Genomic DNA, 56,698 nt, shown 5'->3' with positions numbered 1-56,698 from the left:
GACGTTACATTTTGATGCATGATGTAACGATCAGAGCTAGAGAACAGGACAAATCGCGTGTGGGAAACCCTTCTCGAATCATGGAAGTCACTGCTCGAACCGCTCCATGATCCCGTTACGCTCGCAATCCCCGCGTTTGTCATCTTCCTCGCAATCGAATGGTTCGCGGCCCGTGCGCTCGAAGATCATCCCGACGACGCCGACGGACGCGCACGGCCGGCACAGGGCGGCTACCGAAGCGTCGACGCCAGAACCAGCGTTCTACTCGGACTCGTGTCGATCGCAACGAGCACCTTCTGGAAAGTGCTGGCGCTGATCGGCTATTCCGCAATCTGGGTGTATCTCGCTCCGTGGCACCTCTCGCCGACTGCCTGGTACACCTGGGTGATCCTGCTGCTCGGAATCGACGTCCTCTATTACGCGTATCACCGCATCGCACACCGAGTTCGAGTCATCTGGGCCACACACCAGGCTCACCATTCGAGCGAGTACTTCAATTTCAGCACCGCACTGCGGCAGAAGTGGAACAACAGCGGTGAGATCATCATGTGGTTGCCGTTGCCGTTCCTCGGGATCCCGCCGTGGATGGTGTTCGTCGGCTTCTCCGTCAGCCTCGTCTACCAGTTCTTCGTCCACACCGAACGTGTCGGAAAACTTTGGCGGCCCATCGAATTCATCTTCAACACGCCGTCACACCATCGCGTCCACCACGGCTCCGACGCCGAGTACCTCGACCGCAACTACGCCGGAATCCTCATCATCTGGGACCGGATGTTCGGAACCTTCGCAGCCGAAACCCACCGCCCCACCTACGGACTCACGACGCCGGTCGGAACGTACAACATCTGGAAGCTCCAAACGCGCGAATATGCTGCCATTGCTCGCGATTGGAAGGCGTCGACATCGTGGCGGCAGCGAGCCGGCTACGTGTTCGGCCCGCCCGGCTGGGCGCCGAAAGCCGAGGTCACTTCAGCAGAATCCACAGCCCCGTCGCACTGAGCAGGAGCAGAGCGACCGCGAGAGTTGCTCCCATACCCAAAGCGGGCGTTGCCTTTTCGGCCGAAAACTGGGCCAACCGCCTGGGCCGCGACCGACGTTCGTAGACCGTCACCGCGACGACGAGCACGGCAGCGACGGACGGGCCGATCAGGGCCACCGACCCGAACGGCGGCAACCATCTCAGACAGGCGGCAGACAAGCCGAGGATCGACAGACTCGTACGCACGAACGAGAGCGATGTGCGCTCGGACTGCAAGCCCTTGTCCGGAGGCTTGACACCTTCCGACGGTTCCAGCGCGGTCAATCAGTTCACGACCTCGACCACCAGGACGGTCGCGCAGATCACCAGCACGATGCCGACGACCGGCGCCATGAGCGGCACCGGCAACGAGCGCTCAGTTCGCAGTGCACGCTCGGCGCTGATCCAGTGGACAAAGGAAGTGATGGCGATCAGAGCACCGCCGACGAGCAACAACGCGGCCAAGCCGGATCGAACCGTCGGATTGAGAATGTCGCCGCCGAACGCTTCGAGTCCGACGCCCGACGCGACGAAGGCCGTTGCAGTGCGGATCCAAGCCAGATATGTCCGCTCATTGGCGAGCGTGAACCGTGGATCGGGGTCTTCGCCCGTCCGGAACGGTCTCCACCGGGGCATCACCTGTTCATTCCGTCCGGGCAGAGATCGCACACTGCCTTCGGAGCGGACAAGAAGAAAGGAAGGTCATGTCCTTAATCTTCCCTGCCCGCCCCGAAGCAGTGCGAATCGGGTGGACGTAATTCAGCTCGCGGCGAGTGAGACCAGGAAGTCCACCGAGCCGCTGCCGTCGACGGTGACGAAACCGAGGGACGGAGGCTCGACTCCGAAATCGGTCCAGGTGACCGGAATCGAGCCCGATGCGATCAGCGAATCACCCGAATGCAGCACGGTCATGTCGACCGACACCGGCTTGGACTGACCCTTGAGCGTCAGCGTTCCTGACACCGTGACCGTCGCCGTTGTTCCGTCCGTCGGTACAGCAGACAAGTCCACCGGCGAGTCGATCGTGAACGTCGCCGTCGGATACGTGCTGGTATCCATCACATTGCCCGTGAACTGGCCGTCGCGCCGATCCGAGTCGGTCTTGATGCTTGCCACCTGCACCGTTACTTCGCCGGAAGTGAGCTTTTCACCCTCGACAACCGCGTTTCCGCTCACCTCGCCAGTGGTTCCGACGACGGTCACACTCGATCCGTTGAGAATCTCGTGCACGGTGTACCCAGCTGCCGTCTGGTTGTCCCCCTGCCCGGCGACGACGGTCCATTGCCCGTCGATCGATCCGGACGCCGCCTCCGCGCCCTCAGTGGACACCACGGCCGCCGGTGCATCGTCTTCAGCGATGAACTTCCCGTACGCCCACGGCCCCACGAGCAGGGCGAGTACGACCACAACTACTGCTCCGCCGATCCACCAGATCTTTTTCATGGGCTCGACGATAGTTGCAGCTTCAACAGTTGTCAGGACTTACGACCTGGGAGAACCCTGTGAAAGTGCTCCACGACCACCCAAGGCGAGCCACATCTACAGCCATTAGTAATCATTTGGTAAAGTCGACTGTGCATTCCGGCCCCCAGCCTGGAATGCCTGGGCCGTGCGCATCGAATCATGCATCGATCCCGATGCGCACGGTCTGCCCGAAACACGAATCACACCGATCGAGGGAGCTCGCGATGGCGGACCTGACGCTCCTGACCGACGACGAGTTACGCGAGCGTCGGATCGCCCTCAGTCGATCCCTCACAACCGCAGCAGATTTGATCCCCACCCCGCCACCTTCGTTCTTCGAGAAGCTGAAGCAGGACATCGATGCCGCCGCTGCAGAGTGGATCGCCCGCCGCTCCTGAACATTCGAATTGCGCACACAGAACCGGTTTTCGATTTCCTCACCGGTTCACCCCGCAAGGGTGATGATGCAGCGGACGGTCACCGGCACCATGACTTCATGGACTCCCCGACCGACTCAATCGCACAAGGTTTCACGCCGGCACACGCTCAACTGGCGAGATCGGCCGGAGTTCCAGCAACGCTGGCCGCTGAGAGTTACGTGGAAGCCCTCGCCCGGATCGTCTATTACTGGGGCTATCCAGCTGTGGACACCTTCGGCCGTACAAACATGTGGGAGATCATGGATGGCAAGACCGGACTCCAACTCGGCCTTCTGCCAGGCGCCGCCAAAAATTACACAGGTGCCCTCACCGACTACATGAGCCCGGCGCAGCGGTGGGTCGTCTCACCCAACAACGACACGATCTACGGCGCAGGATTCGCCGATCTCACCGACGAAACCGCAGTGATACAGACCCCGACCGAGGTACCCGACGGCCATTACTGGACTATCCAGATCGTCGACGTGCTGACAAATGTGACTCACCAACTTGGTTCGGCGACAGGCACTCCCGGCGGAAAGTTCCTTCTGGTCGGACCTGATTGGGATGGCGAGTTGCCGGAAGACTTCCTCGATGTGCTTCGATCACCGACGAACGTGGCTGGTGTCTTCCCTCGCAGTTTCGCAGCACGTTCCGAGGCGTCCAAGCAGCAGGCGCGGTCGGTGCTCGACCAGATCGGCATGTACCCGTTCAGCGAGGATCGACCCGGCCCGCGGTCCTTCGGCTACGAGGCCCACGCCGCGAACTCGATCTACCCTCAGGGCGTCACCGCCGAAATGTTGGCGGCCGATCCCGACGCCAGTCGACCTCAATGGGTGAAGCCGGAATCTTTCTGGACCGATCTTGCAGCAATGCTCGATTTCAACCCGACCATGGGCGCAGCAGACACCCCGATGGCTGATCAAGCCAAGACGCTTGTCGCACTGCATCGTTCGGACAAGTCGTACCGAGCGTTGCTCGACCGCGCCGCGTTCCGCGCCGACGTCGCCCTCCATCAATCGGCGAGCTACGTCCAAACCGGGGTCGACGCAGGCAACGGATGGCAACGGCAACGCAACAGTGGCCTGTGGGGCACCGACTGGTTCGGACGGGCGCTCGCGGCCGTCATCTACATTTACGTCAACGACTTTCACGAGGCTGTCTACCTCATCCGGGGTACCGACCACGACGGAGCGTTGCTCCACGGCCGCGAGCGGTACACCATGACCTTCACAGAAGACGCACTCCCACCCGTCGACCGCAGTCGCGGCGGCTTCTGGTCTCTGACCATGTACGACAAGGACGCATTTATGCTCGCCGACGCACCCGGTAACCGCGTCAACCTCGGCACCGTCAATCTCGACGCGGGCGATCTCGTCTTTCGTGACGGGAAGCTCACCTTGCACCTGTCTCACGACGAGCCGACCGATCCGGATGCTCGTGCCAACTGGCTACCCGCTCCGCACGACGAATTTCGACTGATCATTCGCAGCTATGTCCCCGACAAATCAGTCCTCGATGAAACCTACCGATTCCCCGACGTCGTCCGAGCAACGGGACTATAGGCGCCACCAAGCACAAAAAAGCTCCCCACCTGCGTGAACAGGTGGGGAGCTTTGGCGGTGGCGGAGGGATTTGAACCCTCGGACGGGGGTTACCCGTCACACGCTTTCGAGGCGTGCTCCTTAGGCCGCTCGGACACGCCACCGCTGGTGACTTTACCGGATGGAGTGCCCGTGGCTGAAATCGCCAGGTGGAGCGGTATTACGTGAGCTTGTCCTTGATGCTGGAAGCGGCGTCCTTGACCTTCTCGCCTGCATCCTTGACGGCCGATTTCACCTGGTCGCCCTTGCCTTCGTTTTCGAGGTCCCGGTCACCGGTAGCGCTGCCAGCAGCTTCCTTGGCCTTGCCCCCGAGGTCTTCGGCCTTGTTCTGAGCCTTGTCTGCGATTCCCATGAGTACTCCTCTGTGAACGCGAACGAATCGCCTTCCGACGATCCGCCGATGCCCTGACGGCATCTGCCTCCACCATGCCCTCGATTGATGGATCCGGCTACCCGAGTGTGCGATCACTCTCGATGGGGAATACCGAATTCAGGCCCGCTGCTCGCGGAAGAAATCTTCCAAAAGCCCAGCGCATTCGTCCTCGAGGACCCCGCCGCGCACCTGCGGCCGATAGGTCAATCTTTTATCTCGAACTACGTCCCATAATGATCCGACGGCTCCGGTTTTCGGCTCCCACGCCCCGAAAACGACCCGAGAAACCCGGGCGAGGACCAGAGCGCCCGCACACATCGTGCATGGCTCGAGGGTCACGGCAAGCGTCGCACCTTCCAGGCGCCAGCCGTCACCGTAGGTTTTTGCGGCAGCACGCAACGCGAGGATTTCGGCGTGCGCGGTCGGATCGGACGACGCTTCCCTGGCATTGGAGGCCCGAGCAACTTCGACGCCGTCTGCGTCGAACACCACTGCCCCGACCGGGACGTCGGCGTCGGAGGCGGAACGTGCGGCCACGATGGCCGCACGGATCATGCGCTGGTCGTCAGCGAGAGTCATCTAGCGCGGGAGCTTGTCGAGCGCTGCGCCGAACTCGGATGCGAACCCGAGTCGCTGCGCGATCATCCCCAACTGCTCGTCCGGATAGAGATCGGTCTCGGCCGCGATGACGGCGAGCACGGGTTCCGGCAGGCCCAGATCGGCCAGCACGGACAGATCGCCCTCTTCCCAGGGTTCGACATCGTCGAGGTCGTCCGGGTCGATGTCGGGGATCTCGATGTGCAAGGCGTCGAGGACGTCGGCTGCGATGTCGTAGTCGATGGCGGCGGTCGCGTCGGAAATCAGCAACTGCGTGCCCGACGGCGCCGGACGCAACACGATGAAGAACTCGTCGTCGACGTCGAGAAGACCGAAGACGGCACCCGAACTTCGCAGCTCACGCAGCTGCGTTTCGGCGGCCGAGAGCGAGGTCAACGCGTCGGGCGTCAGTGCCTTGACCGTCCAACGCCCCTCTTCACGGACCACCGCGACACCGAAGCCTTCAAGCTCCTCCGACTGGTTCGAAGAGGCGCTCTTGTTACCCGCGCGCTGTGCACCCATGGCGCAACGGTAGCCCGCCTGGTGCCAGTGAGTGAAGTCCGAGCATCGATGTGCCAACCTGAACTCGTGTCTGCGATCGATTCCGCCCCACCAGTCTGCGTTCTCGGCCTCGGATTGATCGGCGGTTCGCTACTTCGCGCCGCCGTCCGATCCGGCCGCCGGGCGTGGGGTTACAACCGTTCCAGCGAGTCCGCCGACGCGGCCCGAGCCGACGGTTTCGACGCCGACACCGATCTGGTTTCAGTGCTGCAGAGAGCAAACGAAAGCGGCGCGATCATTGTGATCGCCGTGCCGATGCCTGCCGTCGACGCCACCTTGGCGGCCATCGCCGCGCACGCGCCCGACAATCCGATCACCGACGTCGTCAGCGTCAAGGGTGAAGTGAAGGCTGCGGTCGAACGAGCGGGCTTGAGCGCCAAGTTCGTGGGCGGTCATCCGATGGCGGGGACGTCAGCTTCGGGTTGGGCGGTCGGGGATGCCGATCTGTTCGTCGACGCGGTGTGGGTCGTTGCCACCGACGAGGGCGTCGACGCAGACGTGTGGTCGCAGGTCGCCGACCTTGCACTCGACTGCGGCTCGGTGGTAGTGCCGGCCGAATCCCTCGAGCACGATCGAGCAGTCGCGCGAATCTCGCATCTGCCTCACCTGCTCGCGGAAACGCTTGCGATCACCGGAGCTGCCGGCGGCGAACTGGCTCTCGGGCTGGCTGCCGGATCATTTCGCGACGGCACCCGCGTAGCCGGGAGCGCTCCTGGCCTGGTGCGGGCGATGTGCGAGGGCAACCGCGACGCCCTGCTGGTCGCGCTGGACGAGGCGCTCGACCTTTTGCAGGGTGCACGTACCGATCTGCTCGACAACGGCTCGACGGCACGATTGGTGGACGCAGGGTTCGCGGCGCGCGGCGCCTACGAGTCGCACGAGCGGTGGGACATCGAAGACGTTCAGGCCGGAGAACCCGACTGGATCAACCGGATGCGAGACGCCGGTCGACGCGGCGGCGTCATCCGGCGATCCGCAACCTAGAACTACGCAACCTAGAGATACGAAACCTAGATACGAGTTGCCAGACCCGGGTAGTCGAGGACAAAGCCTTCGGTATCGACGGACAACGTCGAGCTGGACACCGGGGACAGCACACTGATTCCGTCGGCGCCGGAGCTGTAGGTGATGGTCGCACCCTCGACGCGCAGGTCGAGAAGGTTTACGTAGACGACCGGCACCTCGGCGTCTTCGATGTCGTTCTGCAGACCGACGCGGCGGATGGGCAGCGTGTTGAAGAACGGGCTGAGGATCACGTCGACATCGAGTGCGCCATCGAACGCAGAGCGCTGGTGACTGGCGCCGTTCTCGACCATCCAGGTGCCTTCTTCGTCCCGGCTGATCGACATCTGACGCTCACCGGCGGCCAGGGCGGTCCGCACGGACAACCGGCGGGTGATGCCGGCCTCGTCGGTGACCAGGTCGTACGACGCGCTGAATGCCGGGTGCTCACTGCAGGCTCCACCGATGATCCGGCCGGAAGCCTTGATGCGATTTCCGTTCAGCTGCACACGAACAGACTCCATACGAGGAGCGTTGTGGGCCTGCCAGGTCAATACCGCGGGCCAGGACGCGTCACCGGAAGGTTGGATGCTCACCCGACCACGGTAATGGACGAACGGGCACGGAGCACCGCTGGTTCGGGTTATTGCTTCGATCAGGGACCTTTTAGGGACTTCGATCGGCCCCGAAGATCTCGATGTAAGGCGTTTCACAACGGTTCTTCCGTAAGGAGCACGCCGCGGACCGAATAGTTGGCAAACGGTGTCGGAGTTCTCGAGTACCGTGCTTCTAGGTCGGTTCGTGAGGAAGGGTGCTGTGACGTCGTCGCGGAGCATGGTGGGTTTGTTTGCCGGTATCGGTGGTCTCGAGTTGGGGCTCTCGGAACATGGGTGGAACACCGAACTGCTGTGTGAAATCGATCCGGGCGCGCAGGCAGTTCTCCGTTCGCGTTTCGCCGACGTGCCGTTGCACGGTGACGTCACCAAACTTCGCGCGCTGCCCAGTGACATCGAATTGGTGGCCGCCGGTTTCCCCTGCCAGGACCTCTCTCAGGCCGGCAAAACGGCAGGCATCACCGGCGCACGCTCAGGCCTGGTGGACGAGGTGTTCCGTCTGGTCAAGCGTAAGAAGGGCCCGCGCTGGCTGTTGATCGAGAACGTTCCGTTCATGCTCCAGCTCGGCAAGGGCGCCGCCATGCGGCACATCACCGACGCCCTCGAAGACCTCGGATACACCTGGGCGTACCGGGTGGTCGACGCCCGCGCCTTCGGACTCCCCCAGCGTCGCCAGCGAGTCATCATGCTTGCCTCGCGCACAGACGATCCCCGCGAAATCCTGTTCGGCCAGGACGCCGGCGAGCGCCTGGGTGGCGATCCCGCGGACTACCCCTGCGGCTTCTACTGGACCGAAGGCACTCGCGGTCTCGGATGGGCCGTCAATGCCGTGCCGACGCTCAAGGGCGGCTCGTCCGTCGGCATCCCCAGTCAGCCGGCAGTCCGGTTGCCGTCAGGTGAGATCGTCACTCCCGGTCTAGTCGATGCCGAGCGACTGCAGGGTTTCGATCCCGACTGGACGCTGCCGTCCGTCGAGGTTCCCGGCCTACGCCACAGCCATCGCTGGAAGCTCGTCGGCAATGCCGTGAGCGTGCGGATGGCGTCGTGGGTCGGTGGCCGGTTGAGCGATCCCATCGAATACGACGCCGCGGGCGAGACGCCACTCGAACCGGGTGACGCCTGGCCGAGTGCGGCCTGGGGCCGTAACCGCCAGGCCTTCCGCGTCCATACCTCGACCTGGCCGGTCCAGTACGACTACGAGGATCTGAGCGGCTTCCTCGAAGACACGCGGTTGCTGTCGGCTCGGGCCACCGCCGGCTTCCTCAAGCGCGCACGCATGGGCAATCTTCGGTTCATCCCCGGTTTCATCGAGGACGTCGAAAGCCATCTCGAGCGGATGGGCGGATATCCCGAGGCCGCGGCATGACGGACTCACTGTTTCCCGAACCCCTGTTTCCGGAGACACTGTTTTCCGAGCCGGAACACGAACCACTCTGGAGCGCACTGCAACTCGCGGGTGACAAACCCCCGGCCGACGCCGATCGCGGCGAGAAGAAGAACTACGCGCAGCGACTGTCCAATCAACTGGCACAGACGGTCGCCGACGCTCTGCGTCCGCTGTATCCCAACATCACCCCGACGGCGTCCGGTGAAGGCCAGGAGGCAACAGTCGATGTCGCCAAGGGCCGAAAGCGCTTGGACGTCAAGGCACTCGACCCCACTCTCGGACTGATCCTCTGCGTCTCCATCAAGACGTACAACTTCCAGGACTACAGTCCCCGCAGCGGCAAGCTGGGACGGTGGACCAAGAACATCGTCCGCAACGACCACGAATTGCGTGGCGAGGCAATGGTTCTGCATCAGCGTCAGCCGTACAGCGTGTTGGTCGCCGTCATGTTCGAGCCGTACGCCACGTGCGACGACGGCGACCCGACCAAGACCAGCGACACCGGCAAATCCTCTTTTGCACACCACGTCACGACGCTCTCGAAGCGCTCGGGCCGGGGCAAGCGCGCGGTGGTCGGCGTTCCCGGAAAGGCCTGGGTGGATCTCGGCGCCGAGGACACCCGCTACGACCTCTTCGAGAAGGTCTACATCGGACTCTACGAACCCGATGGTGCAGTCCGGTTCTTCGACGTCGACGAACCGCCGCCGCGCAACGGCCGCCCCACCGAAGCTCAGACGCTCTCGTTCACCGACTTCGTGACCGTCGTGCACGGTGAAGTGGAGCGTCGCAACAGGTTTGCGCCTACCTGGTCCGATCCCGAAGACAGCGACGATTCCGACGGCTGAGAGAACCACGGTGCCTGCGACGGATCCTGCCACCAGCGCTCGGATGAGCGCTCAGCGTCGGCGCGACACCAAACCCGAAATCGCACTTCGACGCGAGCTGCATCGACGCGGACTCCGGTACTTCGTGGATCGGGCGCCTGTCAAAGGTGTTCGCCGACGGGCCGATCTGGTATTCCCACGCCGCAAAGTCGCGGTGTTCGTGGACGGATGCTTCTGGCACAGCTGCCCGCAGCATGCGACGTTTCCCAAGAACAACGCGCAGTGGTGGACGGACAAGTTGGCCGCCAACGTGGTTCGAGACCGCGACACCGATGCACGTCTGGCAGAGCAGGGTTGGACCGTCATCCGCGTCTGGGAGCACGAAGATCCGCTGGTAGCGGCCGAACGCGTCCAGAAAGCCCTGCTCGGTCCGTAAGCTCGATTTCGTGAAGGAACGCAACGTTGCGCGGTGGGGTTTGGTGGCTGCGCTGGCTCTGGGCGGAATCGTCTACTCGTCGTGGATTCTCGAATTCTTCCTGGACACCGGCCTCGACCCGGTGACATCGTTCCTCAGCGAACTCGATGCCGAGAACCAGAAATACCGCGATGTCTTCGGTAACGCCGATGTCCTGTCCGCAATCTTGATGTTGATCTCCGGAGCGCTGGGTCTGCTGATCACGCCCCGGCGAAGGCTCTACGTCACGGGCTGGATTGCGCTGGCGGTGTTCGGCATCGCGACCATCGCCGACGCGTCGTTCCCCCTCGAATGCTCGGGCGAGGGTTGCCCGTCGAGCGCACCCGACGGTCTACTTCCGCAGCTCCACCATGTTCACGCGTTGACGAGCAGCGTGGCGGTCTTCGCGATCTTCACCGCGATGATCGCATTCACCGTGGGAGCGTTCAGGTATCGCGAGCACCCTTCTTTGCGGACGACGGGTCTGACCATTCTGATCCTGACTTCCCTTGCGACGGTGTGGATGTTGACGACCAACAGCATCGAAGTCTCCGGCGGCGGTAATCTCGGACTGGGTATCGCTCAACGTGCGCAGGTGCTGGGAATGTCGTTGTGGTTGTGCACCCTGGCATTTGCGATGTCGAGGCCGCCATCCACCGGGCTCCCGGCGTCGCCGCGCTGACAGGTTTTCCGGCAAGCGATTCGGGCGATCCTGGAACTACAACTGAAAATGGCTGCCCCGAACTAGCGAAGGTGTGCCCATGTCTCTCGCGTCGTCGTTCTTCGCCCATCCGCACCAGGCGTTCACTGCTGGTTTCTATCGCAACGAGTCCTTCGACTTCGAGCTACGAGTCGTTCTCGGGCAAGCCACCTTCGGCGCGGCAGATACCGGCGAAGTGCTCTCGGCCATCGCTCACGTCGGCGAGAAGGACCTCGAAGGCTGGTACGAGGCCTGGTTCGACCTCGGCACACGGGTATTCGGGCAGGCCGATGAGGCAGCCGAGGCCGGGCATTCGCGAAGCGCGTCCAACGCGTACCTGCGGGCGGCGTCGTACTTCGGTGTGGCGATCAACGCAGTCGACGGTCTCAGCGACGATTCGGTTCTGGTCCCCACTTTCAAACGTCACCGACAGGCGTGGGACCGCTTCGTCGACACCACCTCCCAGCCCGTCGAACGCGTCCGGATCCCTTACGAGGACACCTACCTGCCCGGGTACTTCTTCCGGCCGCCCGGGGACGTGCGACGGCCGACGTTGATCATGGTGAACGGTAGCGACGGCCCGATCAGCGGGCTGTGGGGCAGCGGCGGTGCCGGGGCGCTCGAGCGGGGCTACAACGTGTTGATGTTCGACGGTCCCGGTCAGCAGTCGATGCTCTTCGAGCGCAACATCCCGTTCCGTCACGACTGGGAAGCCGTCATCACGCCCGTCGTCGACTATCTCGTGGACCGGCCGGACGTCGATGCGTCGAAGCTGGCGATGTACGGGATCAGTCAGGGCGGGTACTGGGTGCCGCAGTCGTTGGCGTTCGAGCATCGGATCGCGGCAGCGATCGCCGATCCGGGGGTCGTGGACGTGGCCGCGTCGTGGCTCGCCCACATCCCCAAGAACATGCAGAAGCTGCTCGACGAGGGGAAGTCGGAGGCCTTCGACCGCGACATGGCGATAGGGCTGGGAATGAAATTCTCCAAGGACAGCGCCCGAATCTGGCGTTTCCGAGCGCGTCCGTACCTCGCCGACGGCTACTACAACACTCTCGCCGAGGTTCGGAAGTACCACCTCGAACACGTCGCCGGCTCGATCTCCACTCCCCTGCTCATCACCGATCCGGAAGGCGAGCAATTCTGGCCCGGTCAATCCAAGCGGCTTGCCGCCCTCGCCGGCGGACCGACGACGGTGGTTCCCTTCACCGCTGCCGAGGGCGCGAACTTCCACTGCCAGCCCATGGCGAGGCGTCTGACGGATCAGCGGATGTTCGACTGGCTCGACGAGCAGTTGGATCTCTGAATCAGGACACTTTCTCTTTCTTCGTCAACAGAGTGGCAATCATCGGCAACAGCAGAACCGTGATCGCCCCGGCCGCGACAAGAATCGACGCGTTGTCCGAGGACATCTGATGCGCGTCGACGGCCGCGCCCGTGACCGCCACGATCATGGGCAGGCCGGTAGCCCCGTACAACGCGACTTGCGCACTTTCGCGCGTGGTGAAGGGTGGTTCGACCTTCTCGAACTTGGTCACGAAGAACACCGGCACGCCGCGGACTACAACGATCAGGATCAAAAACGCAATCAGTATGCCGGGACTGGCGGCGACCGCCGAGACGTCGATCGCCATGCCTGAAGTGATGAAGAAAATCGGGATGAGGAACCCGAAGGCGATCCCGTCGAGCTTGATCTCGAGGCGCTCGTCGCCCTCTGGCATCAGTCGCCGCAGGATGAAGCCGGCGGCAAACGCACCGAGAATGACGTCGAGTGAGAACACAGCCGACAGCACTCCGAGGCTGACCAACAACAGAACGGTGAGGCGGACCGTCGTCTGCGCCGTCGTGTCCGCCCCTGCCCGCACCAGGCGATGTGTCCACGAGCCTTCGTGAATCAGCTTGCCGGGCAGCACCGCAACGATGACAGCGATCAAGGCGAAGACGGCAAGAACGATCAGCGACAGTACGGCACCACGGGCACTCAGCAGCACCGCCATCGCGACGACCGGCCCGAGCTCGCCGACGGCCCCGTGGTTGAGGACGGTCTTACCCAAGCGTGTGTCGAGGAGTTTGTTGTCCTTGAGGATCGGCAGCAGCGTGCCCAGAGCGGTCGACGTCATCGCAATGGCAACAGCGGCTTCGGCGGAGATCACGTTCCTCATTCCCAGCAGCGAGACCACCGTGAACGCCAGCGCGAGGCAGAACAGCCATGTGTAGAGCGCTCGACGTCCGCCGCGCCCACTGAGTTCCTGTCGGTCGATCTCGTAGCCGGCGAGCAGGAACAGCATGCCGAGGCCGAGTTCGCGGAGGATGCCGATCGCTTCGCTGTCAGCTGCGATGTTGAGGGCGAACGGCCCGACTACTGCGCCCGCGACCAGTAGCAACACCACTTCGGGAACCAGTCGACGCGGGATCAGGCCCGCGACTATCGGCGCGATGGCCGCGATCAGCGCAATCCAGAACAGCGAGGAGGCAATTGAAGGCACGGATCATTGTCGGACAAAACCGACCACTCTGCACACATTGCGACCGGTCAGTCTGGTAGAAGTATCGAATGCTCACCTAGTAATGCGTGAGCAATCCCACGTGAAGGAACGGCCATGACACAACCCCCGCAGGACCCTAACCAGCCATATGGCCAGCCGCCTCAGCAGCCGTACGGGCAGCAACCCCAGCAGCCCTACGGACAGCAACCACCGGCTCAGCAACCTTATGGACAGCCTTATCCAGATCAGTCTGGCGCGCCGTTCCCGGGCCAGTACGCTCAGCCGGCCGGTGGATTTCAGCAACCGCCGCCTTCACCGGCGAAAAAGAAGAAGTGGCCATGGGTCGTCGGAGGCATCGTGGCGTTCTTCGTGATTGTCGCGATCGCCACTGGCGGCGGGGACAAAGACAAGGAAGAATCCGCCGCGGCCCCCACAACCACGCAAGCCGCGGCCAACGGTGCCTCCGTGGCCGCAGTTGCCCCGGCCGAAGCTCCCAAGGAAACGAAGTCTTCGAATCCCGGAATCGGCGAGGAAGTGCGAGACGGAAAGTTCGGTTTCGTCGTGACGGGTATCGAGACCGGCCTCACGACGATCGGCGACAATCCCTACTTGCAAGAGCAAGCTGAGGGTCAGTTCGTACTCGTTCACGTCGAGATCACGAACACTTCCGACAAGCCCCAGGCTTACTTCGGATCCAATCAGACCTTGATCGACACCGAAGGTCGCGAATTCACCAACAACACGATGGCAGCGATCAATATCGACGCCGAAACCGCGATCGGCGGCGACATAAACCCCGGCATCACACGGAAGACCACCATTGTCTTCGACATCCCGACCAGTGCCACCCCCAAGGAGATCGAGGTACACGACTCGATGTTCTCCGGTGGCGCCACAATTTCGCTTCAGTAAACCCGGAACAGTAAGAACGACGGTCTCCACCAGTTGACGATCAGCTGGTGGAGACCGTTCTCCTGCGAAAGGCCAACGGACTGAGGTCAGTACAGGTACTTGCGGTACGCCTCTTGTCTGGCGGGTTCGAGGTCCTCGACGCGCAGGCTGTGTTGCTCCGCCATCATGTCGCGCAGACTCGGCACCTCATCGGATGCGGGCCACGTCGACGGATCCCACAGCTTCGCCCGCAGAATCGCTCTCGCGCAATGCAGATACGCCTCGTCGATCTGCACGATCACCGCAAGCTGTGCAGGCTTGCCGTTCATCGCCATCGAATCCAACAGATCAGGATCGGTGGACAGAGTCGCCGTGCCGTTGACGCGCACGATCTCGTCGTGCCCGGGCGCGAGAAAGAGGATCCCCACGTGAGGATTCTCGATCATGTTCCGGTACGAGTCAGCGCGCCGGTTGCCCGGACGATCCGGGAGCACGAGCGTCTTCTCGTCGGGAAACAGAACCTGACTGACCAGGTCTCCGCGCGGCGAGCAATCGCAATTTCCGGCCGCATCGGATGTCGCGAGCACAAAAAACCGTGCCTGCTCGATGAATTCACGGATCAACGGAGTCGTGTAAGCGGTCTGCTTCTCCATGATCGTCGGATGGGGCTGTCCGAGAATCGCATTGAGTTGTTCCACGGATTCGATCCGCCCGCCCGGGGCGTTCGACGCCGTCACGTCGACACGTCGTCGAGCACATGGTGGCGCCCGAGCGGCAACACCAACGGCTTACCCGACATGGGGTCGGGGATGATTCGGCTCTCGAGACCGAACACGGTGCGGACGTTGTCGCTCGTGAGCACCTCGGCAGGATCACCCGCCGCGTAGACCCGGCGATCGGCCATGGCGACGAGGTAGTCGGCGTAGCGGGCGGCGAGATTGAGATCGTGCAGAACCATGACAATCGTTGTACCCCGAGTCCGGTTCAGGTCGGTGAGCAGGTCCAAGACCTCAACCTGGTGGCTCACGTCCAAGAAGGTGGTCGGCTCGTCGAGTAGAAGCAGATCGGTTTGTTGGGCGAGCGCCATCGCAATCCACACACGTTGGCGCTGACCACCGGAAAGCTCGTCCACCGATCGTTCGGCCAATCCGGTTGTGTCCGTGGCCGCAAGCGCCTCGGCGACAGCTGCGTCATCCTCGCGGCTCCACCTCGACAGCACCCGCTGATGTGGATGACGACCACGGCCGACGAGATCGGCGACAACTATCCCTTCCGGTGCGATCGGTGACTGCGGCAGCAGACCGAGCGTGCGAGCGAGCTTCTTCGCAGGCAGGCGATGAACATCCTTGCCGTCCAACAGAACATGACCGCTTCGGGGACTGAGTAGCCGCGACATCGACCGCAGCAGTGTCGATTTGCCGCACGCGTTGGCGCCCACGATGGTCGTGATCTTTCCCGGCGGCACCGCGAGGTCGAGCGATTCGACGACGGTCCGTCCTCCGTAACCGAGTTCGAGGTTTTCGACAGTCAGAGTATGGAATTCGGTCACAGCGAACCTCCCGTTCGGTTGGAGCGAATGATGAGGTAGACGAGATACGGCGCTCCCAGCGCGCCGGTCACCACGCCAACGGGGTAACGGGTGCCGAAGGCGTACTGTCCGCAGAAATCGGCAACGAGCACCAGCAGCGCTCCGACCAGCGCCGACGGAATCAAAAGTGATGTTCCCGGACCGACGATGCGGGCGGCAATGGGGCCGGACAGAAATGCGACGAAGGCGATGGGCCCCGCAGCGGCAGTGGCAAAGGCGATGAGTCCGACGGCCGCAATGATCGTCAGAATGCGCGTTCGTTCCACTCTGACGCCGAGCGCTTGTGCTGCGTCGTCACCGAGCTGGATGGTCGAAAGGTTGCGCGATTGGCTCAGCAGCACCGGCCCGAGCACGACCAGCGCCAGGAGTACGGGAACCGTCGAACCCCAGTTGGCACCGTTGAGACTGCCGGTGAGCCAACGCATCGTCTCCTGCAGATCCCACGCGGCGGCGGTACTGAGCAGGTAGGCGGTGACGCTGTCGAGCATCGCGGCGATGCCGATACCGATCAGTATGAGCCGAGTGCCCGCCACACCGTCCCGGAAAGACAGAACGTAGATCAAGACTGCGACGCCCAGACCGACAGCGATAGCAAAAACCGATACCTGTGAACCGCCGAGTGAAAGCGAGATGATCGCGAAAGCCGCTGCAGCGCTTGCGCCGGAGCTGATTCCGATGATGTCGGGGCTCGCGAGCGGGTTGCGCAGCATCGTCTGGAACGTGATGCCGCCCAAGCCGAAACAGATTCCGGCGACCACAGCGAGGACAGCGCGAGGCAGCCGGAGGCGGCCGACGGTGAACGAGGCACCAGGCACGTTCTCCCCCAGCATGACCCGAAGCACATCTGACGGCGGGTAGAAGGTTTTTCCCACCATCAGAGTGACCGCGAAGGAGGCGACGACGAGGACCGTCAGCACGGCAATCACGATGCGGCGGCGTCTACCTCGTCGGATACGGCTTGCTCCGACTGCGTCAACCTCGACTTCGGGAGTAACGAATGTAGTGGTCACAGCTCACGTATTTTCTGACGGCGGACTATGTAAATGAAGAAGGGCGCTCCGATGAGCGCGGTGATGATGCCGACGTCGATTTCGCTCGGCCGGGCGACAATTCGTCCGAGAATGTCGGCGGCGACGAGAAGGCCGGCACCTGTCAGCGCAGAAAACGGTAGTAGCCAACGGTTGTCGATACCGATCAGCAGGCGGCACAGGTGCGGGACTACCAAACCGACGAAGCCGATCGGTCCCGCGATGGCAGTGGCCGCACCGCAGAGCAGCACTGCACCGAGCGCTGCCACTGCACGAACCACCGCGACACGCTCACCGAGGCCCGATGCGACCTCGTCACCGAGCGCAAGAGAGTTGAGACTGCGGGCCGACAGCAGGCAGATCACGAAGCCGACAACGAGAAATGGCAGACCGTGCCGGATCACCTCGAAACTCGCGCCACCGACGCCGCCGATCTGCCACGAACGAATGTTGCCCGCAATATCGTTTCGCGGCAGCATGATCGCAGTGATGAACGAAGCAAACGCAGCCGATGTTGCGGCCCCGGCGAGAGCCAACTTGAGTGGGGTGGCTCCACCTCGCCCGAGTGACCCGACCACGTAGACGAACAACGCCGCCCCGGCTGCACCGAGTACGGCCACCCAGATCATGCTGGTCTGGGTCCACAGTCCGAACCACGCCATTCCGATCACCACGGCGAGCGAAGCGCCCATGTTGACGCCCAGGATTCCGGGATCCGCCAAAGGGTTTCGGGTAATCCCCTGCATCACAGCGCCGGCAAGACCGAGCGCAGCTCCCACGATTATCGCGAGCACCGTCCGCGGAATGCGCTTGGCAATCGCACCCTGACCGATGTTGTCCGTTGAACCGTTTAGTGCGGCAACGATATCGGACCAGTCGACCTCACGAGAGCCGATGACGATCGAAGCGCACATGAGCACCGCGAGGACAACGAGAAGGGCGATCAACCACAGCGAATTGCCGAACGTCGGGCGCCGCGTATCGCGAGCGCCCGACGTCGAATCCTGCGAGGTTACAGTCACTCCGACTTTCCAGCGGCCCCGGCGAGCAGATCGACGTAGTCGCCGAATACCCACGAAATCGCGAGTGGAGTCGGGTTGGCCGCCGTTCCCATCGGCCCGGTTCCATTGAGGAACACGATCGCGTTGTTGGCGACGGCAGGCATCTGCGAGAGCAGCGGGTCAGCCTTGAGTGCGTCGACAAGTGCCTGGTCACCGTAGGTGACGATCAGTTCGACGTCGTCGAAGACGTCCACACGCTCGGCACTGACCTTCTTCGAGAACTCACCACCCGTCGAGGCGTCGGCAACGCTCTTCGGCGTCGAAAGTCCGAGGTCCTCGAAGAACGCGGCGCGCGTGTCGTTCGCCGTGTAGAAGCTGACCTGGCTCAGATCAGCGGTGTCGACGTGCGTCAGGAACATGGTTGCCTTGCCGGCAAGCTGCGGATGCGCGGCAACCTCGTCGGCGATCTCCTTCTCGATGGTGGAGATCAGTTCCTGCCCTTCGGATTCCATGCCGAGGCCCATGCTGTTGAACTTGATGACGTCACGCCACGACGTCGCCCACGGCCCCTCGGGATACGCCACAACCGGAGCGATCTCACTGAGAGTGTCGTAGTCCTCCTGCGTCAATCCGGAGTATGCGGCAAGAATGACGTCAGGGTTCGTATCGGAGACGGCTTCGAAGTCGATGCCGTCGGTCTCGTCGAAGAGCACCGGCGGCTTCGCGCCGAGGTCGTCGAGCTTTTCCTCGACCCACGGCAGCATTCCGTTGCCGTTGTCGTCACCGAAAGTCGCCGCTGCCATTCCGACGGGAACCACGCCGAGAGCAAGGGGCACTTCGTGATTGGCCCAGGCAACAGTGGCAACTCGCTCCGGCTTGGCGTCGATCGTCGTAGTTCCGAAAGCGTGCTCGATCGTGACAGGGAAGGAGCTGGATCCGCTTCCGGCGCTGCCGCCGTCGGCGGTCTCCGAGGAGTCGGAACTGCAAGCTGTCATGCCGAGGGCGACTGCGACCGCTGCTGCGGCCACCGCCAAGAAGCGTTTTGAACGCATGAAAACAGAACTCTCTCGAGAAGGGGTACGGCCCTCAACCCGGCTCAATCAGGCACTTAGGTGAGGTTTGCCTAAACCGTATACGGGAGGGCAATGTGGCGCAATCGCGTGTTTGGGACACCCCGTGTAGCGATCGAGACAAGGTGTGATGGCCGATCAGCTAGCCCGGAACATCCCTGGTGTAGCGCCTGTAGTGCGCCGGAATGCCGCCCCGAATGCGCTGGTCGAGTGGTAGCCCACACGCTCGGCAACCTCTTGTAGATCCAAGCCGTGGGCAAGAAGGGTCACCGCTCGTTGGGCGCGCACAGCCGAGACCCACTGCCCGAAACTCATCCCGGTCTCCGACCGAAATACCCGGGTGATGGTTCGCGGGCTGACACCGAGGAGCCTTGCCCAGTCGGACAGCGTTCGCATGTCACTCGGATCGTCACCGATCGCATCGACGATGGGTTGCAGAAGTGGCGAGTCCGGCACCAGCACCAGCAACTCGTTCGGCGACGGTGCCAGCACGTCGATCACCATCTGCTCCGTGAGCGAGCGTGAAGAGGTTCCGAGTGAATCGTCTGCCAGTCGCTCGAGGAGGTTCCGCAGCAGCGGAGTGACCTCGATCGCCACCGGCACGTCGGACAGAGAAGGAACTGACGCGATGTCGAGCTGAGCGGCCCGATACCAGGTGCCGGCCGGCGCGATCGCCGAGTGCAGGACGCCGGCGGGCATCCACAGACCGACGGTCGGCGTAATGGTCCACGTGCGCGATCCCACCGTGGCGCTCGACGCTCCCCGCTCGTTCCACAACAATTCGTGAGTCGGGTGCGAGTGCGCATCCCACCGGGTCTCGCGGGAGACAAGTTCGTCCATGCCCGCAATGACAAAGGGCACCTCGACCGCCCCCGCCGAGTAGACCGGGAGCGTCCGACTGTCGACGGTCTCCAACGGGTTCTCCTCGGTTCGCGTGGCTGCTCCGCAGAAAGCATAGGTCGCGGGGATCGGTTGTCGGTTCCCACGATCGCGAGGATCACCGCCCGAAATCGCCGAGGTGACCTCACACACATTCAAGAATTGCGTATGCACCACAACAAAAAGAAGGTCACAGACCTGAAGTCTGTGACCTTCTTTCTTGTGCGCCCGAAGGGATTCGAACCCCTAACCTCTTGATCCGTAGTCAAGTGCTCTATCCGTTGAGCTACGGGCGCATGTTCTGTTGTCTTGCTGGTCTTGCGTGTCTTACCGTCGTAATTTCTATCATTTCTAACCCGCCGGTCAAAATCACCGGCTTGGCGGAGGCGAGAGGATTTGAACCTCCGGTCCCTCGTAAAAGGGACAACTCATTAGCAGTGAGTCCCATTCGGCCGCTCTGGCACGCCTCCCTGGGGGTTCCGATCCTTTCGGACCGCCGGATCGAAAGATTACACACCCTTCGCCACCAAAGGCAAAACGTGTGGTCAGCGGACTGTTTTGTGAACTTACCGCAGGTGGCTGTCGAACCAGTCGAAGATCCGGGTCTGAGCTTCGATGATCGAGGCCGAATCAGGGTCGTCGAGGTCAGCGTCCTCGGACAGCTGTGGCGGCTCGTCCGCCCGGTGAGCCAGTCCGGCGTAGCTGACCACCAGTGTCGCGACGTCGGCCTTCGCGGTCGCTTCCCGGAGCAGAGTCACGTGTTCGCGAGGCGTGCTGGGATCGTCCTCGCCGTACAGCGCCAGCCACGGCGCCTGCAGGGAAGTGGCCGCGTCGACAAGCGCCTGAGCATCCACCGACAAGGCTTCGACGATTCCCCGGGCGGCGACGCTCACCGCGGCGCCGACGGGACGGCTGGTGGCCACGAGCATCGCGGCGGTACCGGCGTCGTCGAATCCGAGCACCCCGATGGTGTCTGCGAGAACTTCGCGTCCGACGAGCCAATCGAGGGTCGCGTCGAAGTCGGCGAAGAGGTTGTCACCGAACACCTCACCCTGCATGTGTTCGGGTTCGCGGTGAAACAGGTGAGGTGCGACGCTCACCCACCCTTCGCCGGCAAGCGCGCACATCAGATTCAGCAGAGCCGGGCTGAACTTCCGGGCTTCATGCAGGACGACGATCCCGCCCCTCGTCGGGCCGTCCGGCTCCACCACGGTCAGCGGAACAGCCGTGGCGACCTCCCCTTCGGCTCCGCGCAGATACGCGGTGGCTCGGAAGATTTCCGACATCTTCTAACTCTGACACGCAGACGGCCGCTACGCACCAAATCAGTGCGCGCATAATCGACTCGTGACCGCACACATTCGCCCTGACCTCGCCTCCATCCCCGCCTACGTTCCCGGACGCAATTTTCCGGGTGCGATCAAGCTGGCGAGCAACGAAACGACAGTAGGGCCGTTGCCCGGTGTGCGTGACGCCGTCGCCGACGCGGTCGCCGATGCCAACCGCTACCCGGACAATGCCGCGGTCGCACTCATCGAGGCGCTGGCCAGCTTCCTGAAAGTCGAGCCGGCCAACGTCGCCGCTGGTTGTGGCTCCGTGACGCTGTGCCAGGAACTCGTGCAGATCACCTGCGATCAGGGTGACGAGGTCATCTACGCGTGGCGTTCGTTCGAGGCGTACCCCGTGGTCACCCAGGTCGGCCATGCCGTCTCGGTCAAGGTTCCGCTGACCGAGGACTTCGGCCACGACCTCGACGCGATGCTGGCCGCGATCACGGATCGCACGCGGTTGATCTTCGTATGCAACCCCAACAACCCGACCGGCAATGCACTGTCGAAGGCAGAGCTCGAGAGCTTTCTCGACGCGGTCCCGGCGCACGTCGTCGTCGCACTCGACGAGGCGTACTTCGAATACTCACGCTCGGACGCCGACGGCATCGAGCTGTTCCGCAGCCGCCCCAACGTGGTTGTTCTGCGCACCTTCTCGAAGGCGTACGGCCTCGCGGGAATCCGCGTGGGTTACGCGGTCGCGGATCCGGAGATCATCGTGGCCCTCGGCAAGGTGCACACCCCGTTCACCGTGAGCGCTGTTGCGCAGGCCGCCGCAATCGCTTCCCTGGCTGCAGCAGACGAACTGCTTGCCCGCACCGAAGGTGTCATCGCCGAGCGGACGCGAGTTCGAACCGCTCTGATCGAAGCCGGGTACACCGTCCCCGAGTCGTCGGCGAACTTCGTCTATCTCCCCCTCGGAGAACTCTCTCCCGCTTTTGCCGAGGCGAGTACCGAAGCGGGCATTCTGATCCGCCAGTACGGCGTCGAGGGCGTCCGGATGACCATCGGCGATCCACACGAGAACGACGCATTCCTCGCTTTCGCGAACACCGACGTCGCGAAGCAGGCCGCGGGCATCGGCGTCACCGCGTGACACTCGATACATAACTGTTACGCCGAGGACTGGAATTCGTTTCGGCAGACGGGCACACTCAGGGAGGTTCGAGGCCGGTCCGAGTGAGGGAGCACGACGCATGACGCGACGCATGACACGAACGTGTGCCGTGCTCGCAACGACCCTTCTCGCCACCACCGCGACCTCCCTGAGTGGCGTCGCCAACGCAGAGTCCCAGGACACGGTGTCGGTACGTCTGTTGGCGTTCAACGATCTGCACGGCAGTCTCCGCCCGCCGGAAGGTGTTCGCAGCGAGATCAGGCAGGCCGACGGCTCGCTCACTCCCGCAGGTGGCGCGGCGTATCTCGCGGCCTACGTGACGCAACTTCGCAGCCAGGCCACCAACTCGCTGCTGTATTCGGTCGGTGACAACTGGGGATCGTCGGCGCTCGAGTCGGCGATGTTCAACGACGAACCGACGGTCGAACTCCTGAACCGGATGAAGATCGACGCTTCCGCGATCGGCAACCACGAACTGGACAAAGGGCTCGCCGAGTTCCGACGCATGCAGTCCGGCGGTTGCTCCGCCGTCGATGCGTGCACGTTCAGTCCGTCCTTCGGCGGCGCCAACTTCCCGCTGATGGCCGCGAACATGACGTACACCAACGGCACCCCGGCCACGCTGCCCTTCACCGTGAACATGGTCGACGGCATTCCGCTCGGAGTCATCGCGATATCCCCCGCCAACACGTCGCAGATCGTGACACCGGGTGGGATCGCCGATCTGCAGTTCGGCGACGAGGTCGAAGCGATCAACCGCACCGCCGACGTCCTCGACTTCTTCGGCGTCAAAGCCATCACCGTCCTCCTGCACCGTGGGGACGAACCGGCCGTCGAAGGTGGGCCCAACGACTGCAACGTCGAGTCCGGGCCGGCCCGCGACATCGCCCTTCGTGCGTCACCGAAGGTGGACGTCATCTTCACCGCCGACAGCCACCAGCAGTACAACTGCGAATTCCCTGATCCCGCAGGCAATCCCAGAGTCGTGATGCAGGGCGCTTCGCACGGCCGGATCGTGTCCGTCGCAGACGTCACCATCGATCGCAACACCCGCGAGGTCGTTCGCGATCAGACGTCCGCGTTCAATCAGATAGTGACACACGATATTTCGCCGGATCCCGATATTCAGGCGCTCGCCGACCGAGCCTGGTCGGAGGCATCGGAAAGCGCTCAGCGACCGGTGGGGACCATCACCGCCGATCTGACACGGGACCGGGTACCCAGCGGCGAATCGACACTCGGCAACCTGGTCGCCGACGCTCAACTCGCCGCCGGATCGACACGAGGCGCTCAACTCGCGTTGACGAACCCCGGCGGCATGCGCGAGGACTTGGACTTCGGCACTTCCGGCCAGATCACCTACCGCCAGGCCTACGGTGTGCAACCCTTCGGCAACAGTCTCGAGGTGCTCTCCGTCACAGGAGCGGTGCTGAAGGACGCTCTCGAACAGCAATTCCAGATCGACCTCGACGGCACCGTTACCGAGCGCATCCTCTCCCCGTCCGCGGGCTTCACCTACGCCATGGACCGGCGAGCAGCGCCGGGCTCGCGAATCTCGGAAATGCGCTTGAACGGGCAGGACATCGCCCCCGACGGCGTCTACAGCGTCGTGGTGAACAAGTTCCTCGCCGAGGGCGGGGACGGTTTCACCGCACTGAAGAACTCCACCCAGATGACCGGCGCGGGCAACGACCTCGACGCCTTGACTGCCCTGTTCGCAGCCGGGTCCCCGGTCTCGCCGCCTGCCACCGATCGCATCCGCACCGTCGGCTGAATAGGCATCCCCCGGCTCGATTGCCTAGTCTCGACGGGTGATCATCGCGACCCATAACGGCAAGTTCCATGCAGACGACGTCTTCGGCGTATCGCTGCTCAAGCAGCTGTACCCCGACGCCACCGTCGTTCGCAGCCGTGACGAGTCCGTCCTGGGCAGCGCGGACATCGTGCTCGACGTCGGCGGTCGCTACAACCCGGCCGAGGGGCGCTTCGACCATCACCAGCGTGATGCCGGCGAGCGCAGCAACGGCATCCTGTACTCCGCCTTCGGTCTGCTCTGGCAGGAATACGGCCTGCAGTTCTGTGAAGGCGACGCCTCCGTGTTCCGCCGTATCGACAGCCGACTGGTCGAGGGCATCGACGCCGTCGACAACGGCCAAGAGATCTACACCCTCAACGACTACGGCACCAAGCCTTTTGATCTGTCGTCCGTGCTGGACCTTTTCAATCCGATCTCGTCCACCGACGAGGAGTTCGACACCCAGTTCGAGCTGGCCGTCGTTCTCGCAACCCAGGTCTTGATTCGCCTGCGCGCCAAGTATGCCGGCGACGCGGCGGCCGAGCGCGAGTTCACCGAGACCTACGAAAAAGCAACGGATCCGCGCTTCGTCGTGCTGGAACGCTTCGTTCCCCACGGCCGCGCCGCGTCGGCCCAGCCAGAGCTGCTGTTCACCATCTTCCCGAACACCAACGGCGGCTGGTCGATTCAGACGGTCAAGCCTGCTGACTCCAAGTTCGGTTCACGAAAGCTGTTGCCGGAGCCGTGGCGCGGCCTGAACGGCTCGGATCTTGCCGCCCAGACGGGCGTCGACAGTTCGGTCTTCTGCCACAAGGCCGGGTTCATCGCGGCTGCGCAGACCCGTGACGGCGCCCTCCAATTGCTCGAACTGGCACTGGCCGAGTAGTTCTCAGCTCACATTCCCAGCGCCGTCTTCACCGTCGGCCAGGAATCGTGAAGCGCGTCTTGCCAGTACGGCCACGAATGGGTGCCGTCGTTCCGATACGCGAATACTGCGGGAATCGACAACTCCCCCAACCTCGCTTCGAACAGTTGTGTGCACGTATTAGCGAGCGCCTCGAGCGGTCCGCCTTCGATGGCAGTCTGCAGTCCACTCGGGGTGAAGACGTTGTCGTATTCTCCGGGCGCACCTGTACCGGAGGACACGTAGATCGTCTTCCCACGCAGCGTTTCCGCGTTGGTGGACGGGTCGTGCTTTTGCCAGTCGGGGTCCGACGCCGGACCCCACATGTTGGTGGCGTCGCCCGCCTTGCTGGCCACGGTGAGCCGCACGGAATCCTGCGAGGACGATTCGGAGTTGTCGAGACAGCCACTGTACGAGGCCAATCCGGTGTAGAGCTTCGGGTGATGTGTGATGAGGTTGGCCGCGCCGAGCGCACCCATGGACACCCCGCCGACCACGTTCGTCCCATTTCCGGAAAACGCAGAATCAATCAACGTCGGAAGTTCTTCTGCGAGAAACGATTCCCACTTGTTCACACCGAGGTTCGGATCGTCGTTCTTCCAGTTGGTGTAGAAACTGCCGGTGCCGCCCACGGGGAGAACGACGTTGACGTTCTTGTCGGCGAAAAACGTTTCGATGTCGGTCTTCTGGGTCCAGGTGCTCTCGGAGTATCCGGATTCCGAACCGGCACTGACGCCGTCGAGTAGGTAGAAGGACGGACGTGAACCGGCGCTCGACGCTGGATGCAGAACCTGCACTTGCACCTCGCGTCGCATGGCCGGCGACTCGACGAACACGGCACTGCGTGTGGGCGACAACTGCTCTATGCGATTGATGTGAGCCCCGGTCTGACCGGCCGAATCTCCTGGTGGGTTTTCAGGTGCCGGTTCGGCATACGCCACTCCGCCCACGACAAGCGCGAGCACGACCAACACAATCCCGACAAACCCAAATCTCCGCATCCGTCAAGCGCCCCCTGAGCATCGCACGACTACCGCTGACCCTCGATTGGACAGGACGAACGTCCCGGGGTCAACCCACTGGTTGGGATTTATTACTCGCGGGTATCCAATGGAGTTGGACAGTTCTCCACCGATGCACACACAGGTGTGGATAACTTCATTCACATCCGCTTCCCAGTTGTGCATAACCTGTGGACAAAAGGATGAATTACAACAGAGTTATTCCTCCTACCTGCAACGATTCGTTTCCCCACAATGTGCATAACTTTGTCGCACAGGGCTCGCGAGACGCCGGTTTCCGGGCGTGTCCATGCAGTTCACACCGCCGCGCCACTCTTTGTTCACAGGCACGACACCACCGGCCGACAATGCTCCCCACCCCGACTTCATACTTGTTGCATGCTGACCGCTCTGCTCGCCGCCACAGCTGTGCTCGCCCTACTGACTCTGGTCCCCGGGCCCGACATGGCCGTCGTGACGCAGGCTGCTCTCGGCGCGGGCAGATCTGCCGGTTTCCGGGTAGCGGCCGGCATCGTCTCGGGCCTTCTGGTGTGGGGTCTGTTGACCGTCCTCGGGCTTTCGGCGATCCTCGCCGCGTCGGCCGAGGCGTACACGGTGGTCAAGCTCGCCGGCGCGGCTTACCTGATCTATCTCGGTGTGCGAGCACTGTGGGAGAGCCGGACGTCGCGGATGCAACACAATGCCGACGCTCCACGATCGCAGAAGGCCGGGACATGGAAGACGGGCTTCACCACCAACCTGCTCAACCCCAAGATCGCCGTCTTCTACACCGGACTGTTGCCGCAGTTGGTTCCGGCCGGGTGGCCGACGGGACCGTCGCTTGCATTGCTGGTGCTCATCCACGCAGCCATCACCATCGTGTGGCTCAGTGGCTACGTGGTCCTTCTCTCGCGAGCGCGTAGCACCTTCGAGAAGCCCCGAGTGCGACAGGCACTCGAGCGCATAACCGGAACAGTTCTTCTAGGATTCGGAGCGAAGATCGCGCTCGAAGCGCGCTGAGACGGCAATAGGAAAAGAGTAGACAGTGGGCGCGTGGGGATCGGGACCGTTCGAGAACGACGGTGCAGGGGATTTGATCGCGTCCATCGGGCACGGTGACTTCACCTTCGAATCGGTGGAGTGGGCATTCGAGGACGACTACCTCGAGGTGGACGGCGGCCAAATCGCCATCGCCTTGCTCGAATTGGTGCTGATCGTGCGCGCCGATCGCAAGCGCGACCCCGCCACCCAAGACCTCGATCTCGATTCCTTCACCGCGGCCCTGACCAGCGAGCGGCTCACCTGGCTGATCGAAATGGTGGAGCGCACCATCGCATCGACCGATTCGGAACTGTTCGAATTGTGGGACGAGCAGGGACCGGAAGAGCTTGCGTCGTGGCGAGTTCCCGTCGTGGACGGTCTCGAGGATCTGCGCGTTCTGTCGGTCTGATTCCGTCGCCGCTCCATCACGTTTGCTTATCGGGCCACAACGGTTCGGTCTTGGTCAGATGCCCTGGTAGGACCCTATGGTCGAACGGATCACCGAGTGAGAACTGTGGCTCGTCGACGACGGGAATCCACGCTCACCCCGGACCCAGGAGCAGACCATCATGGCGACTTTCGTTCCGGCTGCGCGCGTCGACAGAATCAGGGAGTCGCCGAGTGTGGCTGCCGCACAACGAGTGCGCGAGCTGAAGGCCCAGGGCCGTGAAATACTCGACCTGACCGTCGGGGAGCCCGATTTCGACACACCCGACAACATCAAGTCTGCGGCGATCACTGCGATCAACACGGGTCAGACCAAGTACACCGCAGTCAACGGCATCCCGGCTCTACGCGAGGCAATCGCAGCACGCGCGGCTTCGCGAACCGGAATCCAGTACGCGGACAACCAGATCACCGTCGGCGGCGGCGCGAAACAGGTCATCTTCCTCGCTCTCATGGCGACGGTCGAAGCCGGCGTCGAGGTTATCGTTCCCGCCCCTTACTGGGTTTCGTACCCGGATATGGTCCTCGCTCACGACGGAACTCCGGTGATCGTTCAGTGCGAGGAGTCCGACAACTTTCTTCTCACAGCCGAAGCACTATCCGCTGCAATCACTTCGAACACCAAGTGGGTCATCCTCAATGCCCCGGGCAACCCCACCGGATCTGTGTACACCCGCGAGCAGCTGCAGGCCCTCGCCGAAGTGATCGAGGCCAATCCCCATGTCAGTGTGTTGGTCGACGAGATCTACGACGAGATCAACTTCGGCGACGCTCCGATCCCGAGTCTGCTGCAGGTCGCTCCGCACCTCCGTGATCAGGTACTGGTCACCAACGGAGTCTCCAAGTCTCATGCCATGACCGGGTGGCGACTCGGATACGGACTCGGAAATTCCGGATTGATCGGCGCCGTCAACAAACTGCAGGGTCAAAGTTCTTCCTGCCCGTCCTCGATCAGCCAGGCCGCAGCCGTGGAAGCCCTTACCGGCGACCAGAGTTTCCTCACCGAATCCGTACGAAGTTACCGACGACGACGCGACCTCTCGGCTCACCTCCTCAGTGTTGTCCCCGGGCTCGAGCCCGTCGTGCCGCAGGGTGCGTTCTACCTGTTCGTCAACTGTGCCGGCTTGATCGGCAAGCAGACCCCGGATGGCACCGTGATCGAGTCCGACCAGGATCTCGTCCTCTATCTCCTCGACGAGGCGTCGGTTGCCACCATTCAGGGTTCGGCTTACGGCGCATCGCCGTACTTCCGTATCTCCTTCGCCACCTCCGAGGCCGTCCTCGAAAAGGCCGCGGCACAGATCGCCGCGGCAGTCGAACGCCTTTCCTGATCTTTCATACTTTCTGGAGTACAAGATGATTCACGTCAAGACGAAAATTGATCGCGCGGACAAGGACCTGATTGCCGAACTGGGGACGTTCTCCGCGGCCACGATTCACGAGGCACAGGGACGTAAGGGGTCGCTGCATCCGGCGATCAAACCGATCGACCGCGACATGAAGTTCTGCGGCTCCGCCTTCACAGTCAAGTGCCATCCCCGTGACAACCTCATGCTGCAGGTTGCGATCAGCTACGCACAGCCGGGTGACGTCCTGATCGTCTCTTCAGGTGATCAAGCCGCCGGCCAGTTCGGCGATGTCCTCGCCAATGCCTGTGTTGCGCGCGGCATTACCGCACTGGTCACCGACGGCGGAGTGCGCGATACCCGGGAGATCCGCGAACTCGGATTCCCCGTCTTCTCCAAGCACGTGTACATCGAGGGAACCGTCAAGGAATCTCTCGGCCCGATCAACCATCCCCTGGTCTTCGGAGAACAGGTCATTTATCCCGGTGACGTCGTCAAGGGTGACTGCGACGGCGTTGTCGTGGTCCGCCGCGAGGAGGTTGCCGAGGCAATCGAACTCTCGCGTGCCCGTGACGAAGCCGAAGCCGGGTACATCGAGCGTTACAAGCGGGGCGAGACCCCACTCGAGGTGAGCAATCTGACTGCCCTGCTGGAAGCCAAGGGCCTGGTGGTCGAATAACCTGCTGTGCGCCTTTATTAACCGCCCGCGGTTAATAAAGGCGCACAGGGTCGAAGGACTCAGAACCGCAACAGCACCTTCCCCGACACCGAAGCATCCTTGGCGACTGCGAAGGCTTCCAGAGCTTCCTCGACCGGATATTCGTGTGTGAGAACAGCATCGACAGCAAGCGAACCGTCGGCGAGGGCGAGCAGCACCTCGTCGATTTCGTCGTTGAAGCGGAATGAGCCCACCAACTCCAACTCTCGCGTGATCGCCAGCGAAATGTGTACCGGTTGAGGTCCGGACGGAAGAAGCCCGAGCATGACCACCCGTCCACCGCGCGTCGCCCCGCGAATAGCGGATTCGAGCCCGCGATGATTGCCGGTGCACTCGACGACCACGTCGGCATCGGATGCGGCGACTGCCTCGGCGTCGGTGGCCTCGAGAACCCGATCCGCACCGAGCGTCGACGCGATCTGCAGCGGAACGTCGTGCACGTCGACCGCGGTGATCGACTGCGCGCCTGCTCGTCTGAGCACAGCCACGACCAGTGCGCCGATGGGTCCGCAGCCGACGACCAGCGCCTTCTTCCCGCGTACGTCTCCCGCTCGCGAAACAGCGTGCCAGGCAACGCTTGCCGGTTCGGCTACCGACGCAGTCCGCAGGTCCAACCCCTCGGGCAGTTCCCGGAGCATGCGTGTCGGGAGCACTGCGTATTTCACGAAGGCGCCCTCGGTGTGTGGGTACTGCGCTGCACTTCCCAGGTATGTGCAGCAGGGCGAGAGGTTGGGCCGATCGCTCGGGAACCGAGGCGCGGTCCCACCGGGCGTTGCGGGGTGTACGGCCACGGAAGTTCCAACTGCCGGCCCCGTTCCGTCCGCCGCGGCCGTCACGACCGTGCCGACCACCTCGTGACCGAGCAGCATCGGTGCCTTCAGAATCGACTCCCCCGCCGCGCCGTGCGTCCAGTAGTGCAGATCTGATCCACACACACCGCCGTAAGCGATCTCGATCACTGCCTGCTCGGCGGTCGGCGCAGTCAACGCAACATGCTCGACCCGCAGGTCACCTGCCGCATGGGCCACCACTCCGAGCGTCGTTTCCGGTAGTACAAAACTCATGATGCGCTCTCTCAGTCGTTGCGACGGATGAAGTCGAGGCCACCGGGCACCTGGAAGGTGGGGAGCACCTCGATGAGACCAAGATTGACGTGGCCAGGGGCGTCGATCGCGAACTCGATGGTATCCGCGATGTCCTTGGTAGTGATGGATTCGTAGCCTTCGTAGAAGGTCTCCCACGCTTCCTTCATGGCTTCGGGCGTGCCGCCGAGGTTGCGACCGAAGATCTCGGTCTCGACCCGGCCAGGGCAGATCTCGGTCACTCGAATCCGCTTGCCGATGCAGTCGTTTCGCAGCTGGCGCGAAATCTGGTGCACCGCAGCCTTGGTCGCGTGGTAGGCAGTGTGGCCGTAGAAGTTGTACAGGCCGGCGATGGAGCTGATGTTGACGACATGACCTAGATCGCGCTCCACCATTCCCGGCAGCAGAATGCGGCACAGGTGCAGCACCGCACGAAGATTCACGTCCACCATCGCGTCGACCGATGCTTCTTCGGCGTCGAGAATGTTTCCGGTTGCGGACACCCCCGCGTTGTTGACGAGGATGTCGATCTCCAGTCCGCCGACAGCTTCGGCGAGCGCGGCGGTGTCGGTGATGTCCACGGGCAGAGGGATCATTCCGGTGCGATCGGCAACCTCACCGAGCTTGTCGGCATTGCGGGCGACGCCGTAGACCGTCAGTCCGCGCTTGGTGAACATCTCGGTGACGGCGGCACCCATTCCGGTGTTGGCGCCGGTGACGAGAGCTGTGCGGTAATCGGAGAAAGGCATTGTGTGCTCCTACAGGAAGAAATTGGTATGACCCGGCGGCCGCCGCGGACTGCAGGCGGCCACCGGGCCGGATCAGGAGTGACTCACGCGAGAAGTCACAGAGTGTCGCGTAGCGGAACGTGGGCGCGATCGGTGATGGTGCTGACCGCGATCAGCGTGCCGATTGCAGTGATGACCGCGTAGAAGGCGGGAACGTAGATACCGAATTCGGGGATCAACCAGGTCATCAACAACGGTGCGGTACCACCGAAGAGTGCGGACGAGATGTTGTAACCCAAACCGTAGGCGGAGTAGCGAACCCGCGTGGGGAACAGTTCGACGATCAGGATGTGGATGACGGCTGTGTGCCCGGCGAAGATCACTGCCATGAGGCAGGCACCGAGAACGGCGAGGCCGACGTTGCCGGTCACGATCATGGCATAGCAGGGGATCGCTCCGATCGCCATTGCCGCAGCTGCACCGGCGATGACCTTCTTGCGACCGATCCGGTCGGAGAGAGCACCCATGAACGGAATCGCGAAGCAGATCGCGACCAGGCTGGATGCGGTGACGAGAAGCGCTGTCCCGGTCGAGAATCCGATCTGATCGCCTTTGAGGAACGTGGGCATGTACGAGAACAGAACGTAGTAGCCGGAACCATTCATCAAGGGGATGAACAGGGCGAGGATCATGGCGCGACGGTGTTCGGGAGTGGAGAATGCTTCCTTGAGCGGATTGCGCGACAAACCGCCGGATTCCTTGAGCCGCTCGAAGTTCGGGGTATCGGAGATCGCGCGGCGGATGTACCAGCCGATGATTCCCATCGGAATGGCCATGAGGAACGGGATGCGCCACGCCCACGATGCGAGTCCGCCGCCGTTGATCGCGTCGGCGTTGAGCCACGGCGACATGGCAAACGCGATCATCGTTCCGGTCAGCAGTGCGAGGAACGACGCGATCTGCGCGTAGCTCGTGATCAAGCCGCGCTTGCCTTCCGGGGCGTGTTCGGCGAGGAACGTCATGGCGCCGGCAGCTTCACCACCGACGGAGAATCCCTGCACGATCCGCAGAAAGATCAGCAGTGCCGGTGCCGCGATACCGATGGCCGCGTAGGTGGGCAGCAAGCCGATACCGGCGGTCGCCACGCTGATCAGCATGATGACGAACACCAACATCTTCTGTCGACCGATCCGGTCGCCGAGGATGCCGCAGACCACCGCGCCGAGGGGTCGAACGAAGAACGAGACCGCGTAGCCGGCGAACACCAGCATCAGCGCGTCGCTCGACTTCGATACGTCGAAGAACACGATGGCCAGTGCCGTCGCCATGAACGCGAAGACACCGTTGTCGTAGAGCTCGACGAAGATGCCGACGCAGCCCGCTGCGACGACTTTCCGGACCTTGCGCGGGTCGGCTACCTGGCCGTCTACCGCTTCGATGGTGTTGGTCATGCTGTCTCCAAAATAGACGCGCGGCGCGGAGCGCTCGCGGGGCGTGTGGTGCCGACGTGGCTCGGTACTCGGGCTTCCGAGGTGTGAAGAGGTATCCGGAGGGTGGTGAATACGTTCTCCACACGCCGCCTCAGCAAGGCGATGCGGTGCTGCTGTTCGCGGTGCTCTGCAACCGCCGTTGCGACGCTGCAGTTCCGGAATCGGACGCGGTGCCCGGGTCGGGCCTGTCCCAGCTGTGAGAGTGAAACGGTGGTGACGACTGCCAGCACCGGATAACCGGCGGTGACGCCTCTACCTCGATGCAGGACCAGAAGTTCGTTGCCAGCGGGTACTTCGACGGCACCGATGGGGACGCCGCGCGAGAGGACCTCGCCGGTGCCGGTGCGCTGTGGGAGCGGCTGCTCATCGGTAGATGCCAGCCGAAGCCCGATGTGATTGCTCTGATCGCCCACCACGAATTCGGTGCCGAACAGCGCGGCTGCACTCTCCCCGAAGTCGTCGATGTCGGGGCCGTCGGTCACGTCGAGCGTCCACACGTTGCCGAAGGACGGTCGGTCGGGCAACAACCGGAACAGCGGTAGCCGGAAGACCGGGTGGTCGATCGGCGGGCAGTCGGTGTCGACGACCAGCGTCTCCCCCGCGGTCAAGTGACGGCCGAATCCGAGGACCTGGTCGGGAGCGCAGCTGCCCAGGAGGTAGTCGGCCGTCAGCTCTCCGTGGACGGCGACGTAGACGCGCAATCCGTCGTGGATTCCGGTGACGGCAAGCCGCTGACCGGCTCGCCAGACGATCGGTTCCCACTGCGGTTGCCGATGTCCGTCCACGGTCACCGTTGCGGGTGCACCCGTGACGGCGATCAGCAGATCCGTGGACGCCGACGCTGAAAAGTCGAGGGCCGTCAACTCCAGTAGCGGGGCCTCGCGCCTACTACCCACCAACGCGTTGGCGATCTCCGCGCTGATCTGGTCGGCTGCGCCGCCCGTCGCCTGACCGAACTGTGACGCCGATCCACGCCCCAAATCCTGGACGGAGCTGATTCCGGGAGTCAGGACGGTGACGGTCTCAGCCATGGGGATCACCCCCTACTGGCAGGAGCGAGCGTCCGTCGAAGTCGTCCCAGCGATCGGCGTCGATCGCACGGAAGACGAACAGATCGCCCGGGCGGTAGGCAGAAATCTGCTCCGACGCCGGATCGACCAAGATGAGCGGGGTCCGGCCGATCACTGCCCAACCGCCGGGCGCAGACCTGGCCGAAACGACTGCCTGACGTCCGGCCACCGCAACGGAACCGGCCGCGACGTGCGGTCGCGGGCTCGATCGGCGCGGGATGGGAAGGCCGAACGCCGGGCCGTCGAGCATCGGGGCGCCGCCGGGTGAGCCGTAGCAACGCATTACCAACGGGGCTGCGGAGTGAAGGCGCACCACTTCGGCTTCGGTGACGCCGAGAAACCGCGCTGTATCACCCAGGTCCGGGCCGTGTTCGCCCCCGTAGACGACGGGGATCTCGAACGTCCTAGGTTCACCTTCCAGCGGTCGGGGGATAGTCGTTGCTTCGCGAACCAGGCCGCGGACGGCGTCGTGGTCGGTGAGGAGGTTGTCGAACTCGACCAGCAGGGCGTCGTATGTCGGGATGACGCTGACGATGCCGTCGGCACCGAGCTCGAAACGTGCAGCGATCGATCGAACGGTGTTCCAGTTCTGCTCGGCGGTCCCGCCGCTGACACTGACGCGAACGGCGGCGTCACCGCAGTCGGCGACGTAGGTCTTCACGCGGAACACCCGACATCACGGGCCCGCCGTGACGCCACGACCCGGGTCAGCGGCGCAATGGTGACACCGGCGGCCTCGAGCGCGGCGCGAATCGCCTTCGCGTTCGCGACGGCACCGGGGTTGTCACCGTGCACGAGGACCGTATCGGCGACAACCGGGATCAACGTGCCGTCCACAGCTTCGACGACTTCCTCGACCACCATCCGAACGGTCCGCTCGACCAGAACGTCGACGTCGTGAATCACCGCTCCCGGCTCGCTGCGGGGCACGAGAGTTCCGTCGGAGTTGTATGCGCGATCCGCGATTCCGACGATGCCGACGCTCAATCCGCGGGCAGTCGCCTCGTCGGCCAACGCCCCGTCCTGGGCGAGCACGATCAACGACGGATCGAAGGCCGCGACCGCATCGACGACGGCGCGCGCGTAATCCTGGCGTACGGCAACAAGATTCCCGAGCTTGCCGTGGGGAGCGATGTGCGACAACGACGTTCCGCTCGCGACCGCAAAGGCGTGAAGGGCGCCGAGTTGGAACAGCACGTCGGTTCGGACCTCGTTCTCACTGAGATCCATCGCGCGACGTCCGAATCCGGCGAGGTCCGGAAAACTCGGATGCGCGCCGATGCCGATACCGCGCGATACGCACCCCCGCACGGTCGCATCCATGGTTCGTGGATCGCCTGCATGGAATCCGCAAGCGATGTTGGCCGAAGTCAGCGTGTCGAGCAGAGCATCGTCGGCGCCCATGGTCCACGTGCCGAAACCTTCGCCGAGATCGGCGACAAGATCGATGCTGGTTGCCATTTCGGTCCTTCCGGTTCGTTTACTTGTTCGTACGGGCGCCGTTGCCCGTGGTTGGTCCGACTGTCGAAGTTCTGTGTGTCGACTTCGGTGTTTCTGGGACGCTACTCAGGAACGCCAAAGGGTTGTTAATACCGTTTCGCGTTGGGGTGATCGGAATTCGATATGTCCGTTGAGCTGGTAGTTTGCACAGCATGGACACGAGAAGGCTCTACTCGTTCGTACGAATTGTCGATGCCGGCAGCATCACCCGAGCCGCCGACATCCTGCACATCGCACAACCCGCCCTGAGCCAACAGATGACGTCGCTGGAAACGCAGTTCGGTCAGCAACTTCTGATCCGCAGCAAACAGGGTGTCGAGCCGACCGATGCGGGGCACGCACTCTATCGGCATGCTCAGGTGATTCTGCGTCAGGTGGAGAGTGCCCAGGCCGAGGTGTCCGTGGTCGGACGGGCGCTGGCGGGTGGCGTCTCGGTCGGCCTCGCCCCGTACAGCACCGCGACGGCAATCGCCTTGCCGCTCTTGGCCCGTGTGCGCGAGCAGCACCCGAATATCTTGTTGCACATCAACGAGAACTTCGGTGGCGTGCTCAGCGAAGCGATGATGACCGGTCGCATGGATCTGGCGTTGTTGTACGACGCCGGCCCGATCAAGGGTGTGACGTTCGAACGCTTGCTCACCGAGGAGCTGGTGGTGGTTGCCCCGTTCGGTACCGGACTGGCAGGCGAATCGGGATCCGACATCTCCCTGCCCGAGATCGCCGAACTGCCACTATTGCTTCCGGGTCGGATGCACACCATCCGCAAGGTGGTGGAGCAGGCTTTCGACCGTGCAGAGCAGCAACCGAACGTCGTGGCCGAAGTGGAATCGGTGATGACGCTGTCCGAGGCCGTACGCACCGGATTGGGCGCGACGGTTCTGCCGTGGTCGGTGGCCCGCAGGGTCATGGACGTCGAAGCGCTCGAGCTACGACGCATCGAGCCGGGCATCGAAGTGCATGTCTCCCTTGGCACCCCGGCCAATCAGCCCCTCTCCAAACCGGCCGAGGCGGTGCGCGATGTTCTGCGCACCGTCGTTGCCGATTACGTGAAGGGAACCAACGCGAGCGGTCAGTAGCCCGCCGACGGATCGATCACGGCGGCGAGGTCCTCACCTGCGGCGAATCGGGCGACGTTGGCTGCAACGTGATCTGCCAGGACGCGGGTGAGCGTCGTAGCCGGGTTGGCGACGTGTGGAGTGATGATCGCGTTGGGCAGCTTCCACAACCGATGCCCGTCCGGCAACGGCTCGGGATCGGTGACGTCCAGTGCCGCCCCGCCGATCGAACCGGCTTCCAGTGCGTCGACCAATGCGTCCGTGTCGACGAGGGTGCCACGCGCGATGTTCACGATCCAGCTCGACTCCGACATCTGGTCCAGTTCGGCCTTGCCGACCAGATGCCGCGTCGCGGATGTCGACGGTGCTGCGATCACGAAGTGATCTGCCTTGGACCAGATTTCGCCGGTGCGGTCGGCCGAGAGCGTTTCGGAAGCACCCTCGACAGGGGTCCCGGAGCGGGTGATCGCGATGACCTTGACTTTGGACGCGGCGAGGTACGGGATCAACGCACGGCCGATTCCGCCGCAACCGATGATCGCCACTGTCGAGCCCTGCAAAGTGCCCACCCGCGGGTCGAACTCTTCCTTGCGCCACGACTGCGCCGCCAATTGTTCGGGGAGAGAACGAACTCCGGCGAGGAGAAGCATCATCGTATGTTCGGCAACATTGCCCGCGTACGCTCCGGCAGCAGACGTCCAGACCCGCTTGTCGTCGATCACCCCGGCGTCGAACCAGGGCTCGATGCCGGCGAACGGCAACTGCACCCAGCGAACCGAATCGGGTAGCGACGACGGGAACGTCTCCGGCCCGTGTACCCACACGACGCCCTCGGCGTCTGCCAGTGGAACGAGAACTCCACCGGCTCGGCGTATTCCGTCGGCGACGTGAGGATCCTCGACGGGACCGAGGTGGATGCGAGGGGCGCTGGCGTCTGTCATGTGGGTGCTTTCTGTTCGAGTAGCGGACGATCTAACAGCGGACAATCAGACGACGGCCGTCATTCCGCCGTCGACGTAGAGGATCTGACCGTTGACGAAATCCGAAGCCGGGGAGGCCAAGAACAGTAGCGACCCGATCAGCTCCTCGGTACGGCCCCAACGTCCGGCGGGTGTCCGCTTGGCAAGCCACGCGGTGAACTCCGGATCGTTGACCAGCGCAGAGGTCAGTTCGGTGTCGAAGTATCCCGGTGCGATCGCGTTGATCTGCAAACCGAAGGGTGCCCAGTCGGCGCACATTCCGCGGGTGAGCATCTTGAGCCCGCCCTTGCTGGCCGCGTACGGTGCGATTCCCGCTCGGCCGAGCTCGCTCTGCACCGAGCAGATGTTGACGATCTTCCCGTGTCCGCGCTCGACCATGCCGCGGGCGAATTCACGTCCGACGTAGAACGCACTGGTCAGGTTGGTGTCCATGACACGCCGGAAGTCGTCGTCGCCGAACTCGAGAAGCGGGGCGCGGTGCTGCACGCCGGTGTTGTTGACAACGATCTCGACCGGGCCGACCTCCGCCTCGATGCGTGTCGCCGCATCCCGGACGGCGGCCGAATCGGTGACGTCGAACGCGTATGCGTGCACCGTTGCGCCGGTCGCGTCGGCGATGCGTCGACGCTCGGCTTCGAGCACGTCGGAATTTCGGCTGTTGAGCACCACCACCGCACCCGCCTCGGCGAGACCAGTCGCGAGGGCCGAGCCGATGCCTCGGCTCGAACCCGTCACCAGCGCGACCTTCCCGGAAATGTCGAACGGGCCGGGGCTTGCGGTGCTACTCACGCTGTGACGCTCCTCTGAGATGTATGGATGTAGTCGACTGCCTCGCCCACCAGTGTGCTCGGTTCGGAGACGACATTCAGCGTGATGCCGCGCTCGTCGTCTGTAAGCGGTTCGAGAGCCTCGAACTGGGAGATGAGCAGACTCTCCGGCATGAAGTGCCCGGCGCGGAAACGCATACGTGCGGAGATAGTCTCGAAATCACCGGCCAGGTGGACGAACTGCACGTCGAGACCGTCCGGGCGCAACCGGCCCCGATAGTCCTTTCGCAGAGCCGAACAGGCAACGACGCCTGTTCGTCCCGCATCGGCACGCTCGGAAAGCCAGGCCGCGATCGCGTCGAGCCACGGCACACGGTCTTCGTCGGTCAACGGTGTCCCCGAACGCATTTTGGCGACATTGGACTCGGGGTGCAGATCGTCACCGTCGACGAAGTCTGCCCCGAGAGACGTGGCGAGACCCACTGCCACGGTGCTTTTTCCAGCACCGGCCACACCCATCACAACTACCTGCACGGTCATGCTTCGACCATGCCCGACTACCGAAGGCCAGACAATACTCGAGTGATACCGGTTCGCGAGGGTGCCATAGCGGAACGATCTAGGAACTTCTGCCCGTTCGAGCCCTATCCGTTCGCCTTTGCGATCGAATCCTTGCCCTCGGCCGCTCCACCCTCGATGGTGTCGTGCTGGATGGGAACGAACTTCTTCTTCGGCAGCAGGAACAGCCACGTCGCGAAGACGAACGGGCCCGTTCCGGCCGGCAGGCTGATCGGAGCAAAGGCAGACACCAGCGTGCCGTGGATGACAACAGTCACCAGTACTCCGAAGACGGTGTAGACGAACACACGCCACGACGGGTTGTAGAACACCGATCCGAGAGCAATTGCCGTCAGCACCGAACTGAGCCCGTAGAGACCATTGCCGATGTCGACGGTGTTTGCGCCCAGCGCCAGTACCGAACCCATCGCTATCGCGGAACCGATGAGCGCGAACAACGCCGCCCAACGCGACGCGACCAGCAGCGCGATCACGAAGATAATGCCGGTGACGGTGTTGTTGATCAGAAAGATCTGGGAGACGTTGCGGAACAGCGTGTCCCACAGGAAGCTGAAAGTGACGTCGGCATGAACTGACGCGTCCCCGATGTGCTGGGGAAACTGGCCCGCGCTGAGGTCTGACGTTTCGATCCGCAGGAACTGGAACGCCGCAAGAAGGAAGAACCAGTTGACGAGGTTGAACGGAAAGGTCAGCGCCGGTACGCCCCACGTCTTGAAGACATTGGCAACGGCCAGGAACGCGATCGTCGACGCGGCAGCTCCCACCACGAGGTAGATCCACAGCATCACGCCCCCGGCAAGGAACGTCGGAAATGCAGCTCCCACAAGAATTCCGTTGTATCCGTACAGGCCGATACGCATCGAATCGTCGTCGGAGTGCAGCATCATGCCGGTGACGGTGGATACCACCAGACCCACCACGGCACCAATTGCGACGGTGATCGTGTCCGCGGCTATCGCTCCCCAGAAGATACCGACCAGAAACAGCAGGCCCGTCAGCGCATTGCCCTGGAACATCACCTGCCCGGAGCCTTTGAGATTGGTGTCGATGAATCTGAGCACGACGTTCTTGTCCGCGACGTCGTCCCAGGGTTTGGTGATGGTGGTCATCGCACGTCCCTCGATCCCTATCAGGCGATCCGCGTCATCCCCAGAGCGGGACGGGCGGAATGGTGGTGTCCAGAACTGCCTTTCGCACCAGAGCCCAGAAATCACGAACCTTCGCCTTGACGGGTTCGCTCTCCGGACCGAGGACTTTGAAGATGAGACCGGCGTCGTTCGGGAGCCGGCTCGCCCCGGAGACGACCTTGCCGTCACGGCCCGGAACTACCTCCTCGAGAATGGCGTCGGCGTGCTCCTTCGGTGTCAGTAGGATGACATTGCCGAAGACGTCGTGGTCGCCCATGATTCCGCCGTATCGCACGGGGAAGCGTGCCGGTTCGATCACCAACTTCTCGGTGAAGAGATTCTTCCCGTCCGGACGCTTCGCCTTGATCAATGTGGAGTACAGGTCGTAGACGAACATCTCTCCGCCGTCGTGATACTTGCGACCCGGCATCACGATCTCCGAGAACAACAGCGTTGCAGTCGGATCCACCGTGATGTCGGTGCGCGCGTAGTACCTCGCGTTGCGGTGTGGGATCGTCACCCCGGGCATCAGTTCGAGATACGAATTCTCCGCGAGCACCACTTTCTGGAGTTGCGACGCGTGATTGGCATCCATCCGGTGAACCTTGGTGGCCGACTGAGTGGTCACGTGCGCGAGGGAACCCGGTTCCATCTCGATGGTCAGGAACAGTCGATCGCCTTGCAGCACACTGCCGGACGTCGAGATCATGTAGACGCACGGCATGGTCGGCAACGCTTCGTCCCAGTACAGCGCCTGCTGAACCAGCAGCGGTGTCTTGCGGTACATGTCCCGCAGAATCGTCTTGTCGCCACGGTCGACAAATCGCATCTCGAGAACGCCGGTCTTCCCGACCTTGCCGGCCGGGGCCTGCTTCGGCTGGTCCTGGTACTGGTCGAGTTCCGGGATGGTCGGGATCGGCCCCGGGAGCGACCGCGATGCTCCCGGGACGGACGTTGCGCTCACGGTGCGCTCGCTCCCACTTCCTCTTCGTCGAAGAGGACTCCGTGCACGATGAGGTCCACCACTTCCTTGATGCCTTCCCCGGTCATGCAATTGGTGAAGACGAACGGCTTGTCGCCGCGCATCCCCTTGGAGTCGCGATCCATGACTCCGAGATCGGCGTTGACGTACGGTGCGAGATCGGTCTTGTTGATGACCAGGATGTCGGACTGCGAGATTCCCGGACCGTTCTTGCGCGGAATCTTGTCGCCTGCGGCCACATCGATGACATAGATGAAGAAGTCGACGAGAGCCGGACTGAACGTCAGTGTGAGGTTGTCGCCGCCACTTTCGATGAACACCACGTCGGTGTCGGGGAACGTCTTCTCCATGTCCTCGACCGCCGCGAGATTCATACTCGGGTCTTCGCGGACGGCGGTGTGGGGGCAGGCTCCCGTCTCTACGCCGACGATACGTTCCTCCACGAGAACACCTTTGAGAGCCTTGCGCACATGCTTGGCATCTTCGGTGGTGACCACGTCGTTGGTGATGATCAGAACGCTGGTGCCCCGCTTGATGAACTCCGGTGTGATCGCCTCGATGAGCGCGGTCTTACCCGAACCCACGGGTCCGCCGATTCCGATGCGCGTTGTCTTCTTCATCGTTCTCCTTCTAGTTCATGAACATTCGGACGTGCGCCTTGACGTGCACCGCAGCCAGAATGTCGATCATCGGGGCGAAATTGGACATGTCGTCGAGTCCGTAGTCACGCACTGCGGCGTACTCATGGCCGGCAGTCTGATTGACCTCGAACAGAATCTCTTGCGTCGCGAGGTGATCGACTCGGACGATACGAAGGGCAGCGCCGAGCAACGTCATCGCGACACCGTACTGATTGACCGTGAAAGCGTCCTCTTCCGGAGAACCCATCTCCGCGAAAGCAATTCCGAGGCCGACGGGGTAGGTACCCGGTGTCTCCCCCGATGCGATCGCGGCCAACCACTTGTTGAACAGGGTCTCACCGGCCAAGCGCCCGCCGAGTTCGGCCAACTTCTTACCCATGCGGGTACTCATCGTGCGTGCTTCTTCGTTGAGTTTGCGTTCGATCACTGCATGATCAGCGGCGAGGATCGCCGAGAAATCACCGGCTGCCGCACCCCGGTGCGCCGCGAGTACGGCGATACCGTCGCACGTCGCGCCCTGATGGGCGGCCGAGAGCACAAACTCCCGCAGCGACGGACCACCCGTGACAATTCCCTGCGCCACGGCCGATTCCAAACCGTTGGAGAACGAGAAGGAACCGACCGGGAACATGGAATCGGAAAACTGCATCATCCGCATCGCGCGGTTGATGCTGAGCCCGGATCCCTCAGACGAGAGGGTCATGGGTATGCCCCTCGCCCTCACGCGCGGCCGCACCGAACAAACGGCGTGCCTCGTGTGGAGCGATGTAGGGAATGACCTCGGCGCCCGGGATGAAGGTGTACTCGATGCCCTCGAAAGCATGTGTCCGCATCACCGAGCCCATGACCGCCTTGTCGACGGTCAACGGAACGTAGACCTTCATTCCCTTCACCACCGCAGGCCAGTGCTGGTTACCCACGGCATGTCCCAACTCCAGGCACGTCTGAATCATCTTCTCGGGCGTGACGTCGACCAGCGCGCTCAGGTCGATCTCCAAAACGTCCTTGAGGTTGATCCTGGCCACGACCACGGTGTTCGCCGGCTCGTCCCACAGCAGAATGTCGCCGTCCTGCAACTGAATACCCCGATCGAGCGAGACGGCCAATTCACGGCCACCGATCGTGGTGCGTCGTAACCGACTCTTCTGCGCTTCCCACTGATCGAGCGACAAGACGTCGACTACCGCATTGTCGAGTCGACCGGCCCACTCCTCGTCGGTCTCCTTCCCGAGCAGCGCGTCGACTCGCGTCGGCTTTCCGCTCGGCGCGGTCATCTCGCCGTGCGTGTGTGGCGTCGCATCGGCGCCGTGCGTGTGTGTGATTGTTCCCGACACTGGAGACCCCTAACTGAAGAAGTAAAGTTGGTTCAAGCGAATGGATTCGGCAGGTTCGACGTATGCGTGGACGCCGTCCGCAGTCACCGCGAAGGTCTCCGGATCCACCTTGATTTCCGGAGTAGCCGAGTTACGAACCAGATCACGCTTGGTGACCGTCCTCGTGCCCTCGACGGCGACAACCTGACGTTCGAGACCGAGTCGATCCTTGATGCCGTCGTCGAGCGCCGCTCGCGAGACGAACGAGACCGAACTCTGCGGCAACGCCTTGCCGAATCCACCGAACATCGGCCGGTAGATCACCGGTTGTGGTGTCGGGAGCGACGCATTCGGATCTCCCATGGCGTGCCAGCTGATCAGACCGTTCTTGATGATCGTCTTCGGCTTCGCGCCGAAGAATGCGGGCTCCCAGAGAACAAGATCCGCCATCTTCCCGACACCGATCGACCCGACCACATGCGAAAGACCGAACGTCAACGCTGGATTGATCGTGACCTTCGCGACGTAGCGCAACACGCGGAAGTTGTCGTGCGTCGGTGAATCCTCGGGCAGCTTGCCGCGGGACCGCTTCATGCAGTCCGCTGTTTGGATCGCGCGTAGCCAGTTTTCTCCAACCCGGCCCATCGCCTGTGAGTCACTCGAGAACATCGAGATGACGCCCATGTCTTGCAGTACGTTCTCGGCACCGATCGTCTCGGCGCGAACGCGGGACTCGGCAAACGAAACATCCGAGGGCACTTTGGGATTGAGGTTGTGACAGACCATGATCATGTCGAAGAGCTCGGCCTGAGTGTTGATGCCGTACGGCAACGTCGGATTGGTCGACGCCGGAAGTACGTTGTCCTCGCCCGTCACTCGCAGGATGTCGGGTGCGTGACCGCCGCCCGCACCCTCGCTGTGATAGGTGTGAATCGTACGGCCTTCGAAGGCCGCGATGGTGTCCTCGACGTATCCGGCCTCGTTGAGGGTATCCGTGTGAATGGCGACCTGAACGTCCATTTCGTCTGCCACCCGCAGAGACTCACGAATTGTGGCCGGTGTCGCGCCCCAGTCCTCGTGGACCTTCAGACCGGCCGCACCGGCCTTGATCTGTTCGACCAGCGACTGATGCCCGGACGAGTTCCCCTTGCCCAACATGCAGACGTTGACCGGCAAACCCTCGTTGGCCTTGAGCATCATCTCCATGTTCCAGATACCGGAAGTGATGGTGGTGCCGTTGGTTCCGTCGGTCGGGCCGATACCACCACCGATCAGCGTCGTCACTCCCCCGCTGAGCGCGTGGTACGCCTGCTGTGGTGACACGAGGTGCACGTGCGGATCGATGCCGGCGGCAGTGAGGATCATCTGCTCACCGGAAATCGCGTCGGTCGCCGGACCGGTGGTCAGCCCCGGGGTGACGCCTTCCATCGTGCTGGAGTTTCCCGCCTTGCCCCAGCCAACGATCTTGCCGTCCTTGATTCCCACGTCTGCCTTGACGACGCCGATGGTTGCATCGACGATGACCACGTTGGTGATCACGAGGTCGAGGGCACCGTCGATGCTGCATGACTCCGGATCCTGGCCCATGCCGTCGCGCAGCGTCTTGCCGCCGCCGTAGATCGACTCGTCGCCGATCGTTCGAAGATCTTCCTCGACCTCGATGTACAGGTCGGTATTGCCCAGTCTGATCTGGTCACCCGTGGTGACCCCGAACAGACCCGAATACTCTTGTCTCGAAATGCTTGTCATGGGTGTTGCTCTCCTTCGTCCGCCGTGAACGAGAATCAGTCGGTTTGAGGTTCGGACAGAAAGCCGAGTTCTTCGGCACGCTGGACGGCTCCGGGAAGCCGAGGCCGGTAGGCGGCGTGGGTCGGCGCCCAACCGTCGACAAGTCCGTTGAAGCCTTGCACTCGTTGCTTGCCGCCGAACGGCACCAACGTCACTTCCTTCTCGTCGCCCGGCTCGAACCTGACCGCCGTGCCCGCGGGAATGTCGAGGCGCCAGCCGAAGGACTGTTCACGATCGAAGGACAACGCGCGATTGACTTCCATGAAGTGGTAGTGCGAACCCACCTGGATGGGACGGTCACCGGTGTTTCGGACTCGCAACTTCAAACGTGGACGGCCCTCGTTGAGTTCGATCGGCTCGTCCCGCAACACGTATCCGCCGACCGGCACTTTCTTCTCGCCGCCGGAATCCTTCTTCGTCGATTTGCTTGCCATCTTGGAGTGCTCCTGACATCTCGGTCGGGCTACTGGATCGGAGAGTGCACGGTGACGAGCCGGCTACCGTCGAGGAACACCGCCTCGACCTGCACACGTGGAATCATCTCCGCGACACCGTCCATCACGTCGTCGACCGTCAAGGCGTGCGATGCGTCGGCCATGACCTCCTCGAGAGTCTTGCCCTCCCGAGCTCCCTCCAGGGCGGCTGCAGTGATAACTGCGACGGACTCCGGGTGATTGAGTTTGAGCCCCTTTGCCTTTCGCCTCAGTGCGACATCCGCCAACATGAGGATTGTCAGCTTGTCGAGTTCTCGCGGTGTCAGATGCATTCTGAACGCTCCTTGTCGATCATGCGGTAACTCCCTGTCGTCGAATACATGTCAGCTCCCCTGTTCCGTCGCTTCGGTGAGAGGTTCGGCCGCTTGCTGGACGAAACCGCTCCTCCTGCCGCCCGAGTACTCGTTGATCGCGTCCAGAACCGCCTGTGCATGTTCCGAGGCGACCAGCACCTCGACACGCAACCGCTCGGTGAACACGACGTCGTTGCGTTGTCCGCGGAACTTGAGCGAGGCCGAGTCACTCGCGGAGACATGCGCTTCCGATACGACTATCGACTCCGCTCCGGCGGCCAGCAGCGCCTCCCGTAGCTTCTCGGACTCGATGGTCTGCAATACCGCGGTGATGAGTTCGTGCTTCGGGGCGCCGAGGTTCGGAACAAGTTTTGCCCCCTCGACCAGGACCCCCGAGTCGAACCCGCTGGTCTGCGGCGCACCACCTGCGTCGACGAATGCGGCGTTGTAGCGGTATGCGTCCATGCCTTGCTGACGACGGTCGATGTCCACCTGGTCTTTTGGGGCCAGCTTGAGACCGATGGTCTTCTCGATGCCCGTGGCGATCAGCCAGGTCACCACGAACGAGAAAGCGATGACGACGATCAACGCCAGCGCCTGCTCGCCGAGTAGTCCTGCCCCGCCGCCGAAGAAGAGTCCGTCGCGGCCGATCGAATTGATGGCTTTTTCGCCGAACAAACCGAGAAGGAGTGAACCGAGGATGCCGCCGATGAAGTGGACCGCGATGACGTCGAGCGCGTCGTCGAACTTGAAGATCGACTTGAGCGCGAGCGCGAAGTGGCAGACCAGTCCGGCAAGCGCGCCGATCGCCAACGCGGAGAAGGTGCTGACGAAGCCGGCGCAAGGGGTGACGGTCGCGAGACCGGCTACCGCGCCGGTGATTCCGCCGATCGCCGTGGCCTTGCCCTCGGTGTACCTTTCGATGACGAGCCAGACGACCATACCGCCCGCTGCGGCGATGTGAGTGTTCATCAAGGCCTGTGCCGCAACACCATCGGCAGCCAATCCGTCGCCCGCGTTGAATCCGAACCAGCCGAACCACAGGATGCCTGCGCCGATCAACGCCAGAGGCACCGAGTGCGGGACTGCCTCGGCGTTGGGCCATCCCGGACGTTTACCTACCACCAGCAAGATTGCCAGGGCGGCGGCGCCGGCGGATGCGTGGACGACAATTCCGCCGGCCCAGTCCTGAGCTCCGCGGAGCGCCAACCAGCCTTCGGGATTGAAGAGCCAGTGCGCAATCGGGGGGTAGACGATGATCGACCACAGCACGAGCAGAACGGCCCAGCCCAAGGGCTTGAGCCGGTTTGCGGTCGCACCGGTGATCAGCGCAGGCGTGATGATCGCGAACATCATCTGATAGACCACGAACGCCAGAGTCGGTACCGCGACTGCACCTTCGATCAGGTGGAAGCCCGGGGCGGCGGCAGTGTGTATGTCCTGCAAGCCGAACAATTTGAGGTCACCGAGGAAGCCGGAACCCCAGTCTCCACTGAACGCGAAGCTGTATCCGAACACGACCCAGGTAATCGAGACGAGTCCGAGTGGGACGAGGTTCTGCTGCAACATGACGAGCGCACTGCTACCACGCACCAGACCGGCGTAGAAGAAGGCGAGTCCGGGAACCATGAAGAGAACCAGACCCGCGGAGATCAGCACCCACGCCGTGTCCCCACTGTCTATCACTGCTTCGGCTAACACCATTTCCATCGACATCGACGACCTCCGAGCATTATTCGGACCTGAACAAAGTCATTGGTTAGAGCAGCAATTCGCGATGTTCCGGTTCGCTGCGACAGTTACGCTACGTCCCATAGTTGCACCTTCTCAGCAAAATCGGGGGAACATCCGGTTTTCACGTTTAGTAGAGCATTGTTCTGGGAAAAGATGGGACTTTGCCTAAACATTGCGGACGCTCCACAACCTACAATTGCGGGACTAATTCTCGCCGAAAGTGGTTTAAATCTTGCAAAATGGGGAACGTAGCCGCAGGTGAGCGCCACTTTCGGAGCAGAAATGCCGTTTCCAGCTCGGGACTTAGCTCCCTAACCAAGACAGCTGCGAGCGCCTTATTTGATTACCAACGTCGGTGACCCGCCTATCCAATCGGGTAGGTAATTTCACCGAACATCTTCTCACCTGTTCAGATGATTAACCTTCACCGCACTGAGGGCAATCCTGTCGTTAATATGTTATTCATCCGTACTGGATATTTCGACCGGAAAGTCGAAGATCACCTTTCGATAACCTTTAAAGGTGAAATAATTTTCGCTGTAACTATTTTGTTATGCAGAACCTAGAGGGGAGGATTGATCCCACCAGGCGAGCACTCGGATGCCGGACAAAGTCAGCCACTTCGACGGCTCCCCCGCCTTTGTGTCGACCTCGAACCACACCCGCCCCGGTTGGCGACCGGCCTGGAGCCACGTCCCATCCGAGGCTCGAGCGGCCCGGATCATCTCGATCGCGTCCGCCATTCGCGGATCAGGCTCATTTCCATACGACAACGACGCTTCACGGAAGTAGTCGGCCGCATTGAGCACGTTGTAACGCCACCGGAATGGATACGCGAACCGTCCGACCCAGGGCCCCAGCGGTTCGCCGGTCGAGAGTCGCCGGAACAGACCGCGCCACAGTAAGAATTCCTCACCGGATCGCCGAGCCGCGCGCGTCTCATCTGTTCCCCCGGTCGCGATCTCGTACGCGAGAAGCCCTTTGAGTGAATTGAGCGTCGAATGGAACGACGATCGGGTCGAACCTTCGATCCACTCACAGTTCCACCCACCATCCGGAAGTTGATGCCGCACAAACCAATCAGCCAGTTCATCAACGGGCATGCCGAGCCAAACACCGTTTGCCACCGTCCAGGCGTTGATGCAGCAATCGACCTCACCGTCCCAGTACGGCCGGCCCTCGTACTCCCAGCGACAGTTCTCCGCGAGCAGTTCTGCAGTACGACGCTCCCGCAGAACACTGGCGTCGAGGCCCCACTCACGCAAGGAGTTGAGCGTCCAAGTAGTTGCCGTCCAGGGTTGCGAACCTTCTTCTGCTGCTTCGGGTCCCACGAAGTCGAATTCTGCCGGGAAGAACGCCCCACCCGCCCATTGGCCGTCTCGATCCTGCAATGAAAGCAGGCGTGCACCAAATCCTTTGGTAGCGATCGACGCGCGCGTCGCCGCCCACACAGTGGGCGCTTCGTTCACCAGGTCGCGCTCCACCTGCCACCGAATCGCTGGATCCGAATCGAGGAGCCACGCGAGCAAGTCGATTCGGGATGCCATCTGGCAATACTATCGAAAGGCGAAGCAGGCCATCCGGTTAACACATTTCTCGACGTCTGATGCAATGGTGAACTCCGGACCCGTTGCGTGGCCTACACCGGATAACCCAACGCCGCCCGCACCGCCACGATGTCGGCGGCAGCGACCTCCATTGGCTTGTCCCCCAACCGAACCAACGTGCCAATGGGCAGTTCCTCCACCACCGCAGATTGGGGGAGTTTGCTGCGATCGAACGTAACTCCTGAATGGAAGTATGTTTCCCATCCCACCTCCACCTCACCTTTCGACCGATTCTGAAGGTGCCGGTAGTCGCCGATGCTCCACCGAGCCCGAACTGCCCACGATCGCGTCGCCGGGTACGTTGCGCTGAGGCGATGATTCGGTCCGGTGGTAGAGCACGGTGACACGAGAGGCCCAGATATCGGCCTGCCCCCGTACGACCCTTAACGCCAGCGCAATCAGCGATTCGTCGGCAATGGTGCAGGAAAACGAGTCGATGCGTGAGGTACCCCCGAAACCGATCATGACCTCGAGATCCCTTTTGGTCAGACAAATTGATCATCTGCTCTTTGGAGACTGGATCCGAGGCACGTGCCACGTGGGGCAAGACCGCACACAAATTGCTTAGACTGTCTCCAGTCTGACTATCCAAGGCGCAGGCTCTAGGCACCGAGTCCGACGTTGGTCCAGATATCAAGGTAAGTGGAGTAATCGACCAGTTCAGGGGGTTCCGTCAATGACCACACAACACCCCTTGTCGATTCCTCACCAAAGTACAAGCAAAGATAACCGCCGCCGCCCGATCTGAATGTCGCGATGCAACGAGCCGGATCTGGGTACTCTTCAGGGGACAGCCCGTCCAGAATAGACCATTCAAAGCTGTCAATTCGAAACATATCTTCAAGAGGCAGTGGCCCGACAGTCTTACCGGCAATATAGTACCAACCGTTGTGCAAATTTGAATAGAAATTCTTTAGACTGGAGGGGAATTTATTCCAATACCCTGAAAGTTCATCACCATCCACTACCGGTGGCGTACCCAAATAATAGAGATCGGTCCCGTCTGCCATTTTAATTTTATATAGAAGAAAGAACCTATTTTCAGACCTGAGCAACCGCACATCAGATAGGTTATCTTTAATGTTTCTGTAAGTGTCGCCCAATATCGGTCGCCCAAATACGTCCCATTGGTCCAATATCCCAGAAATTCGAGCTGCAACGTCACCATTTAGTGCATCCAACCAATAATTCGGAAGCGCCATACGTTCAAGTGGTCTCAAGTCGTCAATCTCCGCAAGCACGGGCGAGTCGACACACCGCGAAATCTTGACCAGATCCACTACTGAACTCCATTCAATATATTAGATATCATTAACTATCCAGACGAGGCGGATGCTCGAAAAATGGGATGAGCTGCAGGGACTAGGGGAAGAGGACTACCGCTCGCGATGGCGCTGACAGCTACTGAATTGGGCTGCGCGAAGAGCAGCTTCGAGCCATCGATCATCCTGGTTACTGTACAGCTTACGCAAACCGGGCAGGTGTACGCCGCCATGTGGAAAGTACTGTTTCCCACGGCATCTCACTACAAGCTGTTCGGGTACGCGCGAGGGTGGTATCAAGGACAAAGCGCTCTACGCGCCGGCTCAGGTGTTGACCTGATTTCCGTCAGAATCGGTATCTCGTGCTTGGCGGTCAGTGTCTTTGTAGTGCAATTTGTCGTACCTGTTTACCGGAGGTGCATCCTTCTGCTCGCGGTAGAGCGCCCGTGTCAGCCAAGCACCGAAAACATCGTTGAATCCGGTGGGATGCCTTCGCGTGAGGAAGGGGGTCCACCACCACGCCACGAACACAGCAGCGAAACCGCACAAGAGGACAGGTCCGAGAATCGACCGCTGTGGAGCGGTGAGCCAAGCGAAAACGATGGTAAGGATCGACGAACTCCAGTAAATCGTTCTCGCATGACTGCGGTACATCACGTAGGGCGTAGATACGATCAACGCCACAGCCCCTGCAGCAATCGCACAAATCGCATAAAAGGTGGTCATGGTGCCGGTTCCGCTTGAGGAACGGTGTGTCGTCGGTATATGGAACTCTTCGGGAGAAAACGCAAAACGAGGACCGCCGCAGTGCCCGCGACAGCGCCGATCCGGGTGGTCGAATTGTCAGTCACGAGGAACACCATCCCACTCGCAGCCGTCAACGAAACGGCCAAGGTTATCGCGCCCCGCATCGGATTGCCTGCTGCGGCATCAAGCGCCGACAGCACCCCCGAGGCTAGGCAGAATGCAATGGCAGCGATCAGCAGGTAATGCACGGTCTCAGTCCCTTCTCTTGGAGCGATCGATCATTGTCTAAGGCTTCAATCAAATGATCGGCCTGCCCGGGTACCCAAGTATGCCCCGAGTAGCGATCCTCCGATTGCACCGATTCCGCCCCCGACTGCGGCACCTATCGGGCCGCCGAGAAACCCGCCGAGTGCGGCGCCACCTTTGCCGCCTGCCCATCCCAATGCGATTGCGCCACCGGAATTTCCCACAGTTTCGCCACGTGGCGCGCCTTCGCGCCACTTGATGACACCCGAGGCAACCTCAACTGCCACCGATAATCTGCTTAAAACAGTACCCACTGCCGCCGACCGAGCGGCCTGCGCAGCGCTCGGGAGCGAACCAGCATGATGCACACCGGTGTTCGCAAGGGCGCCCGCAGATTGCAAGCCCGAGGCGGGGCCACCGAGCGCGGTGCTGCCTTTACTCAAGACAGTTGCGATCTCGGAATCTGTATAGCCGCGGTCTCGCATCTGATCCACCTGCCATTGCAGGTCGTCAAGTTGTTGCTGTGCGGACAGAGGGACGTTGCCAGTGAAGTCAGCAGGTACGTCGCCATGGGCGAGCGCCCGTTGGTTCGCGGCCCTCTGCGCGGGGCCGATCAAACCGTTGTTGGGATCAGAGTCAAAGATCCCGAATGGTAATTCCATTGGAGGATCTGGCTGCGTCTGCGTTTCCATGTCGAGGTTGTCGAGTGGGTTCCACGGAGGCTCGCTCGCTGTACCCCCGGGTGTATCGGTGCCCGAGTCGGTCGGCGATCCGATATCGAACGGCAGTGGTGTTGTCGGTGCCGGCTGCGTCGGGGCGTCCATGTCGAGGTTGTCGAGTGGGTTCCACGGAGGCTCGCTCGTATCGGTGCCCGAGTCGGTCGGCGATCCGATATCGAACGGCAGAGGCGTTGTCGGTGCCGGCTGCGTCGGCGGATCCATGTCGAGATTGCCCAGTGGGTCGATCCCGCCGACGTCGTTGTAGGGGGAGTCTGTCGGGACGTTGACCATGACCGGTCCGCCGGACTGGTTGACGACCTCACCGCCGCCTTGAAGGGGTGTAGCGGTGACGTCTCGTCCGGTGACCGGGTCGCTGCCGCCGTAGGGGCCGTCAGCAGTGACCGGGTAGATGACGCCCGGGGTCGGGATAACGACTTGGTAGAGCTTGCCGTCACGGATCTCGTAGTAGGTGGGAACCGGATCGCCGTTGACGTCGTACGCCCACGCAGCGGCAACGGTGCCCTGCAAGTCTCCATTCGCGTCGTAGACACCGACGGACCCGTCGTCGTTGATGCTCATGTGTCCGCCGGGTGGTAGGTCGACCACCATTTCAGCTTCATGCGAGGAGGTTTCGTCGTGAATGAGGAAGATGGTGCGTTGTCCGCCACCTGGGTCGGGGATGACCACGACGTCCTGACCGCCGACGAAATACGGCATGAACGGTTTCGCGACCGTACCGACTACCTGGGAGAGAACCGACTCCCACGGACGCGCGCTCACACGCGCACTGAACGGTCCCGGCCGCCCCCTCACTCTCATACCCGCAGCGGTGAACGCCGCGGCCCCGACGAGGACCAGTTCGAGATACCGGTCACGGCCCGAGTCCTCCCCGGCGGTGGAAACATCCGCTGCCAGGTCCGGAACCGTTTGGGCCGGTGCGATATTCGAATCCGAATCCGCGGGGATCGGTCCGGGACCACGATCGGTGGTGGTTCCCTCACCCGGGGTGGGTGTGGGTGAGGGAACCGCTGATGCCGATGCATTGGGGAATGCACCGACACCAGTTTCCGAGGCCGGGGACTCGGAAGTAATGGGCGGAATCTCGATCGTCGGCACAGGGACGATGGGGGTGCCGTTGTAGGTGGGAAAGTTCGTCGGAGCATTCGCGCCGACATTCGGGCCACCGCCTGGAGCCTGCGCACCGGGGAGCCCGACCGTGGTCGTCGGCGCAACTGTCGCCGTCGTGGACGGCGCACTCAGGCACGGGTTGATGATCTCTGGCGGGATGGGTGCACCAGGTGGCAGCGACGCAATGAGATTCAGGTAGATCTGATGATCACGTGCCCGCACCGCCGCGCAGTTGACCGGAGCGGCGGAGAGTGCGATTCCCGCACCGATCACTCCGGCCGCTCCGGTCAACAGCGCCCCGGCGGCAAGCACTCCCGCGAGAGTCCGGCGAAGTCGTCTACCGGACTTCACCGGTGCGCACCACGATTGTCACTCTTCTTCGTTCGGAGTAGCGCGATGAGTTTGTCTGCGCCCCACCAGAACAACCGTCCGGAGATCGACATCCACAAGAAGAATGCCAGGTAAACCAGGATCGTCCCGTAGTCGTTCGCCCAGCCGGCGAGCTTCCCGATCACCGCGAATGCCGCGATCAGCAACCCCAGTCCGACTGCGGTGGCGATCACAGCCTTGGAAAGTGGACTGAGTTCGCTGTCCGGATCCCAGTCATCAACGTCTGCAACGTCTTTACTATCGACGGCAGTGGATTCCGACTGGACACTGCGGCGTTCGGCGTTGTTGACGGTCATGGCTGGAACTCCAAATAGGAAGGGAGAGCGGGGACAACGGGTCGCCGACGTTCGGCCTGGTATCAGTTCCAGTACTGCTCCGTCAGCACTATGTGCCCCTCACTGGCGGGGTGATTCGGGTCGGAGACAAAGACATTGGCATGCCCACCACGCGCGGCTGCTTCACCGAGCACAGCTCCTTCGAGGGCGTCGACCTTGCCATCGGTAACAGTTATCGCGGAACCAGGCGCCAACCAGACCCCCCTCAGCGAACCTGGAACGATGTTCGCAATCGCATCAGGAATCGGGCTCGCCGCCAATGCCGCGGTTTCCGCATTCGAGAGCGACAGACCGATCCGGCCATGTTCCGGTTCGACGATCGGAGTTGCGGCAGATGCCACGCCGGCGCCGAGAACACCGATCAGGGCGATACCTGCGGTGAGAGTTCCGGCAGTGGCCAAGGTACGAATCTTCATGATTTCTCCTTTGTGGGCGTGATGAGTAACCACCCCAGGACGGGACGGATCGGGAATAGTCGCCAGCAGCGCTGACGACGGCTGCGTGGGTTAGAGCCAGGTGGGATCGGAGTACACGAACAACGTGTTGTCGGACGTCGCCGTCGACACCGAGAGTTGTGCGTACGAGCGGATCGTCACCGGCCCCATGCACGCATCAACCTTCACGTGCACGTTCTCTGCCGTGATCGACGCCTTCGACGACTCGAGATCCTTCTTCCCCAACGGAATCGTCGTGATCGTGCCCGGCGCAATCGTCGACTGAATACTCGGATTCACCGACGCATTCACACCCACGTTCGCCGACGGGACACCCGAAATACTCACACCGACAGACGGGCCGAGCGAAAAGCCAAGCCCCAAGCCAAGTCCGGAGGAAACATCGATCTGGCAGCCGATCTGCAATCCCTGCTCGACATATCCGGTCTTCACCGCCGAATCGCCCGCACCACCAATCGTGCCGGTCACCTTCGCCGACACGAACCCCTCACGGGTGAACGCCGTCGTCGCCAGGTTCGGCACCGGGTTCGCCGACAGTTTCGTCGCGGCGAGATCCAACGACCAGCCGTCATCGGTGACAGTGCTCGCGAACTTGTCCGCCAACGCCGTCGGCGTTGCCGATGCACTCCCTGCGAAGACCACACCAGACGACAGCGCGGCAACCGCACACGCCGCGAGCCCTACCGCGGCCCTCGATCGACGATGGGATACGCCGTTTTGCGATTCGATCGACATGAACTGCTCCTCCACGTGACACAGCAACCAGAGCGGTAGCCGACAACTAACTGAATTAGTTACCGGACGGTACCAATCGTCCTGTTTGCCCGCCAGTGCGCCATCTCCCCCATCTTGGATTTAGGGTGAACTTTCGGTAACAGATATATATCGACAGGCTTATCAGCAGCGAAAAGGACCTAGGTCCCACTATGAGCAAGGTCACCGTTTACGGACGAGAAGACCCCTCAGAAACAGTGCGGCAAATCTGATTCGACCCGCATCCTGCGGGCCTCAGAGCAGCTGAAGGCAGAAAGTGCGGGCATCAAGCCAGTGCGCGTACTTGAATATGAAACTAACAGGCATTACCTGGCAATCAATCGTGAAGTACGGCGCCCAAGCGGGGCCTGGGAGCGCAACGCTGCACAGCTCCCGCGGAGATACTCACTTCATGGTCGGCGCGAACTCGTCGGACCCACGGGCATCGCATCGTTAGCTTGTCAATCACTGATAGGCGCAGACGACGCACACAAGTAGTACGCAAGTACGAGAAAAGGCTCTGACCAAGACCGGAGTCCTTGATCAGAGCCCTACCAACTCAGGGTCGAACGTTATGCCGGTTCTCTCATGATGCCGAGATGCCGTGCAGTCCCGGACACCCCAGGAACCTCTTGCACAGGAGACCAGGTGTTCAGCCCGTCCGTGCTGTCGGAGTAGAGATACTTTCCTTCGGTATAGGCGTCGAGATAGATCCGCCAGTCGCCGCTCGGCAACTGAACCACGGCCGGACCTTCGACAAGCGGACCCCAATTCCCGGGCGGGACAAACGAATAAGGTCCCGTCACCGAAGGAGCGACCGCATGCTCGACGACCTTCCTCGTCTCGTTCTTGGTGAACGCATGATAGGTCGATCCGACTTTGACCACGGTGGTGTCGATGTGGTCCGCACCGATCCCGGCGAGCGGAACAGGCGGGCTCCACAACCGGAGCGACGGTTCCAACGCCGTCATCAGATACGGCACAAATCCTCCACCGGTCGACATCGACAGGATGACGTTGACGCGATCGCCGTCCACAAACCACTCAGGCGCCCAGGCCTTGGTGACGAATGGTGACAGCGACGGTCCGTCGCTGAAACCAGCCGAACCCGAGAAGCCCGGGGGGCTCGCAGAACCGGTGCCATCTCCCGTACCGGGCATCAAGGCGCAGCAAAACGGAACCGGATAGTTCCCCAACGGCGTCCAGTTGATGCGGTCGCTGCTGCGTGCAAACCCGATGTTCGCCCCACCACCCGTCGTGTAGGTGAGGTAGTACAACCCGTCCGTGTTCCGGAAGATGCTCGGATCACGCACGAGCCCAGATGGCGGCCTGTACGCCGACTGCTGGACGAGTTGAAAGCCGGTGCCGTCAGCCGACTCGTAGACATCCATGTCACGGTCGCTGGCATTGCTGAACGCCACCATTGTGTATTTCCAGTCAGGCGGCGGCGCGGCGCTGCTGGCAGGGGCTGCGACCAGCAACCCCGCGACGACGAGGATCACCAGCGATACAACAGAAAGGCCGGTCCGTTTTGTCGGAATCACCGATGAAGTATGTATGACAGCAGGCCCTCCATGGGTAACTTCGGTCGGAGTTAGAGCAGGATCGTTACCTGAGGCGATTCGTCCCGTAGTGACGGCGGGACGGCGGCAAGGTCGGCCGTTAGCATCACGCCATGGAACTTGGAGTGCATTTCGCGCTGTCAGACAGCGTGGCAGCGGAACTTCTGGACGCGCGCGGCGACGACGACAAACTCGGCGCTGTGGTCGAGGACAT

The 56,698-nt window shown here is 62.2% G+C and carries 60 protein-coding genes, 3 tRNA genes and 1 pseudogene (1 of these 64 running past the window's edge); 19 read left to right on the top strand and 45 right to left on the bottom strand.

The genetic code is table 11. The annotated features are described in order from the left end of the window. The first annotated feature begins 57 nt into the window (after window positions 1-57). Window positions 58-999, top strand: coding sequence for a sterol desaturase family protein (locus G9U53_RS12330; protein ID WP_003943902.1), 942 nt, complete (start codon window positions 58-60; stop codon window positions 997-999). Here G9U53_RS12330 and G9U53_RS12325 read toward each other — a convergent pair. The 3 genes from G9U53_RS12325 to G9U53_RS12315 all read right to left on the bottom strand — a co-directional run bounded on the left by G9U53_RS12325 (window position 965) and on the right by G9U53_RS12315 (window position 2,461). After that, the gene (locus G9U53_RS12325; protein ID WP_003943794.1) at window positions 965-1,303 is read right to left on the bottom strand and encodes a DUF202 domain-containing protein; all 339 of its coding nucleotides are present in this window, start codon (window positions 1,301-1,303) and stop codon (window positions 965-967) included. The genes G9U53_RS12330 and G9U53_RS12325 overlap by 35 nt on opposite strands. Further along, window positions 1,304-1,654: a DUF202 domain-containing protein gene (locus G9U53_RS12320; protein WP_003943804.1), complete on the bottom strand. Its 351-nt coding sequence runs from the start codon at window positions 1,652-1,654 to the stop codon at window positions 1,304-1,306. Window positions 1,655-1,777: 123 nt separating this feature from the next. Further along, window positions 1,778-2,461, bottom strand: a complete 684-nt coding sequence (locus tag G9U53_RS12315; protein WP_003943876.1) for a YceI family protein — start codon at window positions 2,459-2,461, stop codon at window positions 1,778-1,780. 245 nt (window positions 2,462-2,706) lie between these two features. On the opposite strand from G9U53_RS12315, the gene G9U53_RS12310 reads away from it, so the two are divergent. Together G9U53_RS12310 and G9U53_RS12305 are read left to right on the top strand one after the other, a co-directional pair. Beyond that, window positions 2,707-2,880, top strand: a complete 174-nt coding sequence (locus G9U53_RS12310) for a hypothetical protein (protein ID WP_003943953.1) — start codon at window positions 2,707-2,709, stop codon at window positions 2,878-2,880. Between the two features lie 98 nt (window positions 2,881-2,978). Continuing rightward, the gene (locus G9U53_RS12305) at window positions 2,979-4,466 is read left to right on the top strand and encodes a DUF1254 domain-containing protein (RefSeq protein WP_242692526.1); all 1,488 of its coding nucleotides are present in this window, start codon (window positions 2,979-2,981) and stop codon (window positions 4,464-4,466) included. A gap of 52 nt (window positions 4,467-4,518) precedes the next feature. Here G9U53_RS12305 and G9U53_RS12300 read toward each other — a convergent pair. The 4 genes from G9U53_RS12300 to G9U53_RS12285 all read right to left on the bottom strand — a co-directional run bounded on the left by G9U53_RS12300 (window position 4,519) and on the right by G9U53_RS12285 (window position 5,997). Continuing rightward, window positions 4,519-4,609, bottom strand: a tRNA-Ser gene (locus G9U53_RS12300). Between the two features lie 56 nt (window positions 4,610-4,665). Then, entirely contained in the window at window positions 4,666-4,857 is a 192-nt protein-coding gene (locus G9U53_RS12295) for a CsbD family protein (RefSeq protein ID WP_003943869.1), read from the bottom strand. 138 nt (window positions 4,858-4,995) lie between these two features. Further along, window positions 4,996-5,457 carry a nucleoside deaminase gene (locus G9U53_RS12290; protein WP_003943976.1) on the bottom strand — a complete coding sequence of 154 codons (462 nt, stop codon included), beginning with the start codon at window positions 5,455-5,457 and terminating at the stop codon, window positions 4,996-4,998. Continuing rightward, window positions 5,458-5,997: a tRNA adenosine deaminase-associated protein gene (locus G9U53_RS12285; protein WP_003943823.1), complete on the bottom strand. Its 540-nt coding sequence runs from the start codon at window positions 5,995-5,997 to the stop codon at window positions 5,458-5,460. Between the two features lie 48 nt (window positions 5,998-6,045). Here G9U53_RS12285 and G9U53_RS12280 point away from each other — a divergent pair, with 48 nt between their 5' ends. Next, window positions 6,046-7,020, top strand: coding sequence for a prephenate dehydrogenase (locus G9U53_RS12280; RefSeq protein ID WP_165638770.1), 975 nt, complete (start codon window positions 6,046-6,048; stop codon window positions 7,018-7,020). A 26-nt stretch (window positions 7,021-7,046) separates the two neighbouring features. Here the strand turns inward: G9U53_RS12280 and G9U53_RS12275 are convergent, their stop codons facing one another. Beyond that, a complete protein-coding gene (locus G9U53_RS12275) occupies window positions 7,047-7,634 on the bottom strand; it encodes a putative glycolipid-binding domain-containing protein (protein WP_073512852.1) in 588 nt (195 codons plus the stop codon). A gap of 238 nt (window positions 7,635-7,872) precedes the next feature. Here G9U53_RS12275 and dcm point away from each other — a divergent pair, with 238 nt between their 5' ends. The 5 genes from dcm (at window position 7,873) to G9U53_RS12250 (ending at window position 12,323) form a co-directional block, all read left to right on the top strand. Then, window positions 7,873-9,018, top strand: coding sequence for a DNA (cytosine-5-)-methyltransferase (gene dcm / locus G9U53_RS12270; protein ID WP_030535749.1), 1,146 nt, complete (start codon window positions 7,873-7,875; stop codon window positions 9,016-9,018). Further along, entirely contained in the window at window positions 9,015-9,884 is an 870-nt protein-coding gene (locus G9U53_RS12265; protein WP_165638732.1) for a hypothetical protein, read from the top strand. The genes dcm and G9U53_RS12265 overlap by 4 nt, the downstream gene beginning before the upstream one ends. 10 nt (window positions 9,885-9,894) lie before the next feature. After that, window positions 9,895-10,299 (top strand): very short patch repair endonuclease, encoded by a 405-nt coding sequence (locus tag G9U53_RS12260; protein ID WP_042921136.1) that lies wholly within the window; start codon window positions 9,895-9,897, stop codon window positions 10,297-10,299. Window positions 10,300-10,309: 10 nt separating this feature from the next. Further along, a complete protein-coding gene (locus G9U53_RS12255; RefSeq protein WP_007731663.1) occupies window positions 10,310-10,999 on the top strand; it encodes a DUF998 domain-containing protein in 690 nt (229 codons plus the stop codon). A 79-nt stretch (window positions 11,000-11,078) separates the two neighbouring features. Further along, on the top strand, window positions 11,079-12,323 hold the full coding sequence (locus tag G9U53_RS12250; protein WP_054827395.1) for a prolyl oligopeptidase family serine peptidase: 1,245 nt from the start codon (window positions 11,079-11,081) through the stop codon (window positions 12,321-12,323). Window position 12,324: 1 nt separating this feature from the next. Here G9U53_RS12250 and G9U53_RS12245 read toward each other — a convergent pair whose 3' ends face one another. Beyond that, complete coding sequence (locus G9U53_RS12245; RefSeq protein WP_165638731.1) at window positions 12,325-13,503, bottom strand: cation:proton antiporter; 1,179 nt, start codon at window positions 13,501-13,503, stop codon at window positions 12,325-12,327. Window positions 13,504-13,617: 114 nt separating this feature from the next. On the opposite strand from G9U53_RS12245, the gene G9U53_RS12240 reads away from it, so the two are divergent. After that, window positions 13,618-14,415 carry a DUF4352 domain-containing protein gene (locus G9U53_RS12240; protein WP_030535755.1) on the top strand — a complete coding sequence of 266 codons (798 nt, stop codon included), beginning with the start codon at window positions 13,618-13,620 and terminating at the stop codon, window positions 14,413-14,415. A gap of 86 nt (window positions 14,416-14,501) precedes the next feature. Here the strand turns inward: G9U53_RS12240 and G9U53_RS12235 are convergent, their stop codons facing one another. The 9 genes from G9U53_RS12235 to G9U53_RS12195 all read right to left on the bottom strand — a co-directional run bounded on the left by G9U53_RS12235 (window position 14,502) and on the right by G9U53_RS12195 (window position 21,246). Beyond that, a complete protein-coding gene (locus G9U53_RS12235; RefSeq protein WP_042447707.1) occupies window positions 14,502-15,131 on the bottom strand; it encodes a pyridoxamine 5'-phosphate oxidase family protein in 630 nt (209 codons plus the stop codon). Continuing rightward, window positions 15,128-15,943 carry an ABC transporter ATP-binding protein gene (locus G9U53_RS12230; protein WP_165638730.1) on the bottom strand — a complete coding sequence of 272 codons (816 nt, stop codon included), beginning with the start codon at window positions 15,941-15,943 and terminating at the stop codon, window positions 15,128-15,130. The genes G9U53_RS12235 and G9U53_RS12230 overlap by 4 nt, the downstream gene beginning before the upstream one ends. Then, the gene (locus G9U53_RS12225; protein ID WP_165638729.1) at window positions 15,940-16,992 is read right to left on the bottom strand and encodes an iron chelate uptake ABC transporter family permease subunit; all 1,053 of its coding nucleotides are present in this window, start codon (window positions 16,990-16,992) and stop codon (window positions 15,940-15,942) included. Before G9U53_RS12225 ends, G9U53_RS12230 begins: the two co-directional genes overlap by 4 nt. Beyond that, window positions 16,989-18,032, bottom strand: a complete 1,044-nt coding sequence (locus tag G9U53_RS12220; protein WP_165638728.1) for an iron ABC transporter permease — start codon at window positions 18,030-18,032, stop codon at window positions 16,989-16,991. The genes G9U53_RS12225 and G9U53_RS12220 overlap by 4 nt, the downstream gene beginning before the upstream one ends. Next, window positions 18,029-19,063: an iron-siderophore ABC transporter substrate-binding protein gene (locus G9U53_RS12215; RefSeq protein WP_165638727.1), complete on the bottom strand. Its 1,035-nt coding sequence runs from the start codon at window positions 19,061-19,063 to the stop codon at window positions 18,029-18,031. Before G9U53_RS12215 ends, G9U53_RS12220 begins: the two co-directional genes overlap by 4 nt. 156 nt (window positions 19,064-19,219) lie before the next feature. After that, entirely contained in the window at window positions 19,220-20,137 is a 918-nt protein-coding gene (locus G9U53_RS12210) for an AraC family transcriptional regulator (protein ID WP_080712703.1), read from the bottom strand. A gap of 46 nt (window positions 20,138-20,183) precedes the next feature. Further along, a tRNA-Arg gene (locus tag G9U53_RS12205) sits at window positions 20,184-20,256 on the bottom strand. An 82-nt stretch (window positions 20,257-20,338) separates the two neighbouring features. Next, window positions 20,339-20,430 (bottom strand) — tRNA-Ser (locus tag G9U53_RS12200). A gap of 96 nt (window positions 20,431-20,526) precedes the next feature. Next, complete coding sequence (locus tag G9U53_RS12195; protein WP_003943860.1) at window positions 20,527-21,246, bottom strand: dienelactone hydrolase family protein; 720 nt, start codon at window positions 21,244-21,246, stop codon at window positions 20,527-20,529. 61 nt (window positions 21,247-21,307) lie between these two features. Between G9U53_RS12195 and hisC the strand changes: the two genes are divergently transcribed. The 3 genes from hisC to G9U53_RS12180 all read left to right on the top strand — a co-directional run bounded on the left by hisC (window position 21,308) and on the right by G9U53_RS12180 (window position 25,086). After that, window positions 21,308-22,384: a histidinol-phosphate transaminase gene (gene hisC, locus G9U53_RS12190; RefSeq protein ID WP_064113793.1), complete on the top strand. Its 1,077-nt coding sequence runs from the start codon at window positions 21,308-21,310 to the stop codon at window positions 22,382-22,384. 100 nt (window positions 22,385-22,484) lie between these two features. After that, entirely contained in the window at window positions 22,485-24,179 is a 1,695-nt protein-coding gene (locus G9U53_RS12185; RefSeq protein WP_165638726.1) for a bifunctional UDP-sugar hydrolase/5'-nucleotidase, read from the top strand. A gap of 37 nt (window positions 24,180-24,216) precedes the next feature. After that, entirely contained in the window at window positions 24,217-25,086 is an 870-nt protein-coding gene (locus G9U53_RS12180; RefSeq protein ID WP_047271521.1) for an MYG1 family protein, read from the top strand. Between the two features lie 8 nt (window positions 25,087-25,094). Here the strand turns inward: G9U53_RS12180 and G9U53_RS12175 are convergent, their stop codons facing one another. Continuing rightward, a complete protein-coding gene (locus G9U53_RS12175; protein WP_134929773.1) occupies window positions 25,095-26,078 on the bottom strand; it encodes an alpha/beta hydrolase family protein in 984 nt (327 codons plus the stop codon). Between the two features lie 426 nt (window positions 26,079-26,504). Here G9U53_RS12175 and G9U53_RS12170 point away from each other — a divergent pair, with 426 nt between their 5' ends. The 4 genes from G9U53_RS12170 (at window position 26,505) to G9U53_RS12155 (ending at window position 29,618) form a co-directional block, all read left to right on the top strand. Further along, window positions 26,505-27,125, top strand: coding sequence for a LysE family translocator (locus G9U53_RS12170; RefSeq protein ID WP_007731691.1), 621 nt, complete (start codon window positions 26,505-26,507; stop codon window positions 27,123-27,125). A gap of 25 nt (window positions 27,126-27,150) precedes the next feature. After that, window positions 27,151-27,555 (top strand): DUF4259 domain-containing protein, encoded by a 405-nt coding sequence (locus tag G9U53_RS12165; protein WP_165638725.1) that lies wholly within the window; start codon window positions 27,151-27,153, stop codon window positions 27,553-27,555. Window positions 27,556-27,715: 160 nt separating this feature from the next. Next, window positions 27,716-28,924 carry an aspartate transaminase gene (locus G9U53_RS12160; RefSeq protein WP_007731694.1) on the top strand — a complete coding sequence of 403 codons (1,209 nt, stop codon included), beginning with the start codon at window positions 27,716-27,718 and terminating at the stop codon, window positions 28,922-28,924. Between the two features lie 25 nt (window positions 28,925-28,949). Continuing rightward, window positions 28,950-29,618 (top strand): 4-carboxy-4-hydroxy-2-oxoadipate aldolase/oxaloacetate decarboxylase, encoded by a 669-nt coding sequence (locus tag G9U53_RS12155; protein ID WP_007731695.1) that lies wholly within the window; start codon window positions 28,950-28,952, stop codon window positions 29,616-29,618. 59 nt (window positions 29,619-29,677) lie between these two features. On the opposite strand, the gene G9U53_RS12150 is transcribed toward G9U53_RS12155, so the two are convergent. From G9U53_RS12150 to G9U53_RS12125, 6 genes are all read right to left on the bottom strand, one after another. After that, window positions 29,678-30,721 (bottom strand): L-idonate 5-dehydrogenase, encoded by a 1,044-nt coding sequence (locus G9U53_RS12150; RefSeq protein ID WP_030535776.1) that lies wholly within the window; start codon window positions 30,719-30,721, stop codon window positions 29,678-29,680. Between the two features lie 11 nt (window positions 30,722-30,732). Then, entirely contained in the window at window positions 30,733-31,488 is a 756-nt protein-coding gene (locus tag G9U53_RS12145) for an SDR family oxidoreductase (RefSeq protein WP_007731698.1), read from the bottom strand. 95 nt (window positions 31,489-31,583) lie between these two features. Then, window positions 31,584-32,918, bottom strand: coding sequence for an MFS transporter (locus G9U53_RS12140; RefSeq protein WP_047271513.1), 1,335 nt, complete (start codon window positions 32,916-32,918; stop codon window positions 31,584-31,586). Further along, a complete protein-coding gene (locus G9U53_RS12135) occupies window positions 32,915-33,988 on the bottom strand; it encodes a biotin-dependent carboxyltransferase family protein (RefSeq protein WP_007731701.1) in 1,074 nt (357 codons plus the stop codon). The genes G9U53_RS12140 and G9U53_RS12135 overlap by 4 nt, the downstream gene beginning before the upstream one ends. Beyond that, entirely contained in the window at window positions 33,981-34,688 is a 708-nt protein-coding gene (locus tag G9U53_RS12130; RefSeq protein ID WP_347570812.1) for a carboxyltransferase domain-containing protein, read from the bottom strand. Before G9U53_RS12130 ends, G9U53_RS12135 begins: the two co-directional genes overlap by 8 nt. Then, window positions 34,685-35,488, bottom strand: a complete 804-nt coding sequence (locus G9U53_RS12125; RefSeq protein WP_007731705.1) for a 5-oxoprolinase subunit PxpA — start codon at window positions 35,486-35,488, stop codon at window positions 34,685-34,687. The genes G9U53_RS12130 and G9U53_RS12125 overlap by 4 nt, the downstream gene beginning before the upstream one ends. Window positions 35,489-35,679: 191 nt before the next feature. Between G9U53_RS12125 and nac the strand changes: the two genes are divergently transcribed. Further along, on the top strand, window positions 35,680-36,603 hold the full coding sequence (nac, locus tag G9U53_RS12120) for a nitrogen assimilation transcriptional regulator NAC (protein WP_030535780.1): 924 nt from the start codon (window positions 35,680-35,682) through the stop codon (window positions 36,601-36,603). On the opposite strand, the gene G9U53_RS12115 is transcribed toward nac, so the two are convergent. The 20 genes and pseudogenes from G9U53_RS12115 to G9U53_RS12020 all read right to left on the bottom strand — a co-directional run bounded on the left by G9U53_RS12115 (window position 36,597) and on the right by G9U53_RS12020 (window position 56,346). Beyond that, entirely contained in the window at window positions 36,597-37,523 is a 927-nt protein-coding gene (locus tag G9U53_RS12115; protein WP_007731707.1) for a D-isomer specific 2-hydroxyacid dehydrogenase family protein, read from the bottom strand. The genes nac and G9U53_RS12115 overlap by 7 nt on opposite strands. A 45-nt stretch (window positions 37,524-37,568) precedes the next feature. Continuing rightward, entirely contained in the window at window positions 37,569-38,351 is a 783-nt protein-coding gene (locus G9U53_RS12110; RefSeq protein ID WP_007731708.1) for an SDR family oxidoreductase, read from the bottom strand. Next, window positions 38,348-38,869, bottom strand: coding sequence for a gluconokinase (locus tag G9U53_RS12105; RefSeq protein ID WP_030535782.1), 522 nt, complete (start codon window positions 38,867-38,869; stop codon window positions 38,348-38,350). The genes G9U53_RS12110 and G9U53_RS12105 overlap by 4 nt, the downstream gene beginning before the upstream one ends. 104 nt (window positions 38,870-38,973) lie before the next feature. Continuing rightward, the gene (gene yut, locus G9U53_RS12100; protein ID WP_007731711.1) at window positions 38,974-40,017 is read right to left on the bottom strand and encodes an urea transporter; all 1,044 of its coding nucleotides are present in this window, start codon (window positions 40,015-40,017) and stop codon (window positions 38,974-38,976) included. Window positions 40,018-40,051: 34 nt separating this feature from the next. Continuing rightward, a complete protein-coding gene (locus tag G9U53_RS12095; protein WP_073512868.1) occupies window positions 40,052-40,999 on the bottom strand; it encodes an urease accessory protein UreD in 948 nt (315 codons plus the stop codon). After that, a complete protein-coding gene (gene ureG, locus G9U53_RS12090; protein WP_007731713.1) occupies window positions 40,996-41,637 on the bottom strand; it encodes an urease accessory protein UreG in 642 nt (213 codons plus the stop codon). Before ureG ends, G9U53_RS12095 begins: the two co-directional genes overlap by 4 nt. Window positions 41,638-41,647: 10 nt before the next feature. After that, window positions 41,648-42,361 carry an urease accessory protein UreF gene (locus G9U53_RS12085; RefSeq protein ID WP_042921156.1) on the bottom strand — a complete coding sequence of 238 codons (714 nt, stop codon included), beginning with the start codon at window positions 42,359-42,361 and terminating at the stop codon, window positions 41,648-41,650. Then, window positions 42,345-42,992: an urease accessory protein UreE gene (gene ureE / locus G9U53_RS12080; protein WP_007731715.1), complete on the bottom strand. Its 648-nt coding sequence runs from the start codon at window positions 42,990-42,992 to the stop codon at window positions 42,345-42,347. The genes G9U53_RS12085 and ureE overlap by 17 nt, the downstream gene beginning before the upstream one ends. 9 nt (window positions 42,993-43,001) lie before the next feature. Continuing rightward, on the bottom strand, window positions 43,002-44,720 hold the full coding sequence (locus G9U53_RS12075; RefSeq protein WP_003943847.1) for an urease subunit alpha: 1,719 nt from the start codon (window positions 44,718-44,720) through the stop codon (window positions 43,002-43,004). A 35-nt stretch (window positions 44,721-44,755) separates the two neighbouring features. Continuing rightward, window positions 44,756-45,193: an urease subunit beta gene (locus G9U53_RS12070; RefSeq protein ID WP_003943812.1), complete on the bottom strand. Its 438-nt coding sequence runs from the start codon at window positions 45,191-45,193 to the stop codon at window positions 44,756-44,758. A gap of 29 nt (window positions 45,194-45,222) precedes the next feature. Further along, on the bottom strand, window positions 45,223-45,525 hold the full coding sequence (locus tag G9U53_RS12065) for an urease subunit gamma (RefSeq protein ID WP_007731718.1): 303 nt from the start codon (window positions 45,523-45,525) through the stop codon (window positions 45,223-45,225). A gap of 51 nt (window positions 45,526-45,576) precedes the next feature. Continuing rightward, on the bottom strand, window positions 45,577-47,262 hold the full coding sequence (locus tag G9U53_RS12060; RefSeq protein WP_007731720.1) for an ammonium transporter: 1,686 nt from the start codon (window positions 47,260-47,262) through the stop codon (window positions 45,577-45,579). A 569-nt stretch (window positions 47,263-47,831) separates the two neighbouring features. Then, window positions 47,832-48,827: a squalene cyclase gene (locus tag G9U53_RS12055; RefSeq protein WP_165638723.1), complete on the bottom strand. Its 996-nt coding sequence runs from the start codon at window positions 48,825-48,827 to the stop codon at window positions 47,832-47,834. A gap of 92 nt (window positions 48,828-48,919) precedes the next feature. Next, window positions 48,920-49,159: pseudogene (locus tag G9U53_RS12050) on the bottom strand (hypothetical protein); the annotation flags it as partial. A gap of 330 nt (window positions 49,160-49,489) precedes the next feature. Then, entirely contained in the window at window positions 49,490-50,167 is a 678-nt protein-coding gene (locus tag G9U53_RS12045) for an SMI1/KNR4 family protein (RefSeq protein WP_165638722.1), read from the bottom strand. Between the two features lie 1,022 nt (window positions 50,168-51,189). Next, entirely contained in the window at window positions 51,190-53,340 is a 2,151-nt protein-coding gene (locus G9U53_RS12040; RefSeq protein ID WP_207624205.1) for a hypothetical protein, read from the bottom strand. Continuing rightward, a complete protein-coding gene (locus G9U53_RS12035) occupies window positions 53,337-53,675 on the bottom strand; it encodes a hypothetical protein (RefSeq protein WP_029254242.1) in 339 nt (112 codons plus the stop codon). The genes G9U53_RS12040 and G9U53_RS12035 overlap by 4 nt, the downstream gene beginning before the upstream one ends. 62 nt (window positions 53,676-53,737) lie before the next feature. Next, window positions 53,738-54,130 (bottom strand): hypothetical protein, encoded by a 393-nt coding sequence (locus G9U53_RS12030; RefSeq protein WP_020968150.1) that lies wholly within the window; start codon window positions 54,128-54,130, stop codon window positions 53,738-53,740. Window positions 54,131-54,220: 90 nt separating this feature from the next. Then, window positions 54,221-54,904: an MspA family porin gene (locus G9U53_RS12025; RefSeq protein ID WP_020968149.1), complete on the bottom strand. Its 684-nt coding sequence runs from the start codon at window positions 54,902-54,904 to the stop codon at window positions 54,221-54,223. A gap of 590 nt (window positions 54,905-55,494) precedes the next feature. Beyond that, a complete protein-coding gene (locus G9U53_RS12020) occupies window positions 55,495-56,346 on the bottom strand; it encodes a glycoside hydrolase family 43 protein (RefSeq protein ID WP_234551209.1) in 852 nt (283 codons plus the stop codon). 251 nt (window positions 56,347-56,597) lie between these two features. Between G9U53_RS12020 and G9U53_RS12015 the strand changes: the two genes are divergently transcribed. Next, window positions 56,598-56,698 carry the 5' end (the start) of a DUF1877 family protein gene (locus tag G9U53_RS12015; protein ID WP_019746449.1) on the top strand. Its footprint extends 394 nt past the window's final position, so the window shows 101 of its 495 coding nt (coding positions 1-101); its start codon is at window positions 56,598-56,600; its stop codon lies beyond the right edge, outside the window.

The organism is Rhodococcus sp. D-46, from assembly GCF_011290655.1.
Taxonomy (GTDB): Bacteria; Actinomycetota; Actinomycetes; order Mycobacteriales; family Mycobacteriaceae; genus Rhodococcus_F; species Rhodococcus_F qingshengii.
Note: the sequence above shows the minus strand (reverse complement) of the source record. Positions and strands in the feature narration are given on the sequence as shown.

Bases quoted from the DNA above. Each gene is read 5' to 3' on its own strand.
- G9U53_RS12320 (WP_003943804.1), bottom strand. From the start codon at position 1,654: ATGCCCCGGTGGAGACCGTTCCGGACGGGCGAAGACCCCGATCCACGG.
- G9U53_RS12315 (WP_003943876.1), bottom strand. From the start codon at position 2,461: ATGAAAAAGATCTGGTGGATCGGCGGAGCAGTAGTTGTGGTCGTACTC.
- G9U53_RS12310 (WP_003943953.1), top strand. From the start codon at position 2,707: ATGGCGGACCTGACGCTCCTGACCGACGACGAGTTACGCGAGCGTCGG.
- G9U53_RS12305 (WP_242692526.1), top strand. From the start codon at position 2,979: ATGGACTCCCCGACCGACTCAATCGCACAAGGTTTCACGCCGGCACAC.
- G9U53_RS12295 (WP_003943869.1), bottom strand. From the start codon at position 4,857: ATGGGAATCGCAGACAAGGCTCAGAACAAGGCCGAAGACCTCGGGGGC.
- G9U53_RS12290 (WP_003943976.1), bottom strand. From the start codon at position 5,457: ATGACTCTCGCTGACGACCAGCGCATGATCCGTGCGGCCATCGTGGCC.
- G9U53_RS12285 (WP_003943823.1), bottom strand. From the start codon at position 5,997: ATGGGTGCACAGCGCGCGGGTAACAAGAGCGCCTCTTCGAACCAGTCG.
- G9U53_RS12280 (WP_165638770.1), top strand. From the start codon at position 6,046: ATGTGCCAACCTGAACTCGTGTCTGCGATCGATTCCGCCCCACCAGTC.
- dcm (WP_030535749.1), top strand. From the start codon at position 7,873: ATGGTGGGTTTGTTTGCCGGTATCGGTGGTCTCGAGTTGGGGCTCTCG.
- G9U53_RS12265 (WP_165638732.1), top strand. From the start codon at position 9,015: ATGACGGACTCACTGTTTCCCGAACCCCTGTTTCCGGAGACACTGTTT.
- G9U53_RS12250 (WP_054827395.1), top strand. From the start codon at position 11,079: ATGTCTCTCGCGTCGTCGTTCTTCGCCCATCCGCACCAGGCGTTCACT.
- G9U53_RS12240 (WP_030535755.1), top strand. From the start codon at position 13,618: ATGACACAACCCCCGCAGGACCCTAACCAGCCATATGGCCAGCCGCCT.
- G9U53_RS12215 (WP_165638727.1), bottom strand. From the start codon at position 19,063: ATGCGTTCAAAACGCTTCTTGGCGGTGGCCGCAGCAGCGGTCGCAGTC.
- G9U53_RS12195 (WP_003943860.1), bottom strand. From the start codon at position 21,246: ATGTCGGAAATCTTCCGAGCCACCGCGTATCTGCGCGGAGCCGAAGGG.
- G9U53_RS12185 (WP_165638726.1), top strand. From the start codon at position 22,485: ATGACGCGACGCATGACACGAACGTGTGCCGTGCTCGCAACGACCCTT.
- G9U53_RS12170 (WP_007731691.1), top strand. From the start codon at position 26,505: ATGCTGACCGCTCTGCTCGCCGCCACAGCTGTGCTCGCCCTACTGACT.
- G9U53_RS12160 (WP_007731694.1), top strand. From the start codon at position 27,716: ATGGCGACTTTCGTTCCGGCTGCGCGCGTCGACAGAATCAGGGAGTCG.
- G9U53_RS12155 (WP_007731695.1), top strand. From the start codon at position 28,950: ATGATTCACGTCAAGACGAAAATTGATCGCGCGGACAAGGACCTGATT.
- G9U53_RS12150 (WP_030535776.1), bottom strand. From the start codon at position 30,721: ATGAGTTTTGTACTACCGGAAACGACGCTCGGAGTGGTGGCCCATGCG.
- G9U53_RS12145 (WP_007731698.1), bottom strand. From the start codon at position 31,488: ATGCCTTTCTCCGATTACCGCACAGCTCTCGTCACCGGCGCCAACACC.
- G9U53_RS12140 (WP_047271513.1), bottom strand. From the start codon at position 32,918: ATGACCAACACCATCGAAGCGGTAGACGGCCAGGTAGCCGACCCGCGC.
- G9U53_RS12135 (WP_007731701.1), bottom strand. From the start codon at position 33,988: ATGGCTGAGACCGTCACCGTCCTGACTCCCGGAATCAGCTCCGTCCAG.
- G9U53_RS12125 (WP_007731705.1), bottom strand. From the start codon at position 35,488: ATGGCAACCAGCATCGATCTTGTCGCCGATCTCGGCGAAGGTTTCGGC.
- nac (WP_030535780.1), top strand. From the start codon at position 35,680: ATGGACACGAGAAGGCTCTACTCGTTCGTACGAATTGTCGATGCCGGC.
- G9U53_RS12115 (WP_007731707.1), bottom strand. From the start codon at position 37,523: ATGACAGACGCCAGCGCCCCTCGCATCCACCTCGGTCCCGTCGAGGAT.
- G9U53_RS12105 (WP_030535782.1), bottom strand. From the start codon at position 38,869: ATGACCGTGCAGGTAGTTGTGATGGGTGTGGCCGGTGCTGGAAAAAGC.
- yut (WP_007731711.1), bottom strand. From the start codon at position 40,017: ATGACCACCATCACCAAACCCTGGGACGACGTCGCGGACAAGAACGTC.
- ureG (WP_007731713.1), bottom strand. From the start codon at position 41,637: ATGAAGAAGACAACGCGCATCGGAATCGGCGGACCCGTGGGTTCGGGT.
- G9U53_RS12085 (WP_042921156.1), bottom strand. From the start codon at position 42,361: ATGACCCTCTCGTCTGAGGGATCCGGGCTCAGCATCAACCGCGCGATG.
- G9U53_RS12075 (WP_003943847.1), bottom strand. From the start codon at position 44,720: ATGACAAGCATTTCGAGACAAGAGTATTCGGGTCTGTTCGGGGTCACC.
- G9U53_RS12070 (WP_003943812.1), bottom strand. From the start codon at position 45,193: ATGGCAAGCAAATCGACGAAGAAGGATTCCGGCGGCGAGAAGAAAGTG.
- G9U53_RS12065 (WP_007731718.1), bottom strand. From the start codon at position 45,525: ATGCATCTGACACCGCGAGAACTCGACAAGCTGACAATCCTCATGTTG.
- G9U53_RS12060 (WP_007731720.1), bottom strand. From the start codon at position 47,262: ATGTCGATGGAAATGGTGTTAGCCGAAGCAGTGATAGACAGTGGGGAC.
- G9U53_RS12055 (WP_165638723.1), bottom strand. From the start codon at position 48,827: ATGGCATCCCGAATCGACTTGCTCGCGTGGCTCCTCGATTCGGATCCA.
- G9U53_RS12035 (WP_029254242.1), bottom strand. From the start codon at position 53,675: ATGACCGTCAACAACGCCGAACGCCGCAGTGTCCAGTCGGAATCCACT.
- G9U53_RS12030 (WP_020968150.1), bottom strand. From the start codon at position 54,130: ATGAAGATTCGTACCTTGGCCACTGCCGGAACTCTCACCGCAGGTATC.
- G9U53_RS12025 (WP_020968149.1), bottom strand. From the start codon at position 54,904: ATGTCGATCGAATCGCAAAACGGCGTATCCCATCGTCGATCGAGGGCC.
- G9U53_RS12020 (WP_234551209.1), bottom strand. From the start codon at position 56,346: ATGGTGGCGTTCAGCAATGCCAGCGACCGTGACATGGATGTCTACGAG.